At 71.6% G+C, this 56511-nt stretch carries 52 protein-coding genes, 1 tRNA gene and 3 pseudogenes (1 of these 56 only partly in view); 27 read left to right on the plus strand and 29 right to left on the minus strand.

The window, feature by feature from the left end; all coding sequences use genetic code 11:
• Window positions 1-422: 422 nt before the first annotated feature.
• A pseudogene (locus tag GQS09_RS28490) lies at window positions 423-1787 on the plus strand (ISL3 family transposase); the annotation flags it as partial.
• Window positions 1788-1828: 41 nt separating this feature from the next.
• On the opposite strand, the pseudogene GQS09_RS28940 reads toward GQS09_RS28490, so the two are convergent.
• From GQS09_RS28940 to GQS09_RS01165, 3 genes and pseudogenes are all read right to left on the minus strand, one after another.
• Window positions 1829-1977, minus strand: a pseudogene (locus GQS09_RS28940) (DNA-binding protein); the annotation flags it as partial.
• Window position 1978: 1 nt separating this feature from the next.
• Window positions 1979-2377 (minus strand): DNA-binding protein, encoded by a 399-nt coding sequence (locus tag GQS09_RS01160; protein WP_165984051.1) that lies wholly within the window; start codon window positions 2375-2377, stop codon window positions 1979-1981.
• Complete coding sequence (locus GQS09_RS01165; RefSeq protein WP_165984052.1) at window positions 2374-2553, minus strand: hypothetical protein; 180 nt, start codon at window positions 2551-2553, stop codon at window positions 2374-2376. Before GQS09_RS01165 ends, GQS09_RS01160 begins: the two co-directional genes overlap by 4 nt.
• A 274-nt stretch (window positions 2554-2827) precedes the next feature.
• Here GQS09_RS01165 and GQS09_RS01170 point away from each other — a divergent pair, with 274 nt between their 5' ends.
• Window positions 2828-3196 carry a type II toxin-antitoxin system RelE/ParE family toxin gene (locus GQS09_RS01170; RefSeq protein ID WP_165984053.1) on the plus strand — a complete coding sequence of 123 codons (369 nt, stop codon included), beginning with the start codon at window positions 2828-2830 and terminating at the stop codon, window positions 3194-3196.
• Window positions 3193-3531: an XRE family transcriptional regulator gene (locus GQS09_RS01175; protein ID WP_165984054.1), complete on the plus strand. Its 339-nt coding sequence runs from the start codon at window positions 3193-3195 to the stop codon at window positions 3529-3531. Before GQS09_RS01170 ends, GQS09_RS01175 begins: the two co-directional genes overlap by 4 nt.
• Window positions 3532-3945: 414 nt before the next feature.
• On the opposite strand, the gene GQS09_RS01180 is transcribed toward GQS09_RS01175, so the two are convergent.
• On the minus strand, window positions 3946-6999 hold the full coding sequence (locus GQS09_RS01180) for an N-6 DNA methylase (RefSeq protein ID WP_165984055.1): 3054 nt from the start codon (window positions 6997-6999) through the stop codon (window positions 3946-3948).
• A 278-nt stretch (window positions 7000-7277) separates the two neighbouring features.
• On the opposite strand from GQS09_RS01180, the gene GQS09_RS01185 reads away from it, so the two are divergent.
• The gene (locus tag GQS09_RS01185) at window positions 7278-8375 is read left to right on the plus strand and encodes a glycosyltransferase family 4 protein (protein ID WP_165984056.1); all 1098 of its coding nucleotides are present in this window, start codon (window positions 7278-7280) and stop codon (window positions 8373-8375) included.
• 7 nt (window positions 8376-8382) lie between these two features.
• Here GQS09_RS01185 and GQS09_RS01190 read toward each other — a convergent pair whose 3' ends face one another.
• Together GQS09_RS01190 and GQS09_RS30540 are read right to left on the minus strand one after the other, a co-directional pair.
• Window positions 8383-9267 (minus strand): hypothetical protein, encoded by an 885-nt coding sequence (locus GQS09_RS01190; protein WP_165984057.1) that lies wholly within the window; start codon window positions 9265-9267, stop codon window positions 8383-8385.
• Window positions 9268-9331: 64 nt separating this feature from the next.
• Window positions 9332-10450: a methyltransferase domain-containing protein gene (locus GQS09_RS30540; protein WP_165984058.1), complete on the minus strand. Its 1119-nt coding sequence runs from the start codon at window positions 10448-10450 to the stop codon at window positions 9332-9334.
• A 184-nt stretch (window positions 10451-10634) separates the two neighbouring features.
• Here GQS09_RS30540 and GQS09_RS01200 point away from each other — a divergent pair, with 184 nt between their 5' ends.
• Window positions 10635-11408: a PIG-L deacetylase family protein gene (locus GQS09_RS01200; RefSeq protein WP_165984059.1), complete on the plus strand. Its 774-nt coding sequence runs from the start codon at window positions 10635-10637 to the stop codon at window positions 11406-11408.
• Here the strand turns inward: GQS09_RS01200 and GQS09_RS30545 are convergent.
• The 8 genes from GQS09_RS30545 to GQS09_RS01240 all read right to left on the minus strand — a co-directional run bounded on the left by GQS09_RS30545 (window position 11381) and on the right by GQS09_RS01240 (window position 17508).
• Window positions 11381-12499 carry a glycosyltransferase family 4 protein gene (locus GQS09_RS30545; RefSeq protein ID WP_165984060.1) on the minus strand — a complete coding sequence of 373 codons (1119 nt, stop codon included), beginning with the start codon at window positions 12497-12499 and terminating at the stop codon, window positions 11381-11383. The two genes, GQS09_RS01200 and GQS09_RS30545, sit on opposite strands and share 28 nt — an antisense overlap.
• Complete coding sequence (locus tag GQS09_RS01210; protein ID WP_165984061.1) at window positions 12496-13281, minus strand: glycosyltransferase; 786 nt, start codon at window positions 13279-13281, stop codon at window positions 12496-12498. Before GQS09_RS01210 ends, GQS09_RS30545 begins: the two co-directional genes overlap by 4 nt.
• A complete protein-coding gene (locus tag GQS09_RS01215) occupies window positions 13278-14414 on the minus strand; it encodes a hypothetical protein (RefSeq protein ID WP_165984062.1) in 1137 nt (378 codons plus the stop codon). Before GQS09_RS01215 ends, GQS09_RS01210 begins: the two co-directional genes overlap by 4 nt.
• Window positions 14395-14958 carry a class I SAM-dependent methyltransferase gene (locus GQS09_RS01220; RefSeq protein ID WP_165984063.1) on the minus strand — a complete coding sequence of 188 codons (564 nt, stop codon included), beginning with the start codon at window positions 14956-14958 and terminating at the stop codon, window positions 14395-14397. Before GQS09_RS01220 ends, GQS09_RS01215 begins: the two co-directional genes overlap by 20 nt.
• Window positions 14948-15679 carry a bifunctional 2-polyprenyl-6-hydroxyphenol methylase/3-demethylubiquinol 3-O-methyltransferase UbiG gene (locus GQS09_RS01225; RefSeq protein ID WP_165984064.1) on the minus strand — a complete coding sequence of 244 codons (732 nt, stop codon included), beginning with the start codon at window positions 15677-15679 and terminating at the stop codon, window positions 14948-14950. The genes GQS09_RS01220 and GQS09_RS01225 overlap by 11 nt, the downstream gene beginning before the upstream one ends.
• Window positions 15676-16365, minus strand: coding sequence for a radical SAM protein (locus GQS09_RS01230; RefSeq protein WP_165984065.1), 690 nt, complete (start codon window positions 16363-16365; stop codon window positions 15676-15678). Before GQS09_RS01230 ends, GQS09_RS01225 begins: the two co-directional genes overlap by 4 nt.
• Window positions 16366-16517: 152 nt before the next feature.
• Window positions 16518-17030, minus strand: a complete 513-nt coding sequence (locus tag GQS09_RS01235) for a hypothetical protein (protein WP_165984066.1) — start codon at window positions 17028-17030, stop codon at window positions 16518-16520.
• Window positions 17031-17097: 67 nt separating this feature from the next.
• Complete coding sequence (locus tag GQS09_RS01240; protein ID WP_165984067.1) at window positions 17098-17508, minus strand: ATP-binding protein; 411 nt, start codon at window positions 17506-17508, stop codon at window positions 17098-17100.
• A gap of 208 nt (window positions 17509-17716) precedes the next feature.
• Here GQS09_RS01240 and GQS09_RS01245 point away from each other — a divergent pair, with 208 nt between their 5' ends.
• The 3 genes from GQS09_RS01245 to GQS09_RS01255 all read left to right on the plus strand — a co-directional run bounded on the left by GQS09_RS01245 (window position 17717) and on the right by GQS09_RS01255 (window position 19360).
• Entirely contained in the window at window positions 17717-18574 is an 858-nt protein-coding gene (locus tag GQS09_RS01245) for a helix-turn-helix transcriptional regulator (protein ID WP_165984068.1), read from the plus strand.
• Window positions 18571-18801, plus strand: a complete 231-nt coding sequence (locus tag GQS09_RS28955; RefSeq protein ID WP_245834553.1) for a DUF397 domain-containing protein — start codon at window positions 18571-18573, stop codon at window positions 18799-18801. Before GQS09_RS01245 ends, GQS09_RS28955 begins: the two co-directional genes overlap by 4 nt.
• Window positions 18802-18946: 145 nt before the next feature.
• The gene (locus GQS09_RS01255; protein ID WP_313895940.1) at window positions 18947-19360 is read left to right on the plus strand and encodes an NUDIX hydrolase; all 414 of its coding nucleotides are present in this window, start codon (window positions 18947-18949) and stop codon (window positions 19358-19360) included.
• A gap of 82 nt (window positions 19361-19442) precedes the next feature.
• Here the strand turns inward: GQS09_RS01255 and GQS09_RS01260 are convergent, their stop codons facing one another.
• The 4 genes from GQS09_RS01260 to GQS09_RS01275 form a co-directional block, all read right to left on the minus strand.
• Window positions 19443-21167 (minus strand): relaxase/mobilization nuclease domain-containing protein, encoded by a 1725-nt coding sequence (locus GQS09_RS01260; RefSeq protein ID WP_165984070.1) that lies wholly within the window; start codon window positions 21165-21167, stop codon window positions 19443-19445.
• The gene (locus GQS09_RS01265) at window positions 21164-21775 is read right to left on the minus strand and encodes a MobC family plasmid mobilization relaxosome protein (protein WP_165984071.1); all 612 of its coding nucleotides are present in this window, start codon (window positions 21773-21775) and stop codon (window positions 21164-21166) included. The genes GQS09_RS01260 and GQS09_RS01265 overlap by 4 nt, the downstream gene beginning before the upstream one ends.
• A 311-nt stretch (window positions 21776-22086) precedes the next feature.
• Window positions 22087-22920, minus strand: a complete 834-nt coding sequence (locus GQS09_RS01270; RefSeq protein WP_165984072.1) for a DUF2637 domain-containing protein — start codon at window positions 22918-22920, stop codon at window positions 22087-22089.
• Window positions 22921-23098: 178 nt separating this feature from the next.
• Complete coding sequence (locus tag GQS09_RS01275; protein WP_243761024.1) at window positions 23099-24316, minus strand: DUF3631 domain-containing protein; 1218 nt, start codon at window positions 24314-24316, stop codon at window positions 23099-23101.
• 289 nt (window positions 24317-24605) lie between these two features.
• Here GQS09_RS01275 and GQS09_RS01280 point away from each other — a divergent pair, with 289 nt between their 5' ends.
• The 3 genes from GQS09_RS01280 to GQS09_RS01290 all read left to right on the plus strand — a co-directional run bounded on the left by GQS09_RS01280 (window position 24606) and on the right by GQS09_RS01290 (window position 26641).
• Window positions 24606-25118, plus strand: a complete 513-nt coding sequence (locus tag GQS09_RS01280; protein ID WP_165984120.1) for a helix-turn-helix domain-containing protein — start codon at window positions 24606-24608, stop codon at window positions 25116-25118.
• A 150-nt stretch (window positions 25119-25268) separates the two neighbouring features.
• Window positions 25269-25493 (plus strand): helix-turn-helix domain-containing protein, encoded by a 225-nt coding sequence (locus GQS09_RS01285; protein ID WP_165984121.1) that lies wholly within the window; start codon window positions 25269-25271, stop codon window positions 25491-25493.
• Window positions 25493-26641 (plus strand): site-specific integrase, encoded by a 1149-nt coding sequence (locus GQS09_RS01290; RefSeq protein WP_165984074.1) that lies wholly within the window; start codon window positions 25493-25495, stop codon window positions 26639-26641. Before GQS09_RS01285 ends, GQS09_RS01290 begins: the two co-directional genes overlap by 1 nt.
• Window positions 26642-26961: 320 nt before the next feature.
• Here GQS09_RS01290 and GQS09_RS01295 read toward each other — a convergent pair whose 3' ends face one another.
• Window positions 26962-28350 carry an IS1380 family transposase gene (locus tag GQS09_RS01295; protein ID WP_165984075.1) on the minus strand — a complete coding sequence of 463 codons (1389 nt, stop codon included), beginning with the start codon at window positions 28348-28350 and terminating at the stop codon, window positions 26962-26964.
• Between the two features lie 453 nt (window positions 28351-28803).
• A tRNA-Gly gene (locus GQS09_RS01300) sits at window positions 28804-28877 on the minus strand.
• A 114-nt stretch (window positions 28878-28991) separates the two neighbouring features.
• On the opposite strand from GQS09_RS01300, the gene GQS09_RS30550 reads away from it, so the two are divergent.
• Window positions 28992-29189 (plus strand): hypothetical protein, encoded by a 198-nt coding sequence (locus GQS09_RS30550; RefSeq protein WP_165984076.1) that lies wholly within the window; start codon window positions 28992-28994, stop codon window positions 29187-29189.
• Window positions 29190-29243: 54 nt separating this feature from the next.
• On the opposite strand, the gene GQS09_RS01310 is transcribed toward GQS09_RS30550, so the two are convergent.
• On the minus strand, window positions 29244-30797 hold the full coding sequence (locus GQS09_RS01310; RefSeq protein ID WP_165984077.1) for a ricin-type beta-trefoil lectin domain protein: 1554 nt from the start codon (window positions 30795-30797) through the stop codon (window positions 29244-29246).
• Between the two features lie 197 nt (window positions 30798-30994).
• On the opposite strand from GQS09_RS01310, the gene GQS09_RS01315 reads away from it, so the two are divergent.
• Window positions 30995-32806, plus strand: a complete 1812-nt coding sequence (locus GQS09_RS01315) for a serine/threonine-protein kinase (RefSeq protein ID WP_207957337.1) — start codon at window positions 30995-30997, stop codon at window positions 32804-32806.
• Window positions 32807-32924: 118 nt separating this feature from the next.
• On the opposite strand, the gene dcd is transcribed toward GQS09_RS01315, so the two are convergent.
• Together dcd and GQS09_RS28495 are read right to left on the minus strand one after the other, a co-directional pair.
• Window positions 32925-33500 carry a dCTP deaminase gene (gene dcd, locus GQS09_RS01325; RefSeq protein ID WP_165984079.1) on the minus strand — a complete coding sequence of 192 codons (576 nt, stop codon included), beginning with the start codon at window positions 33498-33500 and terminating at the stop codon, window positions 32925-32927.
• Window positions 33501-33531: 31 nt separating this feature from the next.
• On the minus strand, window positions 33532-34353 hold the full coding sequence (locus tag GQS09_RS28495; RefSeq protein ID WP_165984080.1) for a Yip1 family protein: 822 nt from the start codon (window positions 34351-34353) through the stop codon (window positions 33532-33534).
• A gap of 67 nt (window positions 34354-34420) precedes the next feature.
• On the opposite strand from GQS09_RS28495, the gene GQS09_RS01335 reads away from it, so the two are divergent.
• Window positions 34421-34624: a hypothetical protein gene (locus GQS09_RS01335; protein WP_165984081.1), complete on the plus strand. Its 204-nt coding sequence runs from the start codon at window positions 34421-34423 to the stop codon at window positions 34622-34624.
• A 146-nt stretch (window positions 34625-34770) separates the two neighbouring features.
• Here GQS09_RS01335 and GQS09_RS01340 read toward each other — a convergent pair whose 3' ends face one another.
• On the minus strand, window positions 34771-37095 hold the full coding sequence (locus GQS09_RS01340; RefSeq protein WP_165984082.1) for a (Fe-S)-binding protein: 2325 nt from the start codon (window positions 37093-37095) through the stop codon (window positions 34771-34773).
• Between the two features lie 390 nt (window positions 37096-37485).
• Here GQS09_RS01340 and GQS09_RS01345 point away from each other — a divergent pair, with 390 nt between their 5' ends.
• The 10 genes from GQS09_RS01345 to GQS09_RS01390 all read left to right on the plus strand — a co-directional run bounded on the left by GQS09_RS01345 (window position 37486) and on the right by GQS09_RS01390 (window position 48959).
• On the plus strand, window positions 37486-38742 hold the full coding sequence (locus tag GQS09_RS01345; protein ID WP_165984083.1) for an ABC transporter substrate-binding protein: 1257 nt from the start codon (window positions 37486-37488) through the stop codon (window positions 38740-38742).
• Window positions 38743-38922: 180 nt separating this feature from the next.
• A complete protein-coding gene (locus tag GQS09_RS01350; protein ID WP_165984084.1) occupies window positions 38923-39903 on the plus strand; it encodes an LCP family protein in 981 nt (326 codons plus the stop codon).
• Between the two features lie 5 nt (window positions 39904-39908).
• A complete protein-coding gene (locus GQS09_RS01355; protein ID WP_165984085.1) occupies window positions 39909-40304 on the plus strand; it encodes a DUF488 domain-containing protein in 396 nt (131 codons plus the stop codon).
• 219 nt (window positions 40305-40523) lie between these two features.
• On the plus strand, window positions 40524-42380 hold the full coding sequence (dnaK, locus tag GQS09_RS01360) for a molecular chaperone DnaK (protein WP_165984086.1): 1857 nt from the start codon (window positions 40524-40526) through the stop codon (window positions 42378-42380).
• Window positions 42377-43126 carry a nucleotide exchange factor GrpE gene (gene grpE, locus GQS09_RS01365; protein WP_165984087.1) on the plus strand — a complete coding sequence of 250 codons (750 nt, stop codon included), beginning with the start codon at window positions 42377-42379 and terminating at the stop codon, window positions 43124-43126. Before dnaK ends, grpE begins: the two co-directional genes overlap by 4 nt.
• A gap of 144 nt (window positions 43127-43270) precedes the next feature.
• Complete coding sequence (gene dnaJ, locus GQS09_RS01370; RefSeq protein WP_165984088.1) at window positions 43271-44458, plus strand: molecular chaperone DnaJ; 1188 nt, start codon at window positions 43271-43273, stop codon at window positions 44456-44458.
• Between the two features lie 4 nt (window positions 44459-44462).
• Window positions 44463-44957, plus strand: a complete 495-nt coding sequence (locus tag GQS09_RS01375) for a heat shock protein transcriptional repressor HspR (RefSeq protein ID WP_243761018.1) — start codon at window positions 44463-44465, stop codon at window positions 44955-44957.
• 588 nt (window positions 44958-45545) lie between these two features.
• Entirely contained in the window at window positions 45546-45746 is a 201-nt protein-coding gene (locus GQS09_RS01380) for a cold-shock protein (RefSeq protein WP_165984089.1), read from the plus strand.
• 269 nt (window positions 45747-46015) lie between these two features.
• The gene (locus GQS09_RS01385) at window positions 46016-47470 is read left to right on the plus strand and encodes a hypothetical protein (RefSeq protein ID WP_207957338.1); all 1455 of its coding nucleotides are present in this window, start codon (window positions 46016-46018) and stop codon (window positions 47468-47470) included.
• A gap of 280 nt (window positions 47471-47750) precedes the next feature.
• Window positions 47751-48959, plus strand: coding sequence for a hypothetical protein (locus GQS09_RS01390; protein ID WP_165984090.1), 1209 nt, complete (start codon window positions 47751-47753; stop codon window positions 48957-48959).
• A gap of 188 nt (window positions 48960-49147) precedes the next feature.
• Here GQS09_RS01390 and GQS09_RS01395 read toward each other — a convergent pair whose 3' ends face one another.
• Window positions 49148-49870 (minus strand): ion transporter, encoded by a 723-nt coding sequence (locus tag GQS09_RS01395; RefSeq protein WP_207957339.1) that lies wholly within the window; start codon window positions 49868-49870, stop codon window positions 49148-49150.
• A gap of 26 nt (window positions 49871-49896) precedes the next feature.
• Window positions 49897-50208, minus strand: a complete 312-nt coding sequence (locus GQS09_RS01400) for a hypothetical protein (RefSeq protein WP_165984091.1) — start codon at window positions 50206-50208, stop codon at window positions 49897-49899.
• A gap of 352 nt (window positions 50209-50560) precedes the next feature.
• Between GQS09_RS01400 and GQS09_RS01405 the strand changes: the two genes are divergently transcribed.
• Window positions 50561-51454: a serine protease gene (locus tag GQS09_RS01405; protein WP_165984092.1), complete on the plus strand. Its 894-nt coding sequence runs from the start codon at window positions 50561-50563 to the stop codon at window positions 51452-51454.
• A gap of 97 nt (window positions 51455-51551) precedes the next feature.
• On the opposite strand, the gene GQS09_RS01410 is transcribed toward GQS09_RS01405, so the two are convergent.
• Together GQS09_RS01410 and GQS09_RS01415 are read right to left on the minus strand one after the other, a co-directional pair.
• Window positions 51552-51980 (minus strand): pyridoxamine 5'-phosphate oxidase family protein, encoded by a 429-nt coding sequence (locus GQS09_RS01410; RefSeq protein WP_165984093.1) that lies wholly within the window; start codon window positions 51978-51980, stop codon window positions 51552-51554.
• A gap of 92 nt (window positions 51981-52072) precedes the next feature.
• Window positions 52073-52225, minus strand: a pseudogene (locus tag GQS09_RS01415) (Uma2 family endonuclease); the annotation flags it as partial.
• 242 nt (window positions 52226-52467) lie between these two features.
• On the opposite strand from GQS09_RS01415, the gene clpB reads away from it, so the two are divergent.
• Both clpB and GQS09_RS01425 read left to right on the plus strand, forming a co-directional pair.
• Entirely contained in the window at window positions 52468-55089 is a 2622-nt protein-coding gene (clpB, locus tag GQS09_RS01420) for an ATP-dependent chaperone ClpB (RefSeq protein WP_165984094.1), read from the plus strand.
• A gap of 169 nt (window positions 55090-55258) precedes the next feature.
• Complete coding sequence (locus tag GQS09_RS01425) at window positions 55259-55840, plus strand: YbjN domain-containing protein (RefSeq protein WP_165984095.1); 582 nt, start codon at window positions 55259-55261, stop codon at window positions 55838-55840.
• Window positions 55841-55906: 66 nt separating this feature from the next.
• Here the strand turns inward: GQS09_RS01425 and GQS09_RS01430 are convergent, their stop codons facing one another.
• Window positions 55907-56511, minus strand: partial view of an ABC transporter ATP-binding protein gene (locus tag GQS09_RS01430; protein ID WP_165984096.1) — the 3' portion only. Its footprint extends 487 nt past the window's final position; 605 of the gene's 1092 nt are visible here — the last part of the coding sequence; its start codon lies off the right edge, out of view; it ends in the stop codon at window positions 55907-55909.

A 56511-nucleotide genomic window follows, 5' to 3' on the forward strand; every position in this document is an offset into this window, starting at 1 on the left:
GGGACCACCCCCGCAGGCGCGGGGAGCACAGGAGCCGACCAGCGTCTTTATTCCGCGGGGAGCCTGTTTTTACTCACTAGCAGAGATTCCGACATAAGGAGCGATCCTGGTATTACGGTCGAAAGGCTGAGCGGGTTCTTCGACTCTACCGGTCTCCGACGCATCGCTGTTGAGCCGCCTTGCTCCATCCCTGGCATGGGCGTTCGGGATATGCGTCTCCCCGGTGGGTCTTCCGGCGATGGGGAGCCAGGGGTGGTCGTGTGACGGCGGCCAGTAGATGCTGGCTCTTCAGCACTTTCCGTGAAGCCGGTGATCCTGGATGGCGTCCGGCGGTTGTGGATCATGATCCTGAGCTGCTGAAAGTCCTGTTTCCGAGCCTGTCGCAGGTGTTGGTCGAGCGGGTGGACCGAGTCGGTCGGACGGTGCGGATCGCGGCGAGATGTGTGGCGGCGACGGCCCGGTGCCCGGGGTGCGGCACCGCGTCGAGGCGGGTGCACAGCCGCTACGTCCGGCGGCCGGTCGAGATCGCCGTCGGCGGGCAGGAGACCGCGATCCACCTGGTGGTCCGTCGCTTCTTCTGCGACGAGGCCGCGTGCGAGAAGAAGACCTCCGCCGAGCAGGCCGACCAGCTCACCTTCCGCTACGGGAGGCGGACCGTCCAGCTGCAACGGATCGTCGAGCACGTCGCGTCAGCGCTGGGTGGACAGGCCGGACAGCGGCTCCCGGCACACCTGCCGGTCGCGGTGAGCGGGTCCACGCTGCTGCGGCAGATCCGGCGGCTGGCCCTTCCACCGGTCCCGGAAATCGAGGTGGTGGGCGTGGATGAGTTCGCCTTGCGCCGTGGCCGGCGCTTCGGCGCCGTCGTGCTGGACATGGCCTCCCACCGACCGGTGGACGTGCTGCCCGACCACACCTCCGACACCTTCGCCTCATGGCTGCGGAAGCATCCCCACGTCCGGCTTGTCTGCCGCGACCGCGGCAGCGCCTTCGCCGACGGCGCCAACCGCGCACTCCCCGGCATCCCTCAGATCGCGGACCGCCGGCACATCCTCGACAACCTGGCCACCGCCGTCGAGAAGGCCATACGCCGCCACCGCCCCTGCCTCACCCCGCCCACACCACGACCACCAGCCCCGTCGACCGAGCCGGTGGAGACCCGCGCGCAGCAGCACACCCGCGCACGGTGGCAGGAGATCCGCACCCTCTACCAGAAGGGGATCACGATCAACGCCATCAGCGGCCGCCTCGGCCTGGACCGCAAGACCATCCGCCGCTACGCCCACGCCACCAGCGCCGAAGAACTGATCCAGCCCCGCCGCTGCAGCGAGCTCACCGGCTTCAAGGCATACCTGGCCGCGCGGTGGGCCGAGGGCTGCAACAACGCGCAGGCCCTGCGCGAAGAGATCGGCGCCCGCGGCTACCAGGGCAGCCGCAAGAGCGTCCGCCGGTCCCTCAACTCCCTGGACAATCAGCAGGCCCGTCCGGCCGACCCACCTCCTCCGCCCGCCGTCGCCCATGTCGTGCGGTGGATCATCGGCCGCCCCGAGAACCAGAGCGAATCCGGTCACCAGCGGCTGAAAGACCTGTGCGAGCGGTGCGATGACATCGCCGCCACCCACCAGCTCGCCCGCGACTTCGCCACACTCCTCCGACAGCGAGAAGGCCACCGCCCCACCGCATGGCTCGCCCAGGCCGAACAGTCCGAGGTCAAGGAACTCCACGCCTTCGCAGGCGGCATTCGAAAGGGCCTCGCCGCTGTCACCGCCGGGCTCACCCAGCACTGGAACTCCGGCCCCCTGTCGAAGGGGCACGGGGGCAGTCTGCGGTATCAGACGGCGATGAGGCGGATGCGGTCGCCGCAGAGTCTGCGCATGTCGTCGATATCGGAGGTCAGCATGGCAACGGGACCGGGCTGGCGCAGTGCCGCCTCGGCGACGGTGGCGTCGATGGCGTATGTGTGACCGTGCAGCCCGGTGGNTCAGACGGCGATGAGGCGGATGCGGTCGCCGCAGAGTCTGCGCATGTCGTCGATATCGGAGGTCAGCATGGCAACGGGACCGGGCTGGCGCAGTGCCGCCTCGGCGACGGTGGCGTCGATGGCGTATGTGTGACCGTGCAGCCCGGTGGCTTTCAGTAGCTCCGCCGCCGCCTTCGCGGCCTGGTCGGTGACCGGTTCGATCTTCAGCCGGGACAGCGCCCAGTGCAGCCGGGGCATGTTCACCCGGCCGTGACTGGCCTCCACGATCGTGTTGGCGCTGATCACCAGGTCGGCACCCATCTCATGGAAAACCTGGAACAGCGCCAGCGTCTTGCGGTCCTGGACCACCCAGGCCGAGAGTCCCTGGGAGTCCAGCACGACCGTCTCGATCTGCTTCATGCCGCTTCCGGCTCCCCGGTGCCCTCCTCGTACCCGAAGATCCGTTCGTGTGCCTCCTGCTCATCACCGGGCAGCAAGTGCCTGCTCTCGTGCTTGACGATGACCGGCGTTGCCGTCTCCAGCTCCACCGGACCGTCGGCCACCGGGGCACTCGTCTCCAGCGCAAAGCCATTCATCCGCAGCCGCGCCGCTCCCCAGACGAGTTCCTTGCGAGTCGCCAGCCCGGCAACCAAGGCCGCGGACCAGGTCGGATGCGGGAACGGGGACGAGCTGGCCGCCGCGCAGGAGAAGACTCGCGTGCTGCTCGGCCCAGCGGGCGCCACGCGGCGTCCAGGACGAGCGGCAGCGCGTAGGCAAGGGTGAGGTGGTGCTGCCCGAAGGTCTCCGAGCACAGGGAAGAAGCAGAGGAGCTCAGCTTAACGCTTGCATTAATATGCTGGCCGTGGCTCAATGGGAAGTGGTCTCGTCGCGGAGGTCGCGGCATGGTTCGAGGAGCTTGCCGAGGGGGACTGGGAGAGCGCTGAGCAGGTAGAGGACGCTATCGATCTTCTCGCCGAGGTGGGGCCGACTCTGGGGCGGCCCTTGGTGGACCGGATCAAGGGTGCCGGGAACCATCACTTGAAGGAGTTGAGACCGGGCTCGTCCGGGAGCAGCGAGATCCGCATCCTGTTCGCGTTCGATCCGGTTCGCCGGGCGGTTCTGCTGGTGGCGGGTGACAAGGCCGGCAACTGGCGGGGATGGTACGAGGCCAATGTTCCGCTCGCGGAGAAGCGGTACCGGGAGCACGTAGCCGTTCTTGAGGACAGGGAGTACGAATGAGCACGGTGGGCTGGGAGGAGACGAAGCGCCGGGCGCGTGGGCGTCGTGCGGCTGCCGGGCTGCCGGTCCGGTCTTCGGAGGAGAAGCGTGCGGCGATGGACCGGCTGGTCGCTGAGGTGCGGGCGTACCGGCTCGCGGAGATCCGGCGTGAGCAGGCGTTGACTCAGCGTGCGGTTGCCGAGGCCATGGGGGTGTCGGCCCCGCGTGTGTCCGCGATCGAGCACGGTGACACCGATCGGACCGAACTGGCAACCCTCCGCTCGTATGTGGAGGCGCTCGGCGGGCGGCTGCGCGTGGTCGCGGACTTCGGCGATGCCGAGTTCACCGTCGCCTGACCGCCTGGCGCGGCTATGGCGCGGCGGGGCCCCGAGAACAGACCGGACAACACGAAGGCCCGGGTCGGAGGAACATCCCTGACCTGGGCCTTTTCGTGTGGAGCGGGCGACGAGAATCGAACTCGCGCTCTGAGCTTGGGAATCCCCGGCTCTCCAGCCCTCAGACCGCGCCTGACCTGCGTAAACGGCTACCCGGCGACGTCCGCGTGAAGCCCTGATCGCACCGCTGTTGACCGGTGCTGACCGCTCTGAAGGGCACGGATGGGGCACGGGCGCCTCGCGGCCGGATTCTGCGCCCGCAGGAGGCGGAACGTCCCGGCCATCTGCGGCCGGGGCAGGAGGCCCATTGCAGGTGCAAGCTTCCGCCGGAGCGGAGCCCTTGCAGGCGCAGTGGGTACGGGGGGGATCCCGCGACTAATCAAGCAGCAGATGTACGAGTTGATCGAGCTCTTCTGCCTCTGGATAGTCGGCAAGGACCGAACGGATGACCTGGCGCAGCTTGACGAAGCTCTTGGTTGTGTCGAGCGTCAGTTTGGCGATGCGCTCCGCCTGAACCGAGCCGATCTCAGCAAGGCGGGCGTGTGTCGCGTCGAGCGGATTGAACTCCGGGATGGGGAGCTGCCACACGGCCTTGTCGATGTGTCGCTCATCCTTGCCGTAGGACATGAGCGGGCGCACGAGTTCGGTCAGCGCCGGCGCGTTGAGGATGGCGCACAGATACATGCCCTCCTCGCGGGTTGCGACTGTTCCCCAGTACAGCACGTGATCGATGATCGCGTTCGGGTCGTCGACCAGCGCTGCTGAGACATGCATGCCGGACTTCCCGTAGACCACGCGCAGCGGTGCTCCGGGAAGCTGGCCCGAGAGCTTCCGGCGGAAGTCGAGTTGCTCCGCAAGGGTGAGGCGCTTACTGCTGCGGTGTTTGGTCCATTTTTCCTCCGCCGCACGCCACCAGGACGCGAGGTCGGGATACCGGTCGAGGTGCGGATGGTCGCCGTCCATAAGGGTGTCCTTGCCCTCGATGGGCAGCACCACCTTGCGGGGTGAGAGCAGACGGTGGGGAAGGACGTTCTCGCCGAGCAGCGCCGGTCGGATGAATTCCTTCTCCACGACCCCTTGCAGAGCGGGAAGATCTCTCCAGGGAGGTTTCTCCGTACTGCTCCGCATCGAGCGTACGGCGACGCGGCCTCCGCCCAGCCCCAGTGGCCCGGCCGGCCGCTCCTCGATGAAGAACAGCATCCGGGGCACGATGGAAGCGCCTTGCCAGAAGCGTTTGCGGTACGGCGAAGAGATCAGATCCTCGCCCACGTACTTGAGCTGCCGCTCTTCGCGCGTGACCCATTTCTGGACGTGCGACCAGTTGGCGTTCCTGCCCGGAATCTTTCCCGTCCACCGCTCGGTCGCCTTGGGCAGGGGGACGGGGGCTTTGGCTGTCTTGCCGATGAGCGCTTCCATGCGGCTGCCGAAGACGACGGCACTGCCGCGGGGGAAGAAGTGCGGCCGAAGACGGCGGAGGTCCCACGAGCCTGCGAAGGCGATCTGCACTCTCTCCTGCTGATCCGGGTAGTAGCCGGCACGGAAGCCGGACCAGTACGGACGGTCGAGCACGGAGTTGGGGACGACGAACGCGAACTGTCCTCCCACCCGCAGGTACTGCTGGACGGCTCGCGCGATGAACAGCCCGGACAGGTCCTGGTGCGTGGCCACCTCGTCGCCGCGCCAGAGCTTGCGCTCCTGCGACATGGTCTTGAAGAGTTCCTGCATGTCGCTGGGCATGTGCCGGTAGGACAGCCATGGCGGGTTGCCGATCAGGATGTCCACCCGGTTCTCTTCGCGCGACAGCCACATGGGGCGGGCCAGGTTGCGGACGTAATACGACCAGATGTGGTTCCGGTTGTCGTCCACGAGCTGGCACAGCAGCCGGAAGTTGCCGGTGAGTTCCTGCTGGTCATCCTGGGAGGAGATGGCCAGCTTGTTGAAGAGGGACGTCAGCGAGGGCTTGCTGCCGGGCTTCCTCTTCGTCGCCCGGTCCGCCAGTTCGTTGACGATGGTGTCAAACCGGCCGGCGTCTGCCAGGAAGTGTTCCGAGAAGCGCAGCTCATTCTCGAAGAGCTGGCCGCTTTCCTCCGTGCGGATCACCAGGTGGCCGTGGTCCAGCAGGTCCGTGCGCTGCTGCCACTGGACACTGTCCCCGAGATAGACGGGCACCCTTATCGGTCCGCGCTGGTCGGAGATCAGCCGGTCACGGCCGATGGCGAGCAGGTACGTCACGCGGGCGAGAGCCACAGCTACAGGGTGGAGGTCGATCCCCGCAACGTGGTCCGTGATCGCGACGAGGGTCTCACGCAGTGGTCGGCCCGCTTCTTCAGCGGCTTGCAGGTACCGCCGCACGGCATGGAAGAGGAAGGTTCCCGAGCCGCAGGACGGGTCCAGCACACGCTGGCCCAGCGGGTCCGTGACGGTGTCGGCGACCATCTTCTCCGCGAGCCAGTCCGGGGTGTAGTACTCGCCCTGCTTCTTTCGTGTCTCCGGGGCGATGACCGACTCGTACAGCACCTTCAGCACGTCGTGTTCGACCTTCGCCCAGTCGAAACGCGCGAGCCGGCGTGCGGCGGTCCGCACGAATGCCTCGCCGCCGGGTACCTCGATGACCCAGGAGAAGAAGTCCGACTCCACGACTCCGTAAATCTGGGCTTGCTCGAAGCGCTGGCCGAGTACGAGGGTGGCCGGCTGTATGTCGTTGACGTCGATGCCGAGAACGAGGTGGGCGATGATCTCGGCGCTGTTCACGAGAAGGGTGTGCTCGATGAACAGCTCGTCGCTGTCCTCGAACTGCGTACCCAGCGCGCTCTTCAGCAGGCGTGCCCACAGCTCCCGCTTGAGCTTCACCGTGGGCTGGTCCTTGTTCTCCACGTACAGCGCAGTGAGGGTGGCACGGTCGAGATTGTGGGAGACGCTTCCGGCTCCCAGACGGCTCTCGATCACATCGGGCGTCGGCCTGATCCCCTCGGCTGTGGCGAGAACGCCCTCCAGCCACCGCAGCAGTTCCGCCGGCGTTGTGCGCTGCTTCGCCTCAAAATGGCTGACCTCGACCAATACGTCACCGGCCGGGCTGTAGGCCCGCCAGTCGGCCCCGTCTGTCAGTATGCCGACGTACCGCTGACCGACTTGCTCCGTCCGGGTCCGCACATATCCGGTGAGCTGCTGGACGGCGTCCTTGAGGATGGTGGGGCTCCGCAGGTCCCTCTTCGTCTCGATCGCGGTGAAGCCGACTTCGATGTCGATGCGGCGGCCGTCCCCCACCGGGGCTTCAAGGTCGACGGTCAGGTCGTTCTCGTCGAGATTCAGGCCGCCCTCGAGCAGGAACTGGCGGACATCCGCCTGCAGCGTCGCCTCGGTTCGCATCGGCTTGCGATCGACAAGGCGGGCCAGGAGCTTCTCGAGGTTCGTCTGCGGGGTTGTCGTCATGGGCTATGGGCGCACCAAGCTGACCTGCCGGGCTCCGACCTGTCGGCGTACCTCCGGCACGCAGACGCAGGCTCTGCTCGAAGACGCCTCCTCCTTCCCACTGCCAAGACCGCGGACGTCTGGCGGGCGCGGTGCCGAAATCAGGACTGCGAACATTCTGCCGCAGCCCACTGCCGGCGAGAGCAGGTCGTGGCCCGGAAGAAAGATCAGTACGTCATACTGGCACGGCCGTGGGTGGCGCCACGCGGCGCGCCCGATGTTCCTGACCTGACGAGGCCATGGCAGAGCTGCAGAGCGAGAGCGGGGGAACACCAGCCACGCTGGTGATGCGTCTGGATCACGTCGAGTGGGATCCGCGCTCGGTGGACGAGATCGTCCAGGAGATAGATCGGGTGCGTCCCGTGTGGTTGCGGGTGGCGAACTTCTTCGGCCGCACCCTGGAGGTCCTGCGGCGTCTTAACGGGCCTCGGCCGGTGGTGTGGAAGCTGGAGTTCTGGGGGACGGACACGCCCTACGACCAGGTGCCGGCGTCGGCCGGGGTCGATCCGGCGGCCTACGCGGAGGAACTGTTCGGGCTGGGGCATCATGTCGTGCCCTACACCTTCAACGAGTGGGGCAGGGACCGGCTGTCGGCCCTGGTGCCGGGCCTGAAGCGCCGGCCCGTAGGGCTGTTGCCGATCGCGCAGAAGGAAGCGGTCGGTGGCGAAGGCCGCGACGCCCTGCGGCGTCGGCTCGGTATTCCGGACGAGGCGGTGCTGTACGGGTGTGGCGGTCTCCTCCACCCCGCGAAGGGGATCGAGGAGGTCGTCGGGCGCTTCCTGAACGGACTTCCCGGCGAGGAGGCCCACCTGCTGTGTGCTCTGGTCGTGGAGGACGAGGAGGACACCGAGGACGTGATCCGGCGGCGCTGGGAGGGGCGGTTCGGCCGCGCCGGCATGGACCGGGTACATCTGCGCACCGGCCTGTACGGGGACTGGGAGTGGATGTGTGCCTTCTACCGGGCGATCGACGTGATGCTGGTGAACTCCCTCAGCGACTCGTGGGGGCGCATGGTCTCCGAGCCGCTGGGATTCCATGTGCCGACGCTGGTCCGCCGTGCTGACTGCGGGACGAACCACATCGCGCCGGGGGCGGTCCTGGTCGATGACTTCGCCGGCCTGTCCGCCTCGGAGTTCGCCGCGGCGGTGCTGGAGGCCCGGACGCGGGCACCGCGGCTTGCCACGTACGTGGCTGAGCACTATGGCCTGCCGGTGGTCCGGCAGCGGTGGGTCGAGTTCCTGCGTGCCCGGACCCCGCCGGAGCGGCGGGCCGCGTTCGAGCAGGGGGCGAGTGACCCGGGAGCACTCGCGGCGCTGGACGATCTGGTTGTCCACTGAGGTCTCATCAGGGGAAGAGCAGGTCTTCCAGGGCGAGCCGTTCCGCGGTTCCCAGGATGTCGTCCTTGTAGGGGAACTGCCCGTAGCACAGTGAGTAGCGCAGCCCGCGGTCGGCGGCGTCCAGAAGGCTGTGCACGGCGGAGTAGATGCCGGGTCGCAGGGGGGCGTGGGATGGCTGCCAGGTCGCCATGAGGTCGAAGACCGTGCGGCTGGCCTCGTGCAGGCACACGACGGAGCGGCCGATCACCTCCCCCCGGTGGATGAACTCGCGCACGACGGCGCCGCTCGCGTCCAGGATGGCCAGCAGGGCGGCGCTTTCGTGGTCCGGTACGGGACGGCCGTAACGCCAGTGCGTGAAGGCCGACCAGTGGCGGAGGAAGTCGCCGTAATCCTGGTGTTCCTTGACTCCCGTGGCGGTGTGGCGGCGCAGCAACCGGCGGTGCCGGACGGCGACCGCGCCGCACGGCTCCACGGCGACCAGGTCGGATGCGGGAACGGGGACGAGCTGGCCGCCGCGCAGGAGGAGACTCGCGTGCTGCTCGGCCCAGCGGCGCCACTCTGCGTCCAGGGCGAGCGGCAGCGCGTAGGCAAGGGTGAGGTGGTGCTGCCTGAAGGTACGCAGGTCGGCGGACTCCACCAGCCACGGCCACCGTGCCGACAGCCCGAGCAGCAGCACGGCGTGCCCGGCTTCCGTGGGCCAGGGCCGCTCGCCGGCCATGGGCAGCAGCGGCGTGCCGGGCGGTGCCAGCTCGGCCAGCGCCGCAGCCAGTTCGTGGGCGTCGGACACCCGGGCCACGGGTTTCCCGGCTGCCGAGGTGACCGTTACATGGTTCCGGTCCGCGGCGACGGTGAGGGCGATCCGGCCGTCGCCGTCCAGGAGGCGCACGTTCATGCCGCCCTCCGCGCCGGGGACGACGGATGCCGGCGGTCGGCGCCGCCGGGGCTCGCGCGGACGGTCAGACCCGGTCGTACGCCCAGATCGTCGTCTTGGTGCCCAGTAGCCGGATGGGATAGCGGTCGCGCAGGTGCAGGGTGGCGGGGACGGCCGAGCGCGGGATGCTCGGAGCCAGCAGGATGACCCGTCCGCCGCGCTGCGTCACGCGGGACAGTTCGGTGAGGACGGTGTGGAGCCAGTCCTGCATGTTGCCCTGGACCTCGTACTGCTGGCCGAAGGGCAGGTTGGAGACGCAGGCCCCGACCGAGCCGTCGGCCAGGTCGAGGTCCCGGGCATCGGCGCGGCGGACCGGCGCCTCGGGGATGTTCTGCCGGGCGATCTCCACGGCCTCGGGGTCGATGTCCGAGCCTTCCGGTGTCCAGTCCGCGCCGGCCGCCTCCCGCAGGATGGTGCCGGAGCCGCAGCAGGGGTCGAGCAGTGTGCCGGAGGGCTCCCCGGCCAGGGTGACCATGGCGGCGGCCACGGTCGGCCGCAGGGCGCCGGACCGCTCCACCTCGCGCCCCTCGTGCTGGCGCATGCTGACGTCGGACAGCCGCAGCCCCGCCACCAGGCGGCCCTGCCGGTACTCGCTGATCCACACCTCGACCTGCGCCGGGTCGGCGAACTTCCACTTCGGCTTGTCGCTGCTGACCGCGTTGTGGACGTGGCGGCGCAGGTCGGTGCGCTTGAAGGAGCGCTCCTGCAGGACGCGGGCGATCACCCGGAACGTCATCGAGCCGGCCAGCGGCCGGACCTCGTCCGCCCACACCGACAGGGCACGCTGCACCCGCTCCGGCCGCCAGATCCGCCCGGCGATCCAGTGCGGCCGGTCGCCGCTGGAGCGCATCGTGCGCCCCACCTCGACGAAGATGTCCTCCACCGTGTGCACCGACCAGACCCGGTCCCGGGCGCCGCGTTCCACGTCGAAGAGGATGAAGTCCGAGCGGCCGTCGAAGCCGGAGTCGGTGACCTGGACCCCCTGGAGCGCGTTCAGCTCCCGGATGACGAGCGGGGCCAGGCCGGGGATGGCGGTGGCGAACATGCGGGTGATTCCGGGCCGGACGCGGTCCTCGGCCTCGGGCTTCTGCTGCCGCGAGCGGGGCGGCTGCGGCGGGCCGCCCTTGCCGCGCTCCTGGCGCACGGACGTACCCCCACCCTGCCTGCGGGGCTGGCCACCGGACGTCGGCCGGGCGCGGCGGGCGGGAGACTTGCCGGGGTGAGGCGGAGGAGTACGCACTCAGCCAGGGTAGAGGTATCCGCGCGGTGCCTCGCCCGCGTGCCCTCCGACCAGCGGATTCGGCAGCCGGCGCGGGAAGGAGCACGGGGTGGGCGGGTTCTGGGAGGAAGGCGGCGGGCCGGTACTGGCGGTTTCCCCGCATCTGGACGATGCCGCGCTGTCGGCGGGGGCGACGCTTGCCCGGCTTGCGGCCGACCGGCCTGTGACGGTTCTCACCCTCTTCGCCGGCGACCCCGGGCCCGAGCTGTCCGCCGTGGCCGGGCGCCACCACGCACGCTGCGGGCTGGACGGTGACGCGGTCTCGGCCCGGCGGGCCGAGGACGCCGGGGCGATGGCGGTGCTCGGCGCGCAACCCGTCCATGGTGACGTGCCCGACGCGGTGTACCGGCGCCGGCCCGGTGGAGGGTGGGTGTGCGAGGAGGACGGCGACATGTTCTCCGTGCCGCCGGACGATCCCGGTCTGGACCGGCGGCTGGCGGAGCTGGTGCTCGGCGCGGCCGAGGCGACGGGCGCCACGCTGGTGCTGGGCCCGGTGGGCACCGGCGGCCATGTGGATCATGTCCTGACGCGCAGGGCGGTTCTGCGGGCGGCTGCGGCCCGCGGGCTGCCGGTGCTGTGCTGGCAGGACGAGCCCTACGCCTCCTGGTCCAAGCCGGACATGGACGGCCCGGCGCTGCGGGTGCCGTTCACCCCGGAGACCCTGGCGGCCAAGCTCGGCGCTGTGGCCTGCTACCGCTCCCAGCTCGGCATGCTGTGGCCGGGCGGCCAGGACTGGCGGGCCGCCGTGTCGCGGGCGGGCGCCGGAGGACCGCCGGGTGAAGTCTTCTGCCGTCCTCACGCCGCCAGCTCCTCGACCAGGTGACGGAATGCCGCGGTCATGCGCGGCAGGCCGTAGTGGCTCCCGATGTACGGGCGCCCCCGGTGGCGGCACTGCTCGGGGCCGTGGCGCATCGCTTCGCGCGCCGTGGGGACGAGCTCCGCCGGGTCGGCGCCCGGCGGGACCAGGTACAGCCCATGGCCGGGCGGAAGCATGTCGGCGAGGAAGCCGGACGGAGTGGCTGCCACGGGTGTGCCGCAGGCGACGGACTCGGCGGCGACCAGGCCGAAGCCCTCGGCGGCATCACCCAGGCAGAGGGTCAGGTCGGCCCGGTGGTAGACCGCCGGCATCCGCTGGTGCGGCTGCCAGGGCATGATCCGCAGGCGGACGGCGTGGGCTTCGGCTTCGCGGCGGAGCTGCGCGGTGAAGCCGGCCGCGCCGAATCCGTCCGGCTGGGCGAAGCACATCAGGGTTGCCGGCGTACCGCCGGCCTCCATCGCTCGTGCCAGGCCGAGAGCCCGGCGGAAGCCCTTGTCCCAGCCGGGGCGGCCGGCCACCAGCAGCCGCACCTCCCCGGGGTCACGGGCCTGGCCGGCGGGCCGTGGGGTGAAATGCGTCAGGTCGATCCCGTTGGCCACGACCGAGACGTTCGCGGCCTGCGGCGCGTGCTCGCGGACCTGGCGGGCCACGAACGGGGAGGGGACCACCAGCCGGTCCCACGCCCGGTGACGGAGCACGTCGAGGGTGTGCGGGTAGCCGACTCCGCCCAGGCACGCGATGCGGGGCGCGTCGGCGGGGAGGTCCAAGGTGCGTTCCACGGTGACGATCACGTCCGCTTCCTGGAGGCTGCGGAGCGCCGGACCGGTGAGGCGCGGGCTGATGTGGCCGCGCTCGCGCACGTGCGCGTCCAGCGGGAATGCGGCGATCACGCGGGCGGGGAAGCCGGGCTCCGCCCCGGAACCGGCGGGCCGCGCGTCGGCCGGGAATCCGTGCAGGACGGTCACGTCGGCCGACGAGGCGAGGGCGCGTACCAGGTGCACGGCGACCACCTCGGCACCGCCGAGCATGCGGGCCGGGTCGAAGGGCGGCACCTGGAGGACGCAGATCTTCAGGTCTTCCGGTCGTCGTCGGTTCACCGGGCCGGCTCCGGCTCGTCGGAGAAGTTCGCGGCCAGCTCGGGGCGGTACCGCAGGTCGAACAGGTCTGCGTAGTAGCCCTCGCGGTAGCGGTTGGTGCACAGGTCGCCCTGGGGGAACTCCTGCTTGGAGAAGCTGCCTGCCGTGTCGCGGTAGCCGTAGAGGGCTTCGGGCAGCTTGTGGAACCGGCCGGCCAGGAGCTGGTGCAGCATGAAGTCGATGTCCTCGCCATTGGTGGTCTCGTCGAACGGGTGCGCTTCCCAGAGCTCCCGGCGGATGGCGAGGAGCTGGTTGAAGAAGGTGGGGTGGCCGACGCTGTCGGGGTCGGTGCGGTAGATCCAGCGGGGCGGCCGGTAGGTGAGGGACTGCGGCCACGGCTCCGGCCGGCCGTCCGCGGTGATCCGGGTCATGCCCGTGGAGACGATGTCCGCCTCCGCGTGCCGCACGGTGTGGACCAGCCTGGCGAGGGCGTCGGGGTGCAGGAGGTCGTCTCCGTCGAGGTAGGCGATCCACGGGGTGCGGGCGGCGGCGAAGCCGGCATTGCGCACCCGTCCGGCGGTTCCGCCTTCCACTTCGAGGACGCGTGCTTCCCGGCACCGGACGTGGGGCAGCAGGCCGTCGTACAGGGCGGTGACGCCGGGGGAGCCGGTGGTGTCGGTGCAGCACACCAGGTCGAAGCCGGTGCTGGTCTGCGCCGCTACCGAGGTCATCGCCTCGGTGAGGTAGCGGGTGTGGTGCGCGGTGACCACCACGGTCAGCAGCGGGGCGGGCGAGGCCGTCACAGCAGCCGGTCCAGGTGGGCGGCGAACAGGGCGCCTGCGTCCGGAAGTGATTCGGGCAGCGGGAGGCGGAGAGCCGGTCCGTCCTCGGGGCGGTCCAGATAGCCGAGGAGGGCCTTGCGGATGGTCTCGCCGGCGGGGTCGGTGATCCGGACGGTGTCGGCGATCCGGGCGGCGACGTGGGCGACTCCCGCGGATTCCGGCAGGCCGGCGATGTGCTCGGCGGCTTCCGCCTGCCAGGGCCAGGCGGCCACGTGCGGGTATCCGGTGCCCAGCAGGTTTCGGATCTGCAGCACCATGCTCATGCTGAAGCCCGGCTGCCACAGGGGCGTGAGCCGGCTGTGGGCACACTCGTAGAGGGACGTCAGCCCGGGGCTGGCGATCAGGTGCTGCACGGTGCGGGCGGTGCGGGCGTAGGCGGCACGGTCCATGGCGGGGCGGACGCGGACCGCCGGATGGGTCCGCCACGGATCGGGAACGAGCCCGGCCAGGTCGGCCCGGCCGCCGGCGATGACGATCCGGGCCGCCGCGTCGCGTTCGGTCAGTACCGGCAGGGCGGCGCCGAGGAACCAGCGGACGTAGGCAGCCACGAGGTTCTCCCCGCCGGGCAGGTGCATGCCGCCGAATCCGATCAGCACCGAGCCGTCGCGGGCCGACGGGCCGGTCGGACCCCACAGGCTCGGGTCGACGATCGGGCGCACGTATTCCCGCCGGTCCCCGGGGGTCGGCCGGTGGTCGCCGAAGTACGCCTGCGCCAGGTGGAACTCGGCTCCCTCCAGTCCGTCCGGCAGGCCGCGCCACATCCAGTCGAGCGTGTCGACGATGCCGACCCGGTAGCCGTGGCGGATGGCCCAGACCGCGAACTCCGGGTTGGTGCCGGATATCACGAGGGAGCCAGGCGGGGCGATGTCCAGGAAGGCCGGCCAGTGCGCCGGGGCGAAGGTGTCCAGTTCGTGGCGGGCGGCGCCCGGGAGTTCGGAATGCACGAACCGCGCGGCTCCGCCCCTGGAGACCACGTGCCACGCCACGTCGCGGGGAACCGCCCGCGCCAGGGTCAGCATGGTGGCGGCCGGACCGTACCCGAAGCCGGGGAACTCCAGGTAGACCGGCTGCCGCTCAGACGGTGTAGATGTCAAAGCACTGTCCTGTGTGGTCGAAGGTGAAGCCGGCGTCGGTGAGCTGTGCCCGCCACCACTCCCGCGGCCGGGTGATGCGGCGCAGGGGATCGGGTACCTCCTGCTCCTCGCCCTCGTAGTAGCTGGAGAACAGCAGGAACCGGCGTGCCGCCCGCCGCAGGCGGGCCAGGACGCCGGGCAGTTCGTCCTCCTCCAGGTAGAGCAGGACACCCAGGGCGAAGACCGCTTCGGCCCGGCGCGGTATGCCGCGGCGGATGTCGGCCCGGTGGCAGGGCAGCCCGGTGGCGAAGGAGAGGGCGTAGTCGCTCACGTCGTAGCCGACGGCGTCGATACCGGCGGCCAGCAGTTCCGCGACGAGGAAACCCTTGGCGCAGCCCAGGTCGACAGCGGATCTCACCTTGCGGTGCTCGCAGAACTCGCGGGCCGCCTGCCAGGGCAGGTAGCCGCCGTCGCCGTTGTCCTCCCGGTGGTAGCCGCGATAGCCCAAGCCGTGCGGGTCGTCGAAGTATTCGTAGCCGAATCCGGCGCTGTCCTCAGCCCGCACCGCTCACCGCCCTGCGGCGCCACATCGTGCCGACGGTGGCTCCGCTGATCCCGGCCTCCAGGAGCTCTCCGTGCCGGCCGAAGGCCGGGAGCAGTGTCCAGTGGTTCTCGGGGTAGTGCATGTCCTTGCCGTCCCAGGGACGCGGGTCGTGCGGGAAGAAGTTGACCGCGACGTAGTCGGCCGCGCCGAACAGGCGGCCGGCGAAGGCGGCGGGGTCGGGGATGTGCTCGATGACATCCACGGCGTACACCAGGTCGAGACGCCGGCCGCCGAGGTGATCGAGCGGGAAGGTCACGTCTTTGGTGCCCATGTCCTGCTGCAGCCGCCAGGCCGCGTAATCCAGGCTCGGGCACGGCATGTCGTAGAGGGAGACCTGGTAGCCGGCGCGCATCAGCGCCTGGGCGTCCAGCCCGACGCCGCATCCGACGTCGCCCAGCGTCCGCAGCCCGTGGGCGTCGGCGAAGCGGGTGACCATCCGGAAGAAGTCGTCCTTGTAGGGGCTGAAGTGGAAGTGGGTGAGCTCGTAGAGGTAGCCGTTGCTGGAACGGTAGAACTCCTCGGGCCCGTAGCGGGCGAACTCCTTCTCGACGAAGGTGCAGCATGCCTCGAAGTCGGTGAGGCCGCTGCGGAAGTCCTCGCCGAGGTAGGCGGCGAGCCGCTGCCACGCCGGGCCGATGTCTCCGTAGGCCCGAAGCGGCTGCCGTCCGGTGGCGGTTGTCATGACAGGTCTTCCTCTCCGCGCATCAGCGTGCAGCCCGTGCACAGGGCGGCGGGCCGGAAGCGGTAGCGGTCCGGGTCGGTGAGGTAGTCGTCCACAGTGCCTTGCACGCCACTGCCTTCCACATCGATGCAGCAGAGGTTGACCCGGCCGTCCCAGAGCACGACGGCGGCGTTCTGCCGCTCGAACAGGCATGGCCCCGGGCCTACGGACGGGTGTGAGGTGCCGGAGGCCGCGCGGCTGGTCACCTGGCCGGCCCAGGTGTGCAGGGTGTCGCGGGTGGGCCGGAAGGTGTCCCGCAGTTCGATCGGGAGGCCGCTGTCCGCGATCAGCCGGCGCACCCGCCGCGTCTCGCCCCTGGTGTGCTCCGAGACGTACAGGAAGCGCAGTCCGGCGTCCGCCAGCGCGGACAACCGGTCCTCGGTCAGCAGGACACCGTTGGTGAAGAAGCTGGCCGTCACACCCCGTTCCGTGCAGTGGCGCACGAAATCCGTCACCTCCGGGTGCAGCAGGGGCTCTCCGAAGTTGTGCAGGTACGCGGTCCGCTGTCCGCACCGGATCAGCAGGTCCACGGACCTCTCGAAGGTCTCCCGGTCCATGAGCCCCTGGGAACGTCGCTGTACGGGATGCGGGCAGTAGGAGCAGGTGAGGTTGCACCGGTTGGAGATCTCTATCTGGTAGATCTTCACCTCATACCCCGGTACTGGCCCGCACGTGGGGGTGCTCCCGCTCGGCTGTGCACCGCGTTTCCTCCTCAACTGCACCGGCTTCCGGCCCGGTCCGCACGGGGCACGAAGACCCGGGGGAAACCGGCGCCACCGTCGTCGGCCACCGGACCGTGTCAGTCTGTGGTTACTCGTGTCCACGGTGCAACGGGATTGGATCGGACAAGACCGGACGAAGATCGGCAATTGCCCGAGAGCCATCTCCACTGTCCGGCCGCGGCTCCCCAGCCGTAGCCGTCCGGCGCGTCCTCGGCCGCCGTGTGCATCTCGGCCCACAGGTGCCGTCCGCGCAGGATGAGGGCGGGACAGCGGCTGCTGCGGCGGGTCAGCAGCGGGAGCGCGAGAACGCGGCGGGCGGAGAGCACCAGGCGGGTGCCGGAGCCGGCCAGTTCCAGCTCGTACTCTCCGCCGGCGTCGAGTGTCCTGGTGAGTGTGCGTGGTGCCTGCCGGTCCTGTAACCAGGTGCGCAGACCGCTGTCGATGCTGCGCGGAAGCGCCTGGCTGACACCGGCCGCCGCGCGCCGCAGGTGCTTGTACGCGTCCCGCGCGTTCGGCAGCACGTCCCAGTCGAGCAGCTGGCCCTGCTCGGCGCCGTCGACAGCGACGTACGAGGTGCACCGGTAGAGCACTGACGGACGGGCCGCGGCCGGTGGCCGCGGCCGGGGTATGGAGCCGGTCACCCTGTGGTCCCCTCTCTCAGGCAGCCGCGGTGGCGTGGCGGAGCCTGAACCAGATCTGTTTTCCGTACAGCAGCGGCTCGACGGCCATCTGGTCGACCAGGCCGGACAGCAGGTAGAGCCCTCTGCCGCTTTCCGCCTCGTCGTCGGGCCTGTCCAGAGTCGGCAGGCGTTCGTCGAAGTCGGTGACCGAGACGAGGATGCCGTCGTGCATCTCCCGGATCAGGAGTTCGCAGTCGCCGGGCGTGTGGCGGTGGACGTTGGCGAGCAGTTCGCTGACGCCCAGCTCCGCCAGGTCGCACAGAGTGAGCTGGCCCCACATCTCCAGGTGGGCCCGGACGATCCTGCGGACCGGGCCTATGTCCTCGGCGCGGATGGCCGGCAGCGCGATCCGGCACTGTCGTACGACCTCGACCAGCAGGACGGACATGGGCACCTCCAGAAGACACAGGCAGATGCGCGCGGCGGCCTCGGCGTTCCGCCCTGCCGGAACCGCCTTTGTGCCGCGGCACCGTCGATGGTCCGCTAGCTATCCTTGGGGCAAGTAGCGTATAGGAAAGTCTTTCCTCCGCGCTATCTGTCTCAACGTTCGGGGTGGCCCGGACGCTAGGCTTTCCCCGCGAAGGGAGGAGGTGACCATGCCTGTCGAGCCCACCCCGCGCCGTCGGCGGCTGGGAGCCGAACTGCGGCGCATCCGTGAGGATCTGGGCTGGACCCAGGAGGAAGCGGCTCGCCGTCTCGGCTACCGGTCCCTCTCCACGGTCAGCAAGATCGAGAACGGTGTGCAGGCGCTCAAGTTCCAGCAGCTCTCGCACTTCTTCGAGGTCTTCGGCATCACCGACCCCGCGCTGCAAGAGATGCTGCGGGACCTGGTGCGCAAGGCGGCCGAACCGGACTGGTGGCAGCGCTACGGCGGCATGGTCGCCGACCCGCTCGGCGACTACCTCTCCCAGGTCGAGGGCGCCGCCGGCCTGTTCGTCTTCAACCCGATCGCGGTCCACGGACTGCTGCAGACACCCGAGTACGCCCGCGCGGTGACCGAGGGCAGCAGGGCGTGGAAGGCTCCGGAAGACATCGACCGCTGGGTCGAACTCCGCCTGGAACACCAGCGGAACATGCTGGAACGCCGCCCACCGCTGAAGATCTGGGCGGTCCTCACCGAAGGGCTGCTGCGGCAGGAGGTCGGCGGCCGGGCGGTCGCCCGCGCCCAGGTCGAGCACCTCGCCCACCTGGCCCGCACCAGCCCCAACATCACCCTTCAGGTCCTGCCGTTCCGGGCCGGCGCCCATGCCGGAATGGACGGGCCGTTTATGTGTATGTCGTTTCCGACCGGACGTGACATCGTGTGTATCGAATCCATGCGCGCACTGCTGCACATGAACGAGCCCGAAACGGTGGAGGCGTACCGCACCACCAGCGATCTGCTGAAGTCGGACGCCCTGTCGCCGAAGGCTTCGCTGTCGCTCCTGAACACCATCGCCAAGGACCTGTCGTGAACAAGAACGCCCTCGACCCGGCCTGGATCGCCGACCAGCTCACCGGCGCCACCTGGCAGACCGCCAGCAGCGGCGGCCAGACCTGCGTCCAGGTCGCCTTCCTCGACCAGGGGATCGTTGCCCTGCGCGACTCCAAGAACCCCGACCAGCCCCCGCACCTGTTCACCGATGCCGAATACGACGCCTTCGTCGCCGGCATCCAGCGCGGCGAACTGCGCCGCCCCTGACCGACTTTCCGGGCGGCCGGCGCCGACACCCCGGCCGTCTGTCCACTCAGCCCGTGCCCATGGCCCGGGACCGCAGCCGGAAATCCTGTCATGGGCCGGTGGCTCACCCCCTGCCCCGCATCGGCCGCCCTGGAGGATGCAAGACGTGTCCCAGCACACCGCAGACGAGCAACCGGCTGTTGCCGCCGCCGTCACCGTTCACGAGGGACGGGTCCTGATGGTGCGGCGGCGGGTCAGCGAGGGCCTGCTCTCCTGGCAGTTCCCGGCCGGGAAGGTGGAGCCCGGCGAGACGCGGGAGGACGCGGCTGTGCGGGAAACCAGGGAGGAGACCGGTCTGGACGTCTCCGCGGTCAAGCTGCTCGGCGAACGCGTCCACCCGGCAACCGGCAGGCGCATCTCCTACACCGTCTGCGAAGTGATCAGTGGGACCGCTCACGTCGCCGATCCCCAGGAAGTCGCCGAGATCGCATGGGTGTGCCTCGCCGACATCCCACAGTACGTTCCCTATGGCCTGTACGGCCCGGTGCAGCACCATCTCGACGCCACCCTCGCCGGCTGACAGGTACGCGCTTCGACGCGGCCCCGTCCGGGTGGCGCTGGGGCGTTGCTGTGCCCGCCGCTGAAGGCGGGCACAGCGTTGTTCAGCGCGCGGGCCTTCGGGCTCCTTGTGGTGATTGCGGGGCGGGCTGGGCGAGGGCGGTGGCTGGTGTCGCGCTGTTGCGGTTGTGGATGCTGCGTGCGTGGGCGGCGAGGGCGCGTGCGCTGGGTGCTGGCCGGTGGGCGAGGCGGTGGATGCGCCAGATGAGGACGTGGGCGGGTGAGCGGACGTCGTCGAGGCTCCTGAGACGGACGATGCGATTGAGCAGCTCGCCGGGTGTGTGCCCAGCGTTCTCCGCTTGGGCCAGGGCGGCTTGCAGGGCCGGCCATGCGGGGTCGGTCAGGATCTGTTCTGCGTGCTCGGGGAGGGCCTGGCGGAGGTGGTGGATGTAGCGGCGGGCCGCGTCCTGCGGCGGCCGGTGTTGGGCGAGTGCGGCGATGGGCGCGGCGGCTGCGCGGGTGTAGGCGGTGTGGAGGTGGGTGAGGGCTTGGCGTGCCGCGGCTTCCTGTTGCCGGTGGTGGCGGATGTGGTGCCAGTGGCGTGCGGCGATGACGGCGAGGAGTGCGGCGTCGAGGAACATGGCCAGCGCGCTGTCGTCGGCTGGTGCGGGGGTGCGCAGGATGGTCTTGACGGCGGTGCGCAGGGCGCGGGCCTGGTGGTGTTCGGCGCGGATGCGGGAGCGGGTGGCGCGCTCGAACGCGGTGGCGGCGTGTTGGAGTTCGGTGGCGATGGTTGGCGGGGTGAGGGCGGGCAGGGAGTCGAGGGCTTCGCCGAGGGCGGCCAGGTGTGCCTGGGCTGCTGCGTCGTCGCCTGTGTGGGTGAGGAGGTGGGGAATGCGGTCGGTGGCGGCGGTGGCCTGGTGCCAGGGGTTGGGCCGGTGACGCTTCGGTGTGGCGGCGGGTGCGGCTGTGGCTGCTGCGGGTGCGGTGGTGTCGGTGGCGGCCAGGCGTTCGCGGATGCGGGGCAGGGAGAGGTCGGGGGCGAGGGTGGAGCCGGCGAAGGTGACCGGCTGCCCCTTGGCGTTGACATCGCCGGGGAGGGCGACGGTGTAGCCCAGGAGGTCTCCGGAGGGCGCGACGCGGGTGGTGACGAGGACGCCCATGCGGTCCAGGACGGCGAAGAACTCCGCCTCGTTTGCCGCTGCGGTCACGGCCTGGCGTACCCGGGTGCGCAGCACCTCGCGTGAGGTGCGGGTCTGGCCCTGGCGGTGGGCTTTGAAGTGTTCCTTGCTGGTGGGGCGTTTGGCTGCGGTGCCGTCGCCGGGGTTGAGGCGGCGCAGGCCGTAGTCGGTTTCGATCTGGCGGCAGGTGGCCTGGGCCTGCTTGTAGTCGTAGGTGCGGCGGGCGATGCGGCCGTCCTGCCGCACGAGGGTGGCGGCGATGTAGATGTGGTCGTCGGCGTGGCGGATGGCGACCCAGCGGCAGGCTTCAAGATCGCCTTCGGGGGCGATGCCGGTGGCGGCCACCACCCGTCGGGCGATGTCGGCCCATTCCTCGTCGGTGAGGGTGCGGTCCTGGGGGGCGGCGCGCAGGGAGCAGTGCCACACGGTGGTGGCGGGCGCGAGGTCGCCGCGCAGCGCGAGGGGCTGGTCGAGCTGGCGCGCGAGCTGGGCGATGGTGTGGTGGGAGCCGGCGCGCGGGTCGGGGGCGAAGCCGTTCCAGGAGGCGATCATGTGCTGGTCGGTGTGCTCGTTGTGCTTGCCGGGGCCGTAGAGGTAGGCGATCAGGCGCCGGGTGCCGCTCTTGCCAGTGGTGATCTTCGGTATCACGCCGCGTCCCGTCCCCGCACCACGTGCCCGACGGCCTCATCGACACCGGCTATGGCCGCCTCCACCAGGGCGATGAGGTGCTGGAAGGCGGCCAGGGCGGGTTTGTCGCCGTCGGAGTTGAGGTGGCGGGCGATCTGGTTGACGTTGTTGCCGATCGCGGCGAGCTGCCGGTTGCTGGCCATCAGCTCCCGCACGGTGCGCCGGTGGTGTGCCACGGCCGCCTCGGGGTTGTCGCTGCGGGCGGCGGCCAGGGACGCTGCGGCGACGAACCCGCCGGCGGGCATGCCCGAGCGCCGTGCCGCAGCGAGGATCTCCTGCTTCTCCTGCGGGCTGTAGCGCGGGCAGATCCGGTCCCCGCGCAGCCTCGGCTGGCGCAGCCGACGCCGCGCCGGCCGGGACGAAGCGGCGGACGCACCGTGGCCCGCGCCTTCCTCGGTCGGCACCCCCGGGCCGGCCGTTCCCGGTGCCGCCCCGGCACCGGGGCTGTCCTCCGCCACTCCCGGGGCGGAGAAGCCATAAGGATTCCTTATGGCACAACTTGCTGCGCGGTCGGTGGGATCAGGGCCGTTGACCTGCGGGATGTGCTGGTGAGGAGGTGTGCTGGGCATGAAGTCTCGCATTTCGATGGGGCGGTGGGTGATGAGCGCCGAGGTCCGGCGTGTCTGGGCGGTGCACGGGCTTTGTTGGCGGTCCGCGTCTGGTCCGCAGAGTTTTCGTGCGCCGGTTGGCGTGTCGGCGTTGATCGTGGACCGGCCGGGCGGTGTGGTCCGCGATCGGCTATTGGTTCAGGCAGCGGGCGGACCGGCTCGCAGAGCGTGGGAAGCCGGTCGGAGCAGAGCTTCAGTTGGTTCGGCCCGCGACTGGTCCGGGGCGGTGACCTGGAGGGATTTCCGGTCAGCCGTCCCGGACCGGTGGGTGGTCAGGGGGTGTGGGTGGTCCGCAGGGCGGTCATGACCTGGGTGAGTCGGTCTTCGCTGATGCGGTGTCCGGCGGTGCGGATGGCCTGGCGGACCGTGGCGCGGGTGGGGGGTTCGTGCGCTGTGGTCAGTGGGCGGACCAGGCGGACCAGTTCGTCCAGGGGCGCGGTGGGTGGCCGGCCCACGCGTCGCCGCACCTTCTCGTGGTCCGGCCGAGCCGGTCCCTCGCTTTGCCGTTTCGGGTGGTGGTCCGTGGTCTGGTCCGCATGGTCCGCTTCCTCGTGCGGGTGGTCCGGGGCTGGGCCGGAGGCCACTGCGGTGTGGGGAGCGAGGAGCGTGTGGACGGTGTGCTGGTGCGGCCCGGTCTGGGGTTGGTGGCCGTGGCGGGTGATGAGGATGTGGAGGTGGACGGCGCCGGCGAGGGCGAGTGGGGCGAGGGTGGACAGGGTGCCGACGGTGAGGTCGTCGAGGTGGAGGGCTGTGGGTGGGGTGTGCTGGTTGAGGCGGACGGCGTGCAGGGCGTTGGACCAGATACTTGCGGCCGTCGCTGCGGTGAAGAGGGTCCAGACGTAGAGGCGGGCGTGGAAGGTGGCGGTGCGCATCACGAGCAGGGCGCGTACGCCGTAGGCGATGAAGCCGTCGATGACCAGGGGGAAGAGGTAGGTCAGCGGGCCGCGGATGTGGATGGCGACGGCCATCTGCTGGAGGGCGTCGTAGGACAGGGCGCATCCGGCGGCGCCGAGGGCGGTGATGGCGGCGCGGTCCCAGCCGGTGGCACGGTGCCCTGCCGGAGACGTGGCGGGCAGGGTGGTGGGGTGCACGGGTGGTGGCTCCATGTGCGTGGGGTTCCGGGTGCGGGGGTGGCCCCGGGGGTGGTGTGGTCTCGTCCCACTCGTCCCGCCGCTGTTCAGGGCAGGTACGGGTGGGGTGGTGATGTCGGGTCGACTCGTCCCGGTCCGGTGACCCGTCCCCGCGCTGACCTGCGCGGGGACGGGTGGGACGGGTGGAGGCCGGTCAGGCCCCGACCCTGGCCCCGGCCCCGGACGCTTCGGCGCTGGCCGCGCCCGTGACCGCCACGGGAGCGGATCCCGCTGCGGCGGGTGGTGGGCAGTAGCGGGTCCAGGCGTCGAGGAACTGGGTGCGGGCGAAGCCCTTGGCCTGGGTGCCGCCGGGGAAGCGGCGGTTGGCCGAGGAGATGCCGTAGTCGCGCAGCAGCAGCTGGAGCCCGCGGGAGGTCAGGCCGTGGGGGCCGTATTCGGCCCAGGGGGCTTCCGGGTCGGTCTTGAGGAGTTCCAGCAGTCGGGTGGTGCGGATCAGGGCGGGGTCGCCCTCGGCGGTGAAGGCGCGGCGGATGTCGGCCAGGATGCGGACCTTGGTGCCGGCGTCTTCGTCCTTGTCGGCTTCCTGGGCGGTCATCACCCGGCAGGCGGTGCGGGCGCGCTGCGGCCAGGTGCCGCCGGCGAGGTCGGCGACCGTGATGAGCGGTTCCCAGGTGTCGGCGGCGCGGTCCTCCACCGGCATCTTCGGCCGCAGCCTCATGGCGCGCCGGTGCAGGGGGCGCAGCCAGGCGGTGAGGTGTTTGCGTGCGGTGTGCAGCAGGGGGGCGTCGGTGGCGAAGCGGAAGGACTCCACACTCTCGCCCTGGGCGCGGCGGCGCATGCGGATGACGATGGAGCGGTCCATGATCGTGTCGGGCAGGTCGCCGATCCCGGCCAGTGCCGCCATGGCGAAGGTGGCGAACTTCACCGGGGTGTGCTCGTTGCCGACGACCCGCAGGGCGGGGCGGTTGCGCTGGTGTCCGGCGTTGAGCAGGCCGCGCAGTTCCTCGTTGCGCTCGGCCGCACGCGGGGAGCCGAAGAGGGTGTCGACCTCGTCCACCAGGAGGGTGGGCGGGTTCTTGGCGTCGATGGAGCGGAAGATGGCCGCGGGGCTGGCGTTGACGGTGATCAGCGGGTCGTGCACCGTCTCGATCAGCACTTCCAGCAGGCGGGACTTCCCGCACCGCTTGAGCGGGCCGACCACCGCCAGCCGCGGCGCGTGCTGCCACGCCGGCTGCAGGTGGGTGGCGGCCACCCACAGCGTCACTGCCGACAGCGCCTCGGGGCTGGGCAGCACCACATACCGCCGCACCAGCGCGGCCAGGTCGTCCAGCACCCGCTCTCCCTTGTCGGGGGTGGGTCCGGTGGTGGGTATGTCGGTGTGGGATGGCGTGGCGGGTGCCGCGTCGTCCATACTGGGCATTGAGCTCCTCTGCGTGCGGGCCGTATGGGGCGGCAACCCCGGGTCCGCAGGTCGATCGCTAGGGATGGCGGTTGAGAGTCTGGGCTTGGACCCCTCGGCTGTGCGGCCGGGGGGTTTCTTCATGCCCGCGCCCGCCGACGGCCGTGGGAGGTGGTGCGGCGGGACTACTACTCTATCCCATCTCTGCCTGTTGCAGAAGCATTTTGCGCATCGCAGAACGGATGCTAGCCTTGTACTACCGTCCGCAGAGGGCCACTGCCCCAGGAAGGAGGCGATCGTGATGGAGGACGACACCGACCCGCCGGGCGTGCTGCTCAGCGGGGAGGAGAACGTCGCGGTACGCATCAAGCTCGAACGCGAGGCCCGCGGCTGGAGCACCAACGCCCTGTCCGACCGGCTCAATGAGGCCGGCTACGAGATGAACCCCTCCGCCGTCTGGCGCATCGAGAACCGCAAACGCCGCATCAACCTCGACGAAGCCATCGGCTTCGCCGAAGTCTTCGGCATCGACCTGCGCAACCTCGTCGGTCCGCCCCAGCTCGCCGCCAAGGCCCGCGCCATGGAACTCATCGACACCGTCATCGACGCCTTCCACCAGACCCAGCGCGCCAACGCCACCCTCACCCGCGCCCGCGACGCACTCGACGCCTACCTCACCCAACACCCCGATATCCGCGACGAAGCCGAAGCCATGGTCACCAACGCCATCGCCGAAGCCGCCACCAGACACCTGCACGACACCTACGGTCCGCAGGCCGACGAAGACGGCAACGCCCAGTCCCCCTCGGCGTAGCCGCGGCCGTACTTCACTCAACCGCCATCCCTGGTGATCGACCGGCAGGCCGGCATTGCCGTGCCGCACGCCTGCCAGAGAGGAACCACCCCTTTGCCCCGATCGGCTATACCCGCCGCCCGGTCCCTGCCCGCTCCCACTGCCGGGGAGCTGAGCTCGCATGATGACCGGCTGCTGACCGTGGACGAGGCGGCCGAACGCCTGGGCACGGGCGTGCGCTTCGTACGGCGCCTGATCCAGGAGCGCCGTATCCGCTACGTCAAGCTCGGCAAACCCGTCCGTATCCCCGAAAGCGCCCTGGCCTCCTACATCGCGCACCGCACGGTGCCCGCTGCCCACGAAGCACGGGACGCCCGCTACGGGAGGGCCGCCTGATGGCCGCCCGAAAGCCGCAGCGGCGGCGCGAGTTCGGCACCGTGCGCCAACTTCCCTCCGGCCGGTGGCAGGCGAGGTACTGGGCGCCCGACGGCAGCCGGCGCAGGGCCCCGGAGACCTTCGCCACCAAGACCGACGCCCAGACCTGGCTCACCCTGACCAAGGCCGATATCGAACGCAATCACTGGGTCGACCCGGACGCGGGCGCGGTCAACTTCGAGAAGTACGCCCTGCGCTGGGTGGATGAGCGCGGCCTGGCCGCCACCACCGACGAGCTGTACCGCAGACTCCTGCGCCTGCACATCCTGCCCGCCTTCGGCACGGCGAACCTCGACGAGATCACCCCGGCCGCGGTACGGACCTGGCGCGCCGAACGCCTGACGGCCACCGGCGCGACCACCGTCGCCAAGTCCTACCGCCTGCTGAAGGCGATCATGGAGACCGCGACGGACGATGAGCTCATCCGCCGCAACCCCTGCCGGATCAGGGGCGCCGGGATCGAAAAGGCCCGGGAACGCTCCACGGCCACGGTCGAGCAGGTCGACGCTCTGGCCGAGGCGATGGGGCCGCGCTGGCGGCTGATGGTGTACTTCGCCGCCTACGGCCCCATGCGGCCGGAGGAGCAGGCCGCCCTCCGCCGACCCGATGTCACCCTCGAACCGCTCTCCGTGCGCATCCGCGAAGCCGCTCCCGAACTGACCACCGGCCGCCGGGTCGAAGGCGACACCAAGTCCGAAGCCGGTACCCGCACCGTCCATCTGCCCGCCTTCCTCCACAAGGAGGTCAAGCGGCACCTGGACTGGTTCGCCGAGAAGGAACCGAACGGCCTGGTCTTCGTCGGCGAGCGCGGCAAGCCGTTCCGCCGCTCGACTTTCGGACGCAAGTGGCGCAGGGCCCGCGCAGCCGTCGGGCTGCCGGGCGACTTCCGCTTCTACGATCTGCGCCACACCGGCCATACTCTGTCCACCCAGTCCGGCGCCACCTTGAAGGACACCATGGTCCGCGCCGGCCAGTCCTCTGAGAAAGCCGCCCTCATCTACCAGCACTCCGACGACCTGCGCCAGCAGGAAGTCGCCGCCGCCCTCGACGCCAGGGTGCGCCTGGAGCGGCAACAGGCCGCTGAGCGGAGTGATGCCACGGACGGTTGAACGGGGAGAGGTGCGGCGGGCGGGCTTTCCGCTCGCCGCACCGTCGCCGGACGGTCGGCAGTGCGTCACGCATCCATCGGGCCGGCGATCTTCGGCTCTGTCAGGCACCAGGGCTCTTGCGGCCTATCCCCATCCGGTGATCAGGGCTTCGCTGCCAAGACGCTTAGCCTCGATTCACCGATCGGGTTCTGGTGTAAGCGTTTCTGCGTTCTCGGTGTGGTGACTGGTGGGAGGGCATGTCGTACTCGCTGGTCTGCCCAGCTTTTCCACATGTGTTCCGGTCGGGCCCTGGCGGGCGGGGTGGGCAGGGTCAGTCACGTTTATGGGGGCGCGTGGGCGGCCTCGAACAGTTCGGTGAACGCGTCACGCCAGCTCCATCGATCGGGCAGGTGCAGAGTCAGGCGTCGGGCGGAGCGGGCGATGCGGGCGGGGACGTGGATCAGGAGCGCGCGGAGGGTGGCGGTGGTGGCCTTGGCATGGAACGTCCCGGCCAGGGCTCCGGCTGCCCGCAGCAGGTTGTGGGTCATGGCCCACAGGATCAGCCAGGCAGCGTTCGCGTTGAACCTTCCTGAGGGCAGATGTGCCAGGGGTCCGGCCTTGCCGTCGGCGATGACCTGCTCGATCACCGCGTGGTGGCGGTGCTGCCGTTCGGCCTGGAGAGTCTCGAAGGGGCTGTCGGTGAAGAACGGGTGGCAGCGCCAGACGGGGAACAACTCGCCCTGCTCGCCGATGGTGGCGGGTTTGGCCAGGTCACGGACACGGCGCACGATCAGGCGGGCGGTGACCTGCTCGGCCTTCTTCCGGCCGGTGAAGGCGGTGCAGGCGGGGATCTCGGCGACCTCCGCGTCCGAGATCAGCTCGCCGGTGTCGGGATCGACGACCGCCCTGGGGTAGCGGATCGGCGTCCACGCGTCCTCGGGGATGGCGGCGATGGCCCGCTTGATCGACGGGTTCATTCCCGTCGTGATCGAGAAGTGGGTGCCGGCCCGGCGGCAGGCGGCCACCACGTCGGCGTTGTAGAACTGGCTGTCCGCGCGCAGGATGCGGATCCCGGTGCAGCCGGCCTCGATCGCGCCTGCCAGGGCTTCGGTGACGAACCGCTCGGCGCCACGGGCATCCGCGGACTTGCCCTGCCGTAGCCGAACGGCGGCGATGACCGGCCGCGCGATCGGGGTACAGACCGTGGCCAGCAACGGATGCAGCGTGCGGATGCCCTTGAACCGGCCGACCTGGGCGCCCTGCTTGGCGGGGCCGAACACCCGCTTGTGTGTGGAGTCGACGTCGATGAAGGCGACCTGGTCAGAACCGGGCAGCAGCGGTGTGCGGGCGGCCAGAGATGCCAGGAACCGGCGGTGAACGCGGTGGAGTTGGAGTGCGTGCCCGTGGGTGAAGGAACGCAGGAACGTGCCCAGCGCGGAGGGGGCACGGACGCCGTCGAACAGCGCCGGCATGGCTCCGTGCCGCAGCCGGTCGGTGTCCTCGATGCTGTCCGCTCCCGCGCACATCCCAGCCACCAGCGACATCACCTTCGCCGCCGGGTTCGCTCCTGCGCTGTTGCCCGCCCCGGTGATACGGACGGCCTCACCGACCAGGTGGGACAGTCCGGCCCGCTCCGCCAGCCGCACCACCGGCACCAACCCCGCGTCGGCCACGAGATTCGGCTCATCGAACACGGCAGAGACCACCGCGGCGGCATGGGAAGATTGCATCTCGCGAGTGCTTTCTCAAACCGGTGACGTGGAACCTTCGACAAGTCCCATCGTCCCAGGTCAGAAGGCACTCGCGTCTTCATGTCCAGCTCACGGACAAGCGATCAACCGGTGAATCGAGGCTTAGTCAGGCCGTGTCGTGAGGCGGGCAGGGGAGGTGAGCGGCACGGACCGATTTGGCGGCTGTTCCCGCCGATCATCAACGTTCTGATCCAGCTGGGCAGACGAGTGCGTCCGCGGGCGCAACCGCTTCTCGATTTGCGCGAGTGTGACAGGGGTCACCAAGAATGCGTCTCACCATTTGGACAGCGGTGCAGGGAGGCCTCATGTGCTGAGCGCTATGGCGTGCTTCAGCGAGGTCTATGAGGCGAGATGGGGCACGTGGAGGGCACGGGGTGGGGGAGAGGTCTGGACAACAAACAACCCCCGGGTCGGTGACCTGGGGGTTTGGGGTGGAGCGGGCGACGAGAATCGAACTCGCGCTCTGAGCTTGGGAAGCTCATGTTCTACCATTAAACTACGCCCGCGCTGAGCGGCCCGGGGGCTGCTCGTGGGGGTCAGCTTACCGCATGTGGGGCCGGTGGTGCATCGGCCGAGGGGCCCGGCGTGGGGCCGGAGTGGCGGAGGAATCTTCCCCTAGGGTGTGGACCGTCGTCCAGTCCAGGGGAGTATGCAGCTTGCAAACCACCGTTGTCCGCTGTGCCGAAGGGCACGTGTTCAGTACCTCGCAGTTCCCGATGCAGCAGCTCGGGGAGAAGCGCATCGGACCGGGCCGGCTGGTGCGGTGTCCGCGGTGTGCTCGGTTGCGGAGCGCTGTGCCGGTGACTGCCGGGAAGTAGCAGTGGAGGGGTGAGAGGGGCCCTGCCGCGGGGAGCGGCGGGGCCCCTCGGCCGTCAGGTGAAGGACTGGGCGGGGGAGCCCGTGCAGGGCTGGAGGGTGAGGCGGGCGCCGGCGGCGGACTGGGTGACGCACAGGTCCGGTGCGGCCGGCGGGGACAGGGTCCCGGCGGGCGAGAGGGTGAACCGCTGGTTGGCGTCGCCGTGGCAGTCCCAGACGCCGAGCTCCACGCCGGCCCGGTAGTCGCCGCCCGGGATGTCGAGGCAGCGGTCGTGGGACAGGGCCGTGTGCAGGGCGCCGGTGGCCGGGTCGTGCCACCACTGCTGGGCGCGGTCGCCGGTGCAGGGTGTGCCGGTGACCGGGGTGCCGTTGCGGGTGGCGGAGACGGCCGGGCATTGGCCCGTGGCGGTGTTGGTGAGCGGGGTGAAGACGTCGTTCCAGGCGTGGGTGTAGAGGAGCGGGGCGGAGGTGCCCGCCGGGACGGCGCAGGACGCCTCGGCGGGGGTGGCGCCGAGCGAGTGGAGCTGGGTCAGGCAGTCGGCGAAGGCGGCGTGGCCCTTGGAGTTGGGGTGGAAGGACTGGCGGACGGTGTTCTCGTCGGGCGGGAAGTGGCTGAGGAGGTCGATCCACAGGCCGCGCACCCACGGGTCCTCCATGCAGACCTCGTGGCCGTGGAAGAGGCGGGAGAGGTCGAAGTACGTGGCGCCGGCGGCCAGGGCGGCGGCGCGGATGCCGGTTTCGAAGGACGGGACGGCCACGTTGCGGCCCCAGACGGCGTCGGAGTCGTAGCCGGTGCAGCCGCCGGGGATCTTGCCGGGGAAGCCGGGGTTGTCGTGGATGTCGGGGCCGATGGGGCCGGGGTAGGAGGCGACGACGAGGTCGTAGGAGCCGGGGGCGTAGCCGGCCTCGGCCATCACGGTGTGCAGGTCGGTGATGGTGGCCTCGACCTTGGGCCGCAGGCCGTCCACCCGGGCCTGCCAGCCCGGGGCGTAGTCGGTGTGGCAGGGCCCCTGCCAGAACAGGAACCAGCTCACCACGCAGTCGGTCATCACCGGTCCGAACTGCAGGTCGTCGTTGGCGCCGACGAACAGCAGGATGGTGTCGACGCGGGTGTTGCGGGCGGCGATGGCCAGGCTGTCGCTCTGGACGAGTTCGTCCGCGTACTGCGGGGTGCCGCCGATCCGGACGTTTTCGGTGGAGGCGCCGGAGCAGGCGAAGTTGTACGTGATGTCGGCCGGGATGCCGGTGCGGTGGATGGCCGCGTCCGAGGAGCGGTGGCACCAGTTGTCGGGGCCGTCGGTGGGGGGTTCGTAGTTGCCCACGCCTTCGCCGGAGATCTGGCTGTCACCGAGGGAGACGACGGAGACCGGGCGTTCGGCGAGGGGGCGGACGGCGGAGTCGCCGTAGAGGGCCGTGGCCTCGGCGGCGCGCCGCGCTTCGAGGGAGTCGGGCAGCGGGGCGGCGGTGCCGGAGGAGGGGGTGGGGGAGGCGAAGGAGGGGGTGGCGGGGAGGAGCGCGAGGAGGAGAAGCAGCGGGAGGAGGGGGAGGAGGGGCAGAGGGCGGGGGACGGGGACGCGGACGGAGAGGGTGGCGCGGCGGTGTGGTGCCATGGGGATCTCCCAACGGCCGGCAAGTGGGGTTACTGAGGGGTTTTACCTGCAAGTAACAGGCTTGGGAATACCCCGCGCGACAGCCAAGTGGGGTCACAGCACCGGGTTCTGATCCCTCGCCAGGCTCCGCTCCGGCGCAGTAGGCTGATGGCCGGTGACACGCTGTGCCCATAGGCCGACGGTGACCCGGGGGAGCGATGACCGATCCAGCGCACGGCGAGGCAAGCGGCCGGGACGAGCAGGGCAGCGCGCTCCCTGCCCACATCGGGCCGCTGGGCCCGGACGATCCGGTGGAACTGGCCGGTTACGTACTCCGCGGCCGGCTGGGCTCCGGCGGCATGGGAACCGTCTATCTCTCCCACACCCGCGGCGGCCAGCCGATCGCCCTGAAGGTGGTGCGCCCCGAGTACGCCGAGGACGAGGACTTCCGGCGCCGCTTCGCCCGCGAGGTCGAGTCCGCCCGCCGCGTGCAGGGCCTGTACACCGTGCCGGTGCTCGACAGCGATGTCCGGGGGAGCGTGCTCTGGCTGGCCACCGGCTATGTGCCCGGCCTCTCGCTGGCCGAGGCGGTGCGCCGGCACGGCCCCCTGCCGCCCTCCTCCGTGCTGCTGCTGGCGGCCGGGATCGCGGAGGCGCTCCAGGCGGTCCACGCGGCGGGGATCGTCCACCGCGACCTGAAGCCCGCGAACGTGATGCTCACCGCGGACGGCCCGCGCGTGATCGATTTCGGCATCGCCCAGGCCGCCGACGCCACCTCGCTCACCGCCAGCGGGATGCAGATCGGGACCCCCGCCTACATGGCGCCCGAGCAGGCGATGAACCGCGGAGCCGGGGCCGCTTCGGACGTCTTCGCGCTGGGACTGGTGATCTTCTTCGCCGCCACCGGCGCGCACCCCTTCGGGGACGGGCCCATCCCCGTGCTGCTCTACCGCATCGCGAGCGAGGAGCCGGATCTTTCGGGCTGCCCGGAGCCGCTCACCGGCCTGGTCCGCCGGTGCCTGGCCAAGGACCCGGCCGAGCGCCCCTCGCCGCAGGAGATCGTCGCGCTGTGCGGCGATCTCTCCGAGGGCACCTCGCTGCGGCGTCACCAGGACTGGCTGCCGCCGGCGCTGACCGCGGACATCGCGCGCCGTGGGATTCCGGACCGCCCGCCGCCGCCGGTGCCGGTGCCGACGCCGGTGTCGCCCTCGCCCTCGCCCTCGCCGCGCCCGCCCGTCCCGCCGACGCCGCCCGTGCCCCCGCCGGGCGGTGACGAGTCCTCGCCGCGGCGCCGGAACCGCGGCCTGCTGGCGGCTCTGGCCGGCCTCGCCACCGCGCTGGTCACCGCCCTGACGCTGCTGCTGGTCCAGGTTCTGACCGGCGACGACGGCGACCGGCCGGGCGCCCGGGAGGGAGAGGAGACGGAGCAGCAGGGCACGGGACAGCAGGGCGTCGGCGAGGACGGGAGCACCGGCGACGGTACCGGGGACGGCACGTCCCGGGACCAGACCCCGGGGGGCGGTGAACCGGAGACCACGCCTCCGGTGGATGCGGTGGAGGACGAGGGTCTCTCACCGGACCCGGACCCGGGGACCGTCCCGGACGACAGCCAGGCCACCGACCGCGCGCCGTCCTGGACCTGTCTGGAGGCCCATCTGGCCCAGGAACCGGCGGTCTCCGAGAAGCGGCGGCACCAGCTCCCCGAGGGCCGCACCGCGGCCCACATCAACGACGGTGAGGCGGACCGGCTGGTGGCGTTCATGCTCCAGCAGGACCGGGAGACCGTCGCGGTGGTCCGCCTCTACTACGAACACCCGGGCATCGGTCTCGACGTGCTGGACATCGTCGATCCCGACTGCGCGCCCGTCGACTTCGACGTCCACGGCCCGGTGAGCATCGGCGACGTCGGTCTGGAGAAACGGAACACCATCGTCCTGGAGCTGGACTCCAAGCCCTACGAGATCGTGCTGGACTCCCTCCCGCAGGCCAACAGCTTCACCGCGGTCACCTTCCAGCCGGCCGAGGGATGAGAAGCCCTCACCCGCTTCTGTGCGCCCCGGGCATCGGCGGGGCCGCGCCCGCCTCCTCGCGGGAGGGCCGTTGCCCGGCCACCGCCGGTCGTCGAGGCCACGGCCGAGAGGAAGGCGGTCAGAGGCGGGAGCGGTGGAAGTCGATGTAGGAGCGGGACGGGGTGGGGCCGCGCTGGCCCTGGTAGCGGGAGCCGAAGGCCCCGGCCCCGTACGGCCGCTCCGCGGGCGAGCTCAGCCGGAACATGCACAGCTGGCCGATCTTCATGCCGGGCCAGAGCTTGATGGGGAGGGTGGCCACGTTGGAGAGTTCCAGCGTGACGTGGCCGGAGAAGCCGGGGTCGATGAACCCGGCGGTGGAGTGGGTGAGCAGGCCGAGGCGGCCCAGGGAGCTCTTGCCCTCCAGCCGGGAGGCGATGTCGTCGGGCAGGGTGATGGTCTCGTAGGTCGAGGCCAGCACGAACTCGCCGGGGTGGAGGATGAACGGCTCCTCCCCCTCCGGCTCGATCATCCGGGTCAGGTCCGGCTGCTCCACCGACGGGTCGATGTGCGGATAGCGGTGGTTCTCGAACACGCGGAAAAACCGGTCCATGCGCACGTCGATGCTGGACGGCTGGACCATGGTCGGGTCGAAGGGGTCGATGCGCACACGGCCCGCGTCGATCTCGGTCCGGATGTCCTTGTCGGAGAGAAGCACGTGCGGCACATTACCCCGTGCCCCCGGAGCCTCAGAATGTGCCGAGCTTGATCACGAACAGCAGGGCCAGCAGCTGGAGGGCGGAGGCGGCCAGCGCCTTCGGCCACGGGATCTCGTGCGAGCGGACCATCATCCGGGTGAACAGCAGCCCGGCGTAGAGCCAGGTGGCCGTGCCGACGACCTGGACCACCGGGTGGCCGCCGCCGAGGAAGGCGGCCAGGGCGAGCCGCGGCACATCGGTGAGCGAGGAGATCAGCATGGCCAGGCCGACGGTCGGCGCCCACAGGCCGTTGCCGCCGAGCTGCCGGGCCAGCTGGTGGGTCACGGTGCCCAGCAGCAGGCCGCTGATGACCATGGCGCAGCCGACCACCGGCAGGGAGGGGATCAGGGTGCCGGCCGTGGCGTTGAGGGTCTCCTCACGGCCTTCCTCCAGCCCGAAGACGGCGACCAGGCCGTAGAGGAAGGTGACGGTCAGCGCCGGGCCCCACATGGCGTAGTCGCGCATCCGCCAGAAGGTCGGGACGGGGCGGAAGACGACGCCGGTCAGCAGCTCCTGCCAGCGCAGTCTGGGGCCCGGCGGCGGGGCCTGGGCGGCGATGGGGTTGGGCTCGCCGTCGTCGTCGCGGTACTCCTCGCCGGGGCCGTGGCCACCGTGGCCACCGTAGCCGCCGTCGTCGCCGAAGGCGTCCTCCGGAGGCCGGAATTCCGGCTGCGTCGGCTGCGGCTGGTGCTGCGGCTGCCCCGGTTGCTGGTAGGGGTGCTGCTGGTGCTGCGGGTAGTGGGGCTGCTGGGGGTACGGCTGGCGACGCGCATCCCCCGGCCCCTGCGCGTGCTCGTTCCTGTATCCGGCCACGTCTACGAAAGTACCGTCTCCGGCACCGCAAAGGGTCCGGCAGGGGTCACGGACGGGACATGAACGGATGCAGGTCCGGAGGGAGGCCGTCCGGATCGGGCGGATGCGGCTTCCCTGGCCGGAGCTGCCGGAGGACCGGCCGGGGCCGGTGCGCGGCGGCACCCCGAACGATCCGGTGGCCCTGGCGCGCGACGGGCTGCTGTGCCTGTTCTTCCCGAACGGTGATGTGATCAGCACCGAGCTGCCCCGGTCCAGCCGCGGTGACCAGTGACCCCGCCCGTGATGACCCCGCCCGTGATGACCCCGCCCGCGATGACCCCGCCCCGGTGGCGGCCGCCGGCCGGGCGGCCGCCACCGGGGCGGGGGCGGAGGAAACGAAGGACGGAGGGGACGGAGGGGGCGCCGGAGCGGCGGGAGTCAGGACGCGGGCTCGGGCTCGGTGGCCGGCTCGGGCTCGGTGCCGGACCCCGGCTCGGTGGTGACCGACCGCAGCAGCAGCTGCGCCACGTCCACCACCTCGACCTCCTCGCGGGCCTTGCCGCTGTTCTTCTTGCCGTTGACCGAGTCGGTGAGCATCACCAGACAGAACGGGCAGGCGGTGGAGACGATGTCGGGGTCGAGGGAGAGCGCCTCGTCGACCCGCTCGTCGTTGATCCGCTTGCCGATCCGCTCCTCCATCCACATCCGGGCGCCGCCCGCGCCGCAGCAGAAGCCGCGCTCCTTGTGGCGGTGCATCTCCTCGTTGCGCAGGCCGGGCACGCGCCCGATGATCTCCCGCGGCGGGGTGTAGACCTGGTTGTGGCGGCCCAGGTAGCAGGGGTCGTGGTAGGTGATCAGGCCCTCCACCGGGGTGACCGGGATCAGCCTGCCCTCGTCGATCAGATGCTGGAGCAGCTGGGTGTGGTGGATCACCTCGTACGCGCCGCCGAGCTGCGGGTACTCGTTTGCGATCGTGTTGAAGCAGTGCGGGCAGGTGGTGACGATCCGCTTCTTCGGCCGTTCCGCCGGCCCGGCCGCCGCGCCCTGGCCGCCGCCCGCGGCGGAGCCGCCGTCGTCGTCCGGGGTGTCGCCGAAGGCGGTGTTGAGCATCTCCACGTTCTGCTGGCCGAGCTGCTGGAAGAGGAACTCGTTGCCCAGCCGGCGGGCGGAGTCACCGGTGCAGGATTCGTCGCCGCCCATGATCGCGTAGCTCACACCCGCGATGTGCAGCAGTTCGGCGAACGCCTTGGTGGTCTTCTTGGCCCGGTCTTCCAGGGCGCCGGCGCAGCCGACCCAGTAGAGGTAGTCGGTGCCGCTGAGGTCCTCGACGTCCTTGCCGACGACCGGGACCTCGATGCCCTTCTCCTGGGCGAGCTCCTTGGTCCACTCCAGCCGCTTCTTCTTGGCCAGGCCCCAGGGGTTGCCCTTGCGCTCCAGGTTCTTGAGCATCGTGCCGGCCTCGGAGGGGAACGCCGACTCGATCATCACCTGGTAGCGGCGCATGTCGAGGATGTGGTCGACGTGCTCGATGTCCACCGGGCACTGTTCGACGCAGGCGCCGCAGGTGGTGCAGGACCACAGCACGTCCGGGTCGATGACGCCGTTCTCCTCCGCGGTGCCCACCAGCGGGCGGTCCGCCTCGGCGAGGGCGGCGGCGGGCACGTCCGCGAGCTGCTCCTCGCTCGCCCGCTCGGTGCCGTCGGCCGTCCTGCCGCCGCCGGCCAGCAGGTAGGGGGCCTTGGCGTGCGCGTGGTCGCGCAGCGACATGATCAGCAGCTTGGGGGAGAGCGGCTTTCCGGTGTTCCAGGCCGGGCACTGCGACTGGCAGCGCCCGCACTCGGTGCAGGTGGAGAAGTCCAGCAGGCCCTTCCAGCTGAAGTGCTCCACCTGGGAGACGCCGAGCTGCGGCTCCTCGTCCCCGGCCTCGTCGAAGACGGTCTCGAAGTCGATCTCCTTGCCGCCGCTGGTCATGGGCAGCAGCTCGCCGAGCGCGGTGCCGCCGTCCGCGCGGCGCTTGAACCAGATGTTGGGGAAGGCCAGGAAGCGGTGCCAGGCCACGCCCATGTCGGTGTGCAGGCCGACCGTGATGGCCCAGGCCATGGAGACGCCGATCTTGATCGTGGCGACCAGGTAGACCAGGGTCTGCAGGGTGTCCGTGCCCAGCCCGTCGAAGGCGGTGACGAGGGGGTAGGTGACGAAGTAGGCCGCCTGGTAGCCCTCGACGTGGTGCAGCGCGCCCTCCAGGCCGCGCAGGGTGAGGATGGCCGCGCCGATGACCAGGATCACGTACTCGACGAAGTACGCCTGCCAGAAGGTGGAGCCGGCGAAGCGGGACTTGCGCCCGGCCCGGGAGGGCAGGGAGAGCAGCCGGATCACGATCAGCGTGGCGATGCCGAGCACGGTGCCGGCGGCGATGAACTCGACGAAGACCTCGTAGGGCAGGAAGCTGCCGAGCACCGGCAGCGTCCAGTCGGCCTGGAAGAGCTGGCCGTACGCCTGGAGCAGGGTGGGCACCAGGGCGAGGAAGCCGATGGCCACGAACCAGTGCGCCACACCGACCACGGCCCACCGGTTCATCCGGGTGTGGCCCAGGAATTCCCTGGCCAGGGTGAGGGTCCGCTGCCCGGGGGCGTCCGTGCGGCTGCCCGCGGGCACCGGCTGTCCCAGCCTGAGGAAGCGGACGATCTGCGCGATCGCCCGGCTGAACAGCGCGACGGCGACCGCGGTGAGTACCAGCGACACGACGATCGCTACGAGTTGCATGACGGCTCCTCGGACCAGCGGAACGGGCTGGAGGACAAAGCTACTGAACGGTAACTCAGTCGTTTTGGACCGAGCGTACCGAGATCGTCCCGGCCGTGCAGCCCGGCTGCGGGTGATCTGTGTCGCCCAGGCTTCCCTTACCCGGTCAACCCTGCCGCACGAGCCGGTGCGGACCTCGTGTTACTGTCCGGTAATTTCGTCCGGGTGGTCGCATCTGCGAATGCGGTGCGAAGCGGCGGCGCGCGCGGAACGCGGCGCGTGCCGGCCGCCCGGCACGGCAGCACGGCAGCACGGTGGCATGAAGGGCAGTGACAGGTGGCGCAGCGGATACGGGGGAACACGCGCGGGCAGGCGGCACGGGCGGCACGGGCGGCACGGGCGGCACGGGCAGTGCGGGCATGGCGGCCGGCCCTGGCGGCCGGCGTCCTGGTCATCGGGCCGGCCGGCTGCGCGGAGAGCGGCGGCGGCGCGCCGGTGACCCTCTCCGTGCTGGCCGCCGACTACGGCGAGCGCACCTCGGTGTCCTCCGAGGAGTTCTGGACCGACCTGGCGGAGCGCTACGCGGCCGGGCATCCGGAGGTGACGGTCGAGGTGGAGCTGGTGCCCTGGGAGGAGCTGGACGCCACCCTGGCCGAACGGGTGCGGGAGGGCAGCGCCCCGGACATCGCCCAGGCCGGCACCTTCGCCGACTACGCGGCCGGCGACGAGCTGTACCGGGTCCGCGACATCCTGCCGCTGCCCGTGCAGTCCGATTTCCATACTTCCCTGGCCCATGCCGGCGAGTACGACTACGAGCAGTACGGGATGCCGTTCATCTCCAGCACGCCCCGGCTGTTCTACAACCGTGAACTGTTCGCCTCGGCCGGGATCGACGGCCCGCCGGAGAGCTGGGCGGAGCTGCGCGGTGCCGCCGAGGCGCTGCGGGAGGCCGGGGTGCCCACCCCCTACGCGCTGCAGTTCGGCCCGGACACCGCGGACGAGGAGGCGCACTCCTGGATGCTGGCCGCGGGCGGCGGCTACACCGGACCGGCCGAGGGGTACACCCTGGACGCCCCCGAGAACGCCGGGGCGCTGGAATGGCTGCGGGACAATCTGGTGGCGCCCGGCCTGGCCGGAGCCGACCCGGCGGGGCTGGACCGGGGCGGCGCCTATGCCGGTTTCCTGGCCGGCGAGGTGGGCATGCTGCTGGCCCACCCCGCGCTGCTGCCCGCCGCCGAGGCGGCCGGTCTGCCGTACGCGCACGCCGGCTTCCCGGCCCGGCGGGGCGGTGCGGCCCGCCCGGCCGGGCTCTCCGACTGGCTGCTCGCCTTCCGCGACGGCGGCCACGGCGAGCAGGCCGGCGACTTCCTGGCGTTCCTCTACGACCCGGCCCACATGGCCGAGGCCATGTGGCGGTACGGCGCGGTGCCGTCCACGGTCTCGGCCTCCGAGGCACTGGCGGCGAACGAGGAGGCCGAGCCGCTGGCGGCGTTCGTCGAGCAGATGCCGGGCGCCGGGCTCCAGCCGCTGAGCAAGGACTCCTGGCCCGCGCTGCGCGCCCGGCTCCGGGAGGAACTGGGCGAGGCGGTCACCGGCCCGGACGGGGACCCGGCGGCGCTGCTGGCGGCGCTCCAGGCCGAGGCCGTCTCCGCGGCCGGCGAGGACTGAGCCCGGCCGGCGGCCGAGGGCCACCGCTCCGTCCGGCCCGTCCGCCCCGGCCCGTCCGCCCCGGCCCGTCCGCCCCGGCCCGTCCGCCCCGGTCCGTCCCCCGGCCGGTCCTGGCGGGCGGCGCGGAACACGAATGTCCGCATTATCCGTGAATGACGTAATAGTCGGGATAATGCGCGCATGACTCCGCGCCCCCGCCTTCCGGTCCGCCGCCTGCTGCTCGTCCTGGTCTGGGTCCTGCTGCCGCTGCTGGCCGTGGGGTGGTGGCTGTACGTGCGTCTGGACGGCAACGTCCGCACCGACCACGCCGCCGCCGCGGCGCTCGCCGACGACGCAGAGGCCCGTCCCCCGGCCGACGGCTCCTCCGGGGACCTGCGCACCTACGTGATCATCGGCTCCGACCGGGAGGGCGGCACCGGCACCGCCCGCTCCGACACCGTGGTGATGCTCCAGCTCCCCGGCGACGCCCGCCGCGCCGAGGCGGTGCACGTCCCGCGCGACCTGATGGTGGACATCCCCCGCTGCCGCAAGGAGACGGGGACGGAGTGGACCGAGCCGCGGCGGGCCCAGTTCAACTGGGCGTACCGGTACGGCGGCGCGGCCTGCACCATCCGCACCCTGGAGGACCTCACCGGGGTGCGGGTGGACAGCCACCTGGTCGTCGAGTTCTCCGCCGTGGAGAAGATCGTCAACGCGGTCGGCGGGGTGGAGGTCACGCTGGCCGAGGCCGAGCACGACTGGCATGTCGGCCACGACCTGGCCGCCGGCACGCATCTGCTGGACGGCAAGCAGGCCCTGGCCTATGTGCGCGCCCGCCAGCTGGTCGGCGACGGCAGTGACCTCAACCGGATCGAGCGCCAGCAGGAGTTCCTGCGGCTGCTCTACGAGCGCGCCCGCGGCGACTCCACGCTGCTCAACCCGGCCCGGCTCTACCCGGTGCTGGAGGCCGTCACCTCCTCGGTCACCGCCGGACCCGGCCTGGACAGCCTGACCGCGCTCTACGGCCTGGCCCGTGACCTGCGCTCGGTGCCCTCGCACGGCCTGCGTTTCCACACCGTGCCGGTGGTGCCGCACCCGGAGCGGGAGAACCGGGTGGCGCTGGACGAGGAGCGGGCGGGGGCCCTGTTCGCGGCCCTGCGCGAGGGCCGTGAGCTACCGTGAGCCGTATGGCCGAGGACAACCGGGGCGGACCGGTCAGGGTGCGGCGGGTGTACGACCCGCCGGAGCCGGCCGACGGCACCCGGGTGCTGGTGGACCGGCTCTGGCCGCGCGGGCTGCGCAAGGCCGAGGCCGGGGTGGACCACTGGGCCCGGGCGGCCACCCCCTCCAGCGAGCTGCGCCGCTGGTTCCACGGCCCGGACGGGAACCGGGAGGAGTTCCGGCGGCGTTATGAACGGGAGCTGGCCGCTCCCGAGGCCGCGGCCGAGCTGGAACGGCTGCGGGCCCTGCTGGCGGCCGGCCCGGTGACCCTGCTCACCGCGGTCCGCGACCCGGACGGCAGTCATGTCCCGGTTCTCCTCGACGCCCTCACCCGCACGCCGCCCCGCCCCGGCCGGGCCTGACCGGGCCCGAGCCGGACCGCCTCGCCGGGCGGGGGCCCCATGGGGCGCGAGAGGTGCACCCGCCCCTGTGTTCCCGCAGGTCACAGCAGTATGGTGAGTATTGAGCCAGTGCCGCGGACAAGAATTGAGCCCGACCGGCTCAGGTCATTTGACGCCGGGCTCCTCCCCCTGCATTCTTGAGTCAGACCTACTCAAGGTATGGGCTTGGAGGATTCCGAAATGGCACGTGCGGTCGGCATCGACCTGGGTACGACGAACTCCGTCGTCAGTGTTCTCGAAGGCGGTGAGCCTACGGTCATCGCCAACGCGGAGGGCGCCAGGACCACGCCGTCCGTCGTGGCCTTCGCCAAGAACGGCGAAGTGCTGGTCGGCGAGGTCGCGAAGCGTCAGGCGGTCACCAACGTGGACCGGACCGTCCGGTCGGTCAAGCGCCACATGGGCACCGACTGGAAGATCAACCTGGACGGCAAGGACTTCAACCCGCAGCAGATGAGCGCCTTCATCCTGCAGAAGCTGAAGCGGGACGCCGAGTCCTACCTCGGTGAGAAGGTCACCGACGCGGTGATCACCGTCCCCGCCTACTTCAACGACCACGAGCGGCAGGCCACCAAGGAGGCGGGCGAGATCGCCGGCCTCAATGTGCTGCGGATCGTCAACGAGCCGACCGCCGCCGCCCTCGCCTACGGCCTGGAGAAGGACGACCAGACCATTCTCGTCTTCGACCTCGGCGGCGGCACCTTCGACGTCTCCCTGCTGGAGATCGGCGACGGCGTGGTCGAGGTGAAGGCCACCAACGGTGACAACCACCTCGGCGGCGACGACTGGGACCAGCGCATCGTGGACTACCTGGTGCAGCAGTTCCAGAACGGCCACGGCCTGGACCTCTCCAAGGACAAGATGGCCCTCCAGCGGCTCCGCGAGGCCGCCGAGAAGGCCAAGATCGAGCTGTCCTCCTCCACCGAGACCTCGATCAACCTGCCCTACATCACCGCCTCCGCCGAAGGCCCGCTGCACCTGGACGAGCGCCTCACCCGCGCCCAGTTCCAGCAGCTCACCGCGGACCTGCTGGAGCGCTGCAAGCACCCCTTCCACAACGTGATGAAGGACGCCGGCGTCCAGGTCTCCGAGATCGACCACGTGGTCCTCGTCGGCGGCTCGACCCGGATGCCCGCCGTGGCCGAGCTGGTCAAGCAGCTCACCGGCGGCAAGGAGCCCAACAAGGGCGTCAACCCGGACGAGGTCGTCGCCATCGGCGCCTCGCTCCAGGCCGGCGTGCTCAAGGGCGAGGTCAAGGACGTCCTGCTGCTGGACGTCACCCCGCTGTCCCTCGGCATCGAGACCAAGGGCGGCATCATGACCAAGCTCATCGAGCGCAACACCACGATCCCGACCAAGCGGTCCGAGATCTTCACCACCGCCGACGACAACCAGCCCTCGGTGCAGATCCAGGTCTACCAGGGCGAGCGGGAGATCGCGGCCTACAACAAGAAGCTCGGCATGTTCGAGCTGACCGGCCTGCCCCCGGCGCCGCGCGGTGTGCCGCAGATCGAGGTCACCTTCGACATCGACGCCAACGGCATCATGCACGTCTCCGCCAAGGACCTCGGCACCGGCAAGGAGCAGCGGATGACGGTCACCGGCGGCTCCGCCCTGCCGAAGGACGACATCGAGCGCATGATGCGGGAGGCCGAGCAGTACGCGGAGGAGGACCACCGCCGCCGCGAGGCCGCCGAGACCCGCAACCAGGCCGAGCAGCTCGTCTACACCACGGAGAACTTCCTCAAGGAGAACGCCGACAAGGTCCCGGCCGAGGTCAAGACCGAGGTCGAGGCGGCCGTCTCCGAACTGAAGGAGGCGATGAAGGGCGAGGACACCGCGGCCATCCGCGAGGCTTCCGAGAAGGTCGCCGCCACCAGCCAGAAGCTGGGCCAGGCGATGTACGCGGAGGCCAAGGCGGGCGGTGCCTCGGCGGCCGGTGGTGCCCAGGGCGGCGCGTCCAACGCCTCCTCCGGTGACGAGGACGTGGTGGACGCCGAGATCGTGGACGACGACAAGCCGAAGGACGGTGCGGCGTGACGCAGGACCCGAACGGCTTCGACCAGGAGCCCGAGGTCCCCGACGCCAAGGCATCCGACAGCCCGGCCAAGGGCGGCGGCCCGGACCCCGACGGGGGTGCCGCCGACCAGGCGAACCCGTCGGGTGCCGCGGCGGGCGGCGGTGCCGAGGGCGCCGCTTCCTCCGGCTCCTCCGCCAAGGAGGTGCAGGAGGTCGCCCTGACCGCCCAGCTCGACCAGCTCCGGGCCGCGCACAACGAGCGCACCGAGGACCTGCAGCGGCTCCAGGCCGAGTTCCAGAACTACCGCCGCCGGGTGGAGCGCGACCGGATCGCCGTCAAGGAGATCGCGGTGGCCAGCCTCCTCACCGAGCTGCTCCCGGTGCTGGACGACATCGGCCGCGCCCGGGACCACGGGGAGCTGGTCGGCGGCTTCAAGCAGGTCGCCGAGTCGCTGGAGACCGTGGTCGCCAAGATGGGGCTGAGCCAGTTCGGCAAGGAGGGCGAGCCCTTCGACCCGACCATCCACGAGGCGCTGATGCACAGCTACTCGCCGGATGTCACCGAGACCACGTGCGTGCAGATCCTGCAGCCGGGGTATCGGATCGGCGACCGGACGATCCGTCCGGCGCGGGTCGGCGTGGCCGAGCCCCAGCCCGGGGCCAAGCCGTCACCGGCGGCGGCCACGGGCGACGGCACGGACGAGGAGGCGGGCGAGCAGGAGGCTGCGGCCTCGAAGCAGGACAACGGTGGCTCCGAGGAGAGCTGACGCCGAGCGCGCCCCCGGCCGGCCCCGGTCCCGTGACCGGGGCCGGCCCGGCGGCGCGTCGGCGACGGCCACGGCGACGGCACCCGCACGAGGAGGGACTCTGGGGCACCGGCACCGGGACACGGCGGGAGGAGGGACACGCAGGTGAGCACCAAGGACTTCATCGAGAAGGACTACTACAAGGTCCTGGGTGTCCCCAAGGACGCCACCGAGACGGAGATCAAGAAGGCCTACCGGTCGCTGGCGCGCGAGTACCATCCCGACGCCAACAAGGGCGACACCAAGGCCGAGGAGCGCTTCAAGGACGTCTCCGAGGCGTACGACGTGCTCGGCGATCCCAAGCGGCGCAAGGAGTACGACGAGGCGCGGGCCCTGTTCGGCTCCGGCGGCTTCCGCACCGGCCCCGGCGCGGGCGCCGGCCAGTTCTCCTTCGACCTCGGCGACCTGTTCGGCGGTCCGGGGACCGGCACCGGCACGGGCACGGGCCAGGCCGGCGGCTTCGGCGGCGGGCTCGGGGACGTCTTCGGCGGCCTGTTCAACCGGGGCGGCACGGGCACCAGGACCCAGCCGCGGCGCGGCCAGGACATCGAGTCCGAGGTGACGCTCAGCTTCACCGAGGCGGTGCACGGTGCCACCGTGCCGCTGCGGATGTCCTCCTCCGCCGCCTGCAAGGCGTGCTCGGGCACCGGCGACAAGAACGGCACCCCGCGGGTCTGCCCGACCTGCGTGGGCACCGGCCAGGTCAGCCGGGGCCGGGGCGGCGGCTTCTCGCTCACCGACCCGTGCGTGGAGTGCAAGGGCCGCGGCCTGATCGCCGACGACCCGTGCGCCGTGTGCAAGGGCAGCGGCCGGGCCACCAGCTCCCGCACCATGCAGGTGCGCATCCCGGCCGGGGTCGCGGACGGGCAGCGCATCCGGCTGCGCGGCAAGGGCGCGCCCGGCGAGCGCGGCGGGCCCAGCGGCGACCTGTACGTCGTGGTGCACGTGGACCCGCACCCGGTGTTCGGCCGGCGGGACGACAATCTCACCATCACCGTGCCGGTGACCTTCCCGGAAGCCGCTCTCGGTGGTGAGATCAAAGTGCCGACGCTGGGTGGCCCGCCGGTCACCCTGCGGCTGCCGCCGGGCACCCCGAGCGGGCGCACCATGCGGGCCCGGGGCAAGGGCGCGGTCCGCAAGGACGGCACCCGCGGCGATCTGCTGGTCACCATCGAGGTGGCGGTGCCGCACCAGCTCGGGGACAGGGCACGCAAGGCCCTGGAGGAGTACCGCAAGGCGGCCGAGGGCGAGGACCCTCGGGCGGCGCTGTTCGAGGCCGCGAAGGGAGAATGACCACATGGACGGCCACGGCCGTACGGGACCGGGAGCCGGAGCAGTACCGGGTCCGGGCCCGAACCCGACCAACCCCTACGAGCTGACGGAAGAGACCCCGGTCTACGTGATCTCGGTGGCGGCCCAGCTCTCCGGGCTGCACCCGCAGACGCTGCGCCAGTACGACCGGCTGGGCCTGGTCTGCCCGGACCGTACGGCGGGCCGTGGCCGCCGCTACTCGGCGCGGGACATCCAGCTGCTGCGCGAGGTGCAGCGGCTCTCCCAGGAGGAGGGCATCAACCTCGCCGGCATCAAGCGGATCATCGAGCTGGAGAACCAGGTCGCGGCGCTGCAGTCGCGGCTGGCCGAGATGCAGCAGGCGCTGGAGGGCGCCGCCGCCGCCATGCGGCAGCGCGAGGCCGCGGTGCACGCCTCCTACCGGCGCGATCTCGTTCCCTACCAGGACGTCCGCCAGACCAGCGCGCTGGTGGTCTGGCGCCCCGACCGGCCCCGCCGCTGAGGCACTGCGCCGGTCCCGCACGGCGCGGGCGGTCGCGCCGCCGGGCCCGCCGCTCCGCCGAGGGGCGCGCGGTGCCCGGGGAGCGCGGCGCGCTGTGGCGTACACCACTTCGCACGGTTCCGGCGGTCTCCGCGAGGGGCGGCGTTGAAGCCTTTCACCCCTGCGCAGGTGCCGTGGAGGCGACATGCACGTGTGAGGTGCATGTATCCCTTGTGGAGGGATACGCGGTGCTTCGTCCCTGATGTCGATTGGGGCCCCAAACCCCCTCTCACCTGCGGCGGAACCCCCGCTGCGGCCTCCGCCGGGGGCACCGGCGCGGCCCGGTGCACCGGCGGTCCGGGGAGAGAGTGTGAAGCCGGGGGAAATGAGGGAGTAGCCGAGTCGCGTGGTGGGAATGGAACCCGCCGGGCTAGGGTTGTACATAGCGGTCGTAGTTTTTGCTTGTTCGTGTTACCCGCACGCTCGCAGTAAACGTTGTTCGCGGGCGCGCTGCTTGCCTTCAGGGATCTGGAGGAGTCGCGTCGAGACCGGCCCGGGGCGCCGTAAGGTGCGGCGCTCACGTATCCAGCCCCTGTCAAGGAGCAGTGAATGACTCAGGGAACTGTCAAGTGGTTCAACGCGGAGAAGGGCTACGGCTTCATCGCGCAGAACAACGGACCGGACGTGTTCGTCCACTACTCGGAGATCCAGGGCCACGGCTTCCGCAGCCTGGAGGAGAACCAGGCCGTGGAGTTCGAGGTGACGCAGGGCCCCAAGGGCCCGCAGGCCACCGCCGTCCGCGTGCTCTGATCCGAACCACGGCGGTCTGTACCGACTGACACGTGTCGAGAGGGCCGGTATCCCCCGGAGGGATACCGGCCCTCTCCGTGCCCTCTCCATGCGCTCTCGGTGCCCTCTCCGTGCCCTCTCCGCGCCGGCGTGCCGCCGGCCCCGGCCGGAGCCGCGGGGCCCTCGCGGGCCAGGGGCCGTCGCCGTCCCCGGGCCCGCTCCATCCTCTGCACGGACCCCGCACAGGTTTCTCAGATTCGTCTCATACTTGTGCGGCACAGTGCCGGGGCATGGACAGCACCGCTCAGACCCTGCGGCCTGCTCCGTCCACAGCGGGCAGGCCCACCGGCACCGCATCCGGCCCGGCCTCCGGCGGCGTCCCGGAGACCCCGGCGGGACCGGTCCGGCGCGATGCCGCGGTCCGCGCCGCGGCGGCCGCGGTACCGGCCCTGGCCCTGCTCCCGGCCTGGTACTGGTCGGTGGCCGGCGACGCACCCGGCGGGGCCCTCCACGTCCTCGCCCGGCTGGCCGCCGTCACCGCCGCCGTGCTCCTGCCCGTCCAGGTCGTGCTGCTCTCCCGCACCCCCCTGCTGGAGCGCCCGTTCGGCCTGCACCGCATGCTGCGCCTGGCCCGCCTCGCCGGGACGGCCTCCCTGGCCCTGGCGCTGGCCCACGCCGCCCTGGTGCTGCCGGCCAACGGCGATCCCCTGGACCTGCTCTCCCGCACCCCCGGCCTGCTGCTCACCGCGGCGATCCTGGCCGCGGCCGCCCTGCTGTGGGCGGCCGGTCTGCGGCTGCTCCGTGCCGCCCGCCGGAAGCCGTCCCGCGGGAGGCGCGGCCGGCTCGCCTCCCTGCTCCCGCTCTACGCCTTCCTGGGCATGGTCCTGGTCCTGCCGCAGCAGCTCTTGCACGACAGCGCCTCCTTCGTGCCCTCGACGGCGGCCCGCGCCTTCTGGTGGACGCTGTGGGGCGTCGCCGCCGGGGCGTTCCTGGCCTGGCGGGTCCTGCTGCCGTTCCGGCGCCACCGCCGTCACCGGCTGCGCGTCGCCTCGGTCGTCGCCGAGGGCCACGGCGTGCTGTCCGTCACCATGACCGGCCGGAAGCTGGACCGGCTGCGGGTGGCCCCCGGCCAGTTCCTCGTCTGGCGTTTCCTGCACCCCGGGACGTGGCGGCACGCCATGCCCTGCTCCCTCTCCGCCGCACCGGACGGCAGCGGGCTGCGCATCTCGGTCCGCACCCGGGACGGTGACGGTGCCGCCGCCTCCGTCCGCTCCCTGCGGCCCGGCACCCCGGTGTGGTTCACCGGCCCCTACGGCCGCTTCACCGCCCGGGTCCGCACCCGCCCCCGGGTGGCCCTGATCGGCGCCGGAATCGGCGTGGCGCCGCTGCGCGCCCTTGCCGAGGGGCTCGACTACCGGCCCGGCGAGGCCGTCCTGCTGCACCGCCACAGCGGCGGCAAACCGCTCTTCCGGCGGGAGTTCACCGCCCTGGTCCGCCGGCGCGGCCTGGAGGTCGTCCGGCTGCCCGGCCACCGCCGTGCCCCCGGCTCCTGGCTCGGCGACGCCCCCGGCGACGAGGAGCTCCCCGAGGACGACCTCGCGGCCCTCCGCTCCCTCGTTCCCGACATCGCCGGCCGCGACGTCTACCTCTGCGGGCCCGGCGAGTGGACCGCCGCCGTCCTGCGCACCCTCGGCGCGGCGGGTGTGCCTCCCCGCCAGATCCACACCGAGCCGTTCCGCCTCTGACGTGCCGCCCGGCCGGCCGATCGGGAGGGGTGCAGCCGGGCCGTCGCCTCCCGGCCCGGCACGCCGTGTGACCGGCACACCGCCGCGCACCGCCGTGCACCGGCGCGCATTGCCGGGCACGGCGGCCGTCCCCGGGGCGCGCCGCCTCCGGCGCTGGTCATCTCGCGGGCCGCGACGCCCACGAACGGGTGAGGTCGGCGGCCCGTGCCCGCCGGTCCGGTAGAACCGAGGCCCGCCGGGTGCGGCGGTCAGGGACGGTACGACAAGGGCTGGGTGACTCATGGAACGACGGGGTTTCGGCAAGGGCGTGCTGACGGCGCTGGCGGCGGGGGTGACCCTCCCGGCACTGGCCGGGCCCCGCGCGCAGGCGGTGGCGGCCGACCCGGTGGAGGCCGGATGCCGCCGTTCGCTCGACGAGTACACGCTGCCCTGGGCGGAGCAGACCCATGAGATCGTGCAGCTCGCGGACAGCCCGGTGCTGCTGATCTCACAGATGGAGCCGAGTGCGCTCGTGAAGGTGGCGCTCGCGGAGGAGAGCGGCCTCCCGCACACCGCCCATGCCTTCCCGCTCGGCGCGGCGGACGCCCGGGCGCACGGTCTGGCACTCTCCCGCGCCTATCCCGGCAAGGTCTGGTGCACGCTGGAGGGCGCACACCGGCTCCTGCTGGTGGACCCGCACCCGCGGCAGCCGGACCGCCCGCCGACCGTGCTGCGCACCCTGGACCTGCCGCCCGCGGCGCGTGGGCCGCACTATGTGGGCGAGTACGGCGACGACCTGTGGGCCACCTGCAAGGCGAGCGGGACCGTGCTGCGGATCTCCCACCGCGACCCGGAGCGGCACCGCGTCTACCGGGCCGAACCCGACCCGATCTTCATCGCCCGGCATCCGGTCAACGGCCACTTCTACGTCAGCCAGGACCGGTCGAGTGCGATCCTGCGGATCGATCCGCGCAGCGGGGACACCCGGCAGTTTCCGGTGCCCGCCGAAGCCGGGTCCACCCCGGTGGGCCTGATCGCCGGGCCGGAGGGCGTCTGGGTGGTGCTGCTGGGCACCCAGGGCGAGGGGACCGGCACCTTCGGCCGGATCGCCGCCGACGACACCATGCACTGGCACCGGCTGCGCTCCCCGGGCCTGACCGACGCCTCCCTCCTCCACCTGGCCTTCGGCACCGGCGGCACGAGCAGCACCGGTGGCGCCGGTGGCGCCGACGCGCGGCGGGAGCTGTGGCTGCTGGCCTCCTCCATCATCAACAGCCACGCCATCGACATGATCATCCACGTCGGCTTCTCCGACGGCTGGCGGCAGATCACCACCGAATCGGCCGCCGCCCTGCCCACCCAGCTCTGCAAGGCGCACCGGCTGCTCGTCCGGCCCGGCGCGGTGCACGCCACCGAACTCTCCACCGCCACCCTCGCCACCCTGCGGCCCGCCCCCGACTGCACCTTCGACCACCCCGTCACCGAGGACCGGCACTCCACCCCCGCCTGACCCACGCCGCAGCGCAGGCCGCAGCGCAGGCCACAACGGGGCCGGGGCGGAGATGCGTCGGCCGGGTGTGCCCTGCGGCGGCGAGCGGCCTGGCAGACGGCTCCGCGACGGGGGAACGCAGGGCGGGGGCGACCATCGAACGCCAACGGCACCGGCCATGGGCCGCGCACGCAGCGCGCGGGGCGGGATCAGTCCCGGGAGCGGGGTGTGCGCGGGGAGCTGCCGTACGTGCCGGACGGGGGCGGGGCGCCGGTGCGGGCGTTGAGGAAGTAGGCGCCGAGGCTGGCGGCCAGGGTCGCGAAGACGATGACGGAGTACAGGGCGAGGATGATCTCCATCACCCGCGCGTAGGGGTCGGGGCTGTCCATCGGGGTGCCGCTGATGGCGGCCAGGGCCGCCGCGTGCAGGGCGGTGGCGAAACTGTCGTAGACCCGGAACTCGTGGAGCAGTTCCGCGCTGAGCAGGACCACCATCACGGTGACCAGGGCCAGCCAGGTCAGGCGGTCACCCAGCAGCCGGGCCGCCGAGCGCGAGGTGCGCACCGCCGTGGACAGCACCCGGCCGCTGCGCAGCAGGCGGACGGAGCGCACCAGGCGCAGCACCCGCAGGAACGGCAGTGCCAGGAAGATCAGCTGCCACCAGTGGCGCCGCAGGAACCGCTTCCGGCGCGGGGCCGCGTACAGGCGCAGGGCGAACTCGGCGATGAACAGCGCCCACAGCAGCCACCCGGCCACGGCCAGGGCGAGGGCCGCCGGGCTGCCCGCGCGGGCCATGCGTTCGCCGATGACGACCAGCAGGAAGATCACCCCCAGTGCGCTCATCACCGGGGTGAGCCGGTCCAGGAGCTGGTCGGCGAAGCGTTCCCGGTCCTCGGGCGAGGACGGCAGGCGGGGCGGCCAGGGCTGGGACATGGGTCGGGGAGTCAGGAGGCCGGGGGTCAGCGGGGGGCGCCGGTGCGCGGCACGGCGAAGGTCTCGTCGGCGCAGAAGGTGCTGCCCCCGGCGTGGCCCGCGGCCGCGTCGTACCCGGCGACGGGGTCGCCGGCCGGGCCGTCGCCGGGCGGCCGGCCCGGCTTGCGCCGGGCCGCGGCCAGCAGCGCGGCGTCGCCCTGTACGTTCGCCGCGCTGCTGGACCGCAGGTCTTCGGGGGCCGGGCCGGTCAGGGCGGCGGGCCCGGTGGAGGGTGGTGAGGTGGCCGGGCGGGATGCGGCGCGGGATGCGGGGTGGAGGACGTGGGGGATGCCGGGCACTGCCGCCTCCCGGTGGGGGTCGGGGGGACGTAAGGGCGCTCCACAGGGGTAACGGCCCGCCGGACGTTCCGTCAATGCACTGTGGAAGCCATCAACGTCCCACGTCAACGACGGTATGACGCGGGTTTCCCGGGCGCGTGTCGCCGGGGCTGGGGTGCGGCACTGGTCCAGACCGGTGACCGTGGGCGCGGGCGGGCGGCAGGTTTTGCCCGGCCTTTACCGGACGGACCCGAATGGGCGCGGGCCGGTGGCCGGTATCGCAGCGCGCTCACACGGTTGCCGTATGACACACCACGCGCATGGCCACCGCCCCGGGCGGTCGCCGATATCCGCTTCCGCGATCCCCGCCCGTGTGCTGTCCGCGGCGGCGGTGCTGCTGCTGGTGGGGCTGGCCGCTCCGGCGCCCGCTGCCGCCGCCTCGCCCTCGCCCTCGCCCGCGTCCGCGTCCGCGTCCGCGTCCGCGTCGACGTCGGCGACGGCGACGGCGGCCCGGCCGTCGGCCGACGGCCGCATTCCCTGGCCCGGCGGCCCGCTGAGCACGGTCGGCAAGCTGATCTGGGAGGCGGGGGAGGGGCGGCTGGGGCTGTGTTCGGGCGCGGCGGTGGAGGCGGAGAACGGAAGCGTGGTGGTGACCGCCGCCCACTGCGCCCGGCCCCGCGGCGAGGTGGGCGCCGCGTGGTTCGTGCCCGGCTACGACCGGGACTGGTCCTCCTTCCGGGAGGACGGCTGGCGGGTGAGGTCGGTGCACGTCCCGGCCGGCTGGGACCCGTACGGTCCCATGACGGAGGTGATGGCGCACGACTACGCGTTCGTCACCGTGGAGCACAAGGACGGACGCTCGCTGCAGGACACCCACGGCGCCAGCCGGCTGCGCTTCGCGCCGGTGCCGGAACAGGGCGAGGTGACCGCCCTCGGATATCCGGCGGCCGGGCCGCACGACGGCGAGGTCCTGCACTACTGCGCCGGGCCGGTGCGGGTGCTGGGGCCCGGCGAGACGAGCCGCGCCTACCGGGGCGGGCTGCTGCTGAAGGGCTGCGACATGAACGAGGGCTCCAGCGGCGGGCCCTGGCTGTGGGACTTCGGCCCGGACAGCGGCCGGGCGGGCACGGTGATCGGGGTGACGTCGGCGGGCAACGGCACCGGCGCCCTGCTGGGCCGCCCCTTCCCGGAGGCCGCCCGCTCCCTCTTCGACACCGCCCAGCGGCAGGACCTCTCCGCCGTGCCGCGGGACCGGCGCCGGGAATAGCGGGCGACCGCCCGCGACCGCCCGGCAGCCGCGGGGAACGGGCGGGACGGGCCGGCGCTCCCCGGTCCGGCGCTCCCCGGGCCGGCGCGGCCTCGGCTCAGGCGTTGCCCAGGGCGCCGGTGAGGGCGATCCGGATCAGGACGCGGTCGGGGTCCGGGCGCGGGGTGCGGCCGTAGCGCTCGGCGTAGCGGGCGACGGCGTCGGCGATCGCGGCCGGGTCGGTGACCACGGTGGCGACGCCCTCCAGGGTCGCCCAGCGGCCCCCGTCCACCTGGCAGACGGCCACCCGGGCGCCGGGCGGCCGGCCGTCGGAACCGGTACCGGCCCCGGCAGCCAGCACATGGGCCACCTTGGCGCTCTGTTTGCGGGTGATCACCCGGGCCACCCCGCGCTCCGGGTCATAGGTGACGCCGACCGGCACCACATGCGGGGTGCCGTCCGGCCGCAGCGTGGTGAGCGTGCACAGATGCCGCTCCCGCCAGAACGCGAGATACGACGGCGCGGGCCGCCGGGGGTCGATCGCCATCAGAGGAAGTCGGAGGTCTCCAGGTCGAAGCCGAAGGGTCGGGCAGCGGCAGCGGCTTCCCGAACGGCACGCGGTTCTCGGCGGCGTAGCCGCTCGCCGTCCGGCGGTGGGGACACGACGATTTCCCCCTCGATCAGCTCGGCCCGGAATCCCTGGGGAACGTCCAGGGCGAGGAAGGTCTGGAGGAGATCTGCCGACTGCGCCGATGCATCCGACGCCGATTCGTGCGCGGCCATGACAGTCATGGTGCCTCCTCATGGGTGAGGAGGCCAGTGTGCACGGCGAATCGCCCCTGCCGGAACGATCTTCGGGCAAGTTCCCTCCGGGGGTGAGAGCGGGATGGCGGGCTGACGGCGGAACAGGTTGAGTGCGTTAGACTCAGGATTGTGGAGGGTCACCCAGGCAAGACGCGGGCTGCCGGCGGTGGACCGCCCGGCCGCCCGCACCGGACGCTGCGGTCAGGATCAGCCAGGAGGAGATACCGGAAGTGAATGGGGAGCTGACCAATCGGAGCCGGGACGCGATCAGCGCGGCCAGCAGCCGGGCGCTGACCGACGGGCATCCGGACATCACCCCGGCCCATCTGCTGCTCGCCCTGCTCCAGGGCCAGGACAACGAGAACATCCAGGACCTGCTGGCAGCCGTGGAGGCGGACCAGGCGGCGCTGCGCTCCGCCGCCGAGAAGCTGCTCGGCGGCCTGCCCCGCGCCCAGGGCGCGTCGCTGTCCAAGCCGCAGCCCGACCGGCAGCTGCTGGCCGTGCTCGCGGACGCCGCCAAGCGCGCCAGGGAGCTGGGGGACTCCTATGTCTCCACCGAGCACCTGCTGATCGGCCTGGCCGCGCAGGGCGGCCGGGCGGGCGAGCTGCTGCGCGCCCAGAAGGCCACGGACAAGCGGCTGGCCGAGGCGTTCGACAAGGCCCGCGGCGGGCGCCGGGTGACCTCCCCGGACCCGGAGGGCACCTACAAGGCGCTGGAGAAGTTCGGCGCCGATCTGACCGCCGCCGCCCGCGAGGGCCGGCTGGACCCGGTGGTCGGCCGGGACCAGGAGATCCGGCGGGTGATCCAGGTGCTCTCCCGGCGGACCAAGAACAACCCGGTGCTGATCGGCGAGCCCGGGGTGGGCAAGACCGCCGTCGTCGAGGGGCTGGCGCAGCGCATCGTCAAGGGCGACGTGCCCGAGTCGCTGCGCGACAAGCGGCTGGTCTCGCTCGACCTGGGCGCCATGGTGGCGGGCGCCAAGTACCGGGGCGAGTTCGAGGAGCGGCTGAAAACGGTGCTCGCCGAGATCAAGGAGAGCGAGGGCCGGATCGTCACCTTCATCGACGAGCTGCACACCGTGGTCGGCGCCGGGGCCGGCGGGGACTCGGCGATGGACGCCGGCAACATGCTCAAGCCGATGCTGGCCCGTGGCGAGCTGCGCATGGTCGGCGCCACCACCCTGGACGAGTACCGCGAGCGGATCGAGAAGGACCCGGCGCTGGAGCGCCGCTTCCAGCAGGTGCTGGTGGCCGAGCCGGACGTCGAGGACACCATCGCCATCCTGCGCGGTCTCAAGGGCCGCTACGAGGCCCACCACAAGGTGCAGATCTCGGACAGCGCGCTGGTCGCCGCCGCCGCGCTCTCCGACCGCTACATCACCTCCCGTTTCCTGCCGGACAAGGCCATCGACCTGGTGGACGAGGCGGCCTCCCGGCTGCGCATGGAGATCGACTCCTCCCCGGTGGAGATCGACGAGCTGAGGCGCAGCGTGGACCGGCTGAAGATGGAGGAGCTGGCGCTGGCCGGCGAGTCCGACGAGAACTCCCGCCAGCGGCTGGAGCGGCTCCGCCGCGAGCTGGCCGACCGCGAGGAGGAGCTGCGCGGCCTGACCGCCCGCTGGGAGAAGGAGAAGCAGGGCCTGAACCGGGTGGGCGAGCTCAAGGAGCGGCTGGACGAGCTGCGCGGCCTGGCCGAGCGGGCGCTGCGCGACGGCGACCTGGAGACCGCGGCCAAGCTCCAGTACGGGGAGATGCCCGAGCTGGAGCGGGAGCTGGCCGAGGCGTCCGAGGCCGAGGAGGCGGCCAAGGGCAGCGGTGCGGCAGCCAAGGACAAGCTGGTCAAGGAGGAGGTCGGGCCGGACGACATCGCGGACGTGGTGTCCTCCTGGACGGGCATCCCGGCCGGCCGGCTGCTGGAGGGCGAGACCGAGAAGCTGCTGCGCATGGAGGAGGCCATCGGGCGGCGGCTGATCGGGCAGGGCCCGGCCGTGCGGGCGGTGTCCGACGCGGTGCGGCGCAGCCGTGCCGGGGTCGCCGACCCGGACCGGCCCACCGGCTCCTTCCTGTTCCTCGGCCCCACCGGCGTGGGCAAGACCGAGCTGGCCAAGGCGCTGGCCGACTTCCTCTTCGACGACGAGCGGGCCATGGTCCGCATCGACATGAGCGAGTACAGCGAGAAGCACTCGGTGGCCCGGCTGGTCGGCGCCCCGCCCGGCTATGTGGGCTACGAGGAGGGCGGCCAGCTCACCGAGGCGGTCCGCCGCCGCCCGTACACCGTGGTGCTGCTGGACGAGGTGGAGAAGGCGCACCACGACGTCTTCGACATCCTGCTCCAGGTGCTGGACGACGGCCGGCTCACCGACGGCCAGGGCCGCACGGTCGACTTCCGCAACACCATCCTGGTGCTCACCTCCAACCTGGGCAGCCAGCATCTGCTGGAGCCGACCGAGACCCGGGAGGAGCAGCGCGAGCAGGTGATGGCCGCGGTGCGGGCCGCGTTCCGGCCGGAGTTCCTCAACCGCCTGGACGACGTGGTGATCTTCGAGGCGCTGACCGGGGAGGAGCTGGGACGCATCGCCGGGCTCCAGATCGACGCCCTCCAGCGGCGGCTGGCCGACCGGCGGATCACCCTGGACATCGCCCCGGAGGCGCTGCGCTGGCTGGCCGAGGAGGGCATGGACCCGGCCTACGGGGCCCGGCCGCTGCGCCGCCTGGTGCAGACCTCGATCGGGGACCAGCTCGCCCGGATGATCCTCTCCGGGGAGGTGACGGACGGCGACACGGTCCGGGTCAGTGCCACCCCCGGTGGCGGCCTGTTCCTGAGCCGGGCGGACCGGCCGGAGGGCGGCTGACCGGTGGCCGGACGGCCGCCGGCCGGTCGCCGGACGCGGGCCCGGGGCCGGGCCGGCACGGGGTGCGACGGGCGCCCGGAGGCATGCCTCCGGGCGCCCGTCCGCGGTTGCCAGGGGGGTGCGGGCATGGGGGAGGATGGATGTCTACCCGTACGAAGGGACCCTTCCTGTGACGATCGACCCGTCCTCGATTCCGAATTTCGGGGGTCAGCAGCCGAAGCCCGAGCAGCCGAAGAAGCCGACCCGCCCGGTCCTCCCGGACCAGGAGCTGGTGCAGCGGCTGCTGGACCAGATGAAGCTGAAGTACGTGGTGGACAAGGAGGGCGACCTGGTCGCCCCCTGGGAGAAGTTCCGCACCTACTTCATGTTCCGCGGCGAGAAGCAGCAGCGCGTCTTCTCGGTGCGCACCTTCTACGACCGTCCGCACGGCGTGGAGGACATGCCGCGCCTGCTGGAGACGGCCAACGAGTGGAACCGCCGCACCCTGTGGCCCAAGGTCTACACCCACACCCATGACGACGGCACGGTCCGGTTCATCGGCGAGGTGCAGATGATCATCGGCACCGGGGTGTGGCTGGACCACTTCCTCGCCTCCACGGTGAGCTGGATCCGCGCCTCCATCGAGTTCGACAAGTGGGCCGTGGAGCAGCTCGGCCTGGCCAAGGACGCCGACTCCGCGGTCTCCGGCGAGACCAACGGCGAGACCAACGGCGGCACCGGCGAGGCCGGCGGCGCGGACGACGAGCAGTAGCCCGGACGCGAGGAGACCCCGGGCCGTTGTGACGTAACCCGGGGTCCCTCGCGCTGCGCTCGGGCGTCAGAGGATCTTGGTGTCGGCCTCCGCGAAGTGGCAGGCGACCGGGTGGCCCGATCCCCGGTCCACCAGTGCCGGCTCCTCGGTGGCACAGATCTCCTGGGCCTTCCAGCAGCGCGTCCGGAAACGGCAGCCGCTCGGCGGGTCGATCGGGCTGGGCACGTCGCCCGTCAGCACCGTCCGCCTGCGCTGCCGTTCTTTCTTCGGGTCCGCGAGCGGTGCCGCGGACAGCAGGGCCTGGGTGTAGGGGTGGGAGGGCCGCTCGTACACGTCGTCGTGCGAGCCGGTCTCCACCACCTTGCCCAGGTACATCACCGCGACCCGGTCCGAGATGTGGCGGACCACGGACAGGTCGTGCGCGATGAAGAAGTAGGCCAGGCCCAGCTTGTCCTGGAGGTCCTCCAGCAGGTTCACCACACCCGCCTGGACGGACACGTCCAGCGCCGAGACCGGCTCGTCCAGCACCAGCAGCTTGGGCTCCAGGGCCAGCGCCCGGGCGATGCCGATGCGCTGCCGCTGCCCGCCGGAGAACTCGTGCGGGTAGCGGTTGCCGTGCTCGGGGCTGAGCCCGACCATGCCCAGCAGTTCCGCCACCCGGGCCTTGCCGC

It is taken from the genome of Streptomyces sp. YIM 98790 (assembly GCF_011421595.1).
GTDB lineage: Bacteria > Actinomycetota > Actinomycetes > Streptomycetales > Streptomycetaceae > Streptomyces.

Coding starts and splice junctions, on each gene's coding strand:
- GQS09_RS01315 (WP_207957337.1), top strand. CDS start 30,995: ATGACCGATCCAGCGCACGGCGAGGCAAGCGGCCGGGACGAGCAGGGC.
- GQS09_RS01160 (WP_165984051.1), bottom strand. CDS start 2,377: ATGAAGCAGATCGAGACGGTCGTGCTGGACTCCCAGGGACTCTCGGCC.
- GQS09_RS01410 (WP_165984093.1), bottom strand. CDS start 51,980: ATGGCGATCGACCCCCGGCGGCCCGCGCCGTCGTATCTCGCGTTCTGG.
- GQS09_RS01335 (WP_165984081.1), top strand. CDS start 34,421: ATGCAGGTCCGGAGGGAGGCCGTCCGGATCGGGCGGATGCGGCTTCCC.
- GQS09_RS01190 (WP_165984057.1), bottom strand. CDS start 9,267: ATGAACGTGCGCCTCCTGGACGGCGACGGCCGGATCGCCCTCACCGTC.
- GQS09_RS01265 (WP_165984071.1), bottom strand. CDS start 21,775: ATGCCCAGCACACCTCCTCACCAGCACATCCCGCAGGTCAACGGCCCT.
- GQS09_RS01225 (WP_165984064.1), bottom strand. CDS start 15,679: ATGACAACCGCCACCGGACGGCAGCCGCTTCGGGCCTACGGAGACATC.
- GQS09_RS01385 (WP_207957338.1), top strand. CDS start 46,016: ATGGACAGCACCGCTCAGACCCTGCGGCCTGCTCCGTCCACAGCGGGC.
- GQS09_RS01340 (WP_165984082.1), bottom strand. CDS start 37,095: ATGCAACTCGTAGCGATCGTCGTGTCGCTGGTACTCACCGCGGTCGCC.
- GQS09_RS01275 (WP_243761024.1), bottom strand. CDS start 24,316: ATGGACGACGCGGCACCCGCCACGCCATCCCACACCGACATACCCACC.
- GQS09_RS01375 (WP_243761018.1), top strand. CDS start 44,463: ATGGACGGCCACGGCCGTACGGGACCGGGAGCCGGAGCAGTACCGGGT.
- GQS09_RS01380 (WP_165984089.1), top strand. CDS start 45,546: ATGACTCAGGGAACTGTCAAGTGGTTCAACGCGGAGAAGGGCTACGGC.
- GQS09_RS01280 (WP_165984120.1), top strand. CDS start 24,606: ATGGAGGACGACACCGACCCGCCGGGCGTGCTGCTCAGCGGGGAGGAG.
- GQS09_RS01395 (WP_207957339.1), bottom strand. CDS start 49,870: ATGTCCCAGCCCTGGCCGCCCCGCCTGCCGTCCTCGCCCGAGGACCGG.
- GQS09_RS01185 (WP_165984056.1), top strand. CDS start 7,278: ATGGCAGAGCTGCAGAGCGAGAGCGGGGGAACACCAGCCACGCTGGTG.
- GQS09_RS01355 (WP_165984085.1), top strand. CDS start 39,909: ATGGCCGAGGACAACCGGGGCGGACCGGTCAGGGTGCGGCGGGTGTAC.
- GQS09_RS01240 (WP_165984067.1), bottom strand. CDS start 17,508: ATGTCCGTCCTGCTGGTCGAGGTCGTACGACAGTGCCGGATCGCGCTG.
- GQS09_RS01170 (WP_165984053.1), top strand. CDS start 2,828: ATGGGAAGTGGTCTCGTCGCGGAGGTCGCGGCATGGTTCGAGGAGCTT.
- GQS09_RS01245 (WP_165984068.1), top strand. CDS start 17,717: ATGCCTGTCGAGCCCACCCCGCGCCGTCGGCGGCTGGGAGCCGAACTG.
- GQS09_RS01180 (WP_165984055.1), bottom strand. CDS start 6,999: ATGACGACAACCCCGCAGACGAACCTCGAGAAGCTCCTGGCCCGCCTT.
- GQS09_RS01350 (WP_165984084.1), top strand. CDS start 38,923: ATGACTCCGCGCCCCCGCCTTCCGGTCCGCCGCCTGCTGCTCGTCCTG.
- GQS09_RS01310 (WP_165984077.1), bottom strand. CDS start 30,797: ATGGCACCACACCGCCGCGCCACCCTCTCCGTCCGCGTCCCCGTCCCC.
- GQS09_RS01390 (WP_165984090.1), top strand. CDS start 47,751: ATGGAACGACGGGGTTTCGGCAAGGGCGTGCTGACGGCGCTGGCGGCG.
- GQS09_RS01175 (WP_165984054.1), top strand. CDS start 3,193: ATGAGCACGGTGGGCTGGGAGGAGACGAAGCGCCGGGCGCGTGGGCGT.
- GQS09_RS01290 (WP_165984074.1), top strand. CDS start 25,493: ATGGCCGCCCGAAAGCCGCAGCGGCGGCGCGAGTTCGGCACCGTGCGC.
- GQS09_RS01165 (WP_165984052.1), bottom strand. CDS start 2,553: ATGAATGGCTTTGCGCTGGAGACGAGTGCCCCGGTGGCCGACGGTCCG.
- GQS09_RS01295 (WP_165984075.1), bottom strand. CDS start 28,350: ATGCAATCTTCCCATGCCGCCGCGGTGGTCTCTGCCGTGTTCGATGAG.
- dnaK (WP_165984086.1), top strand. CDS start 40,524: ATGGCACGTGCGGTCGGCATCGACCTGGGTACGACGAACTCCGTCGTC.
- GQS09_RS01270 (WP_165984072.1), bottom strand. CDS start 22,920: ATGGAGCCACCACCCGTGCACCCCACCACCCTGCCCGCCACGTCTCCG.